This window comes from Streptomyces brasiliensis (genome assembly GCF_014647875.1).
Taxonomy (GTDB): domain Bacteria; phylum Actinomycetota; class Actinomycetes; order Streptomycetales; family Streptomycetaceae; genus Streptomyces; species Streptomyces brasiliensis.
Genome location: NZ_BMQA01000016.1, coordinates 1 through 54,555 on the forward strand (window position 1 = coordinate 1; position 54,555 = coordinate 54,555).

Consider the following 54,555-nt stretch of genomic DNA (forward strand, 5'->3'; position numbering starts at 1 on the left):
GGCGCAGCAACACCAGGGAAGGCCAGAATCCTCGGGCTTCAGCCCGAGGAGCAAGTCAAGTCCGTCTCAGTTGTGACCTTGCCGGCCGCCGCCGCTCACGCGGATGTGCCGCACGGACAGTTCTGCGACAACCACGACTTTGTATTCCACTGGTACTCGTCGCTCTATGAAGGCGACTATAACCGTCTGGGCGACGACACCATCCACGTGCGGCGCTGCGCCGACAGCAGTGGCAATTTGCTGTACAACACCGTCGACGTCAAATCGAACTACGTCCCCAAGGGCTGGATGGGGCACTTCGTGGGCCAGGCCACAGGCCGGGACGACATTGTGCAGCAGTCCTCGAACCCCACCGGAGTCAAGTACGACGGCACGATGGGGATCCAGGAGTGCGCGGCGATACCCCACGGACCGCTGTGTCAGAACTTCGACGCAAAGATCTCAATCATCGTCTCCGGGCCGAACATCAGCGTCACCTACTCCCCGCCGCCGACCGACTTCACCCAGCCCATAACCGTCGAACCGGACCCGTCCGACCGCCTGTACGACTCCTACTATCCGTTCCCGACGACCCCGCCACGCGACAATAGGCCGCCGCTCCCGTCCGACCCGCCCCCGCCCCCGCCGGCGAACACCGACCCGAGCATTCCGCTGCCCATCCCAGCACCGCCGGCCGATCCGGCCCCGCCGACGCAGCCGACGCAGCCGACGCAGCCGACGCAGCCGACGCAGCCGACTCCGCCGACGCAACCGACTCCGCCGCCGGCCAATCCGGCGCCTCCCGCCCCCTCGCCGACTCCCCCCGGTTCTGTGCCACCGGCGCCGCCCGAGCCGGGTGACCCGGGGCCCACCGTGTACCAGAAGCAGACCTGGGGCCACAACGTCAACATCCGGCGCTACGCGACCACTGACGCCCAGGTAGTCGACGTGCTCAAGCAGCCGTCGACGATCCACGTGCAGTGCCAGGTCCACGGGCAGCGTGTCATCTACGGCCAGTACGACAACGACGGCTGGTCATACCTCCCTGCCTATGGCGGGTGGATCAGCAACATCTTCATCACCGGAAACGGGATGGTGAAGCGCGTACCGGACTACGGTAGCACCAAGGCACCACGGGTGCGGGCGGATGTGCCGCGGGCAGCGGTCCCGCAGCCGGTGACACCGGCTCCAGAGGTGCTGAAGCCGGCACAGACGGTCCGTGACACCGTCCGTCGGCTCACAGAGACCCCGGTAAACCCGGCACCCGGCCCGTCTGCGCAGCCCTCGACGGAGCCCGCTCAGAAGCCACAACCGCCGGCCCCGTCACCGCAGCCCTCGACGGAGCCCACGCAGAAGCCGCAGCTGCCGCTCCTGGGCAGCGGGCCGCTCCTCTGACCCCGGCGTGGGACACGTCACAGAGCCAAGGCGATGAGTCGATCATCCGGCGCTGAGCGGCGACTGCCGTCAATCGCTACCGTCAACGCCCTCACGATCTAGGATCGTGAGGGCGTTGTCCCAGATAGTGCCAAGAGCCCCCTGTCGGATTCGAACCGACGACCTTCGCTTTACAAGAGCGGTGCTCTGACCAGCTGAGCTAAGGAGGCGTGCGCAGGCGCGCCTGAGCAGTGTACCCAGGTCCTGGGCGACCCCTGTCGAAAATTCCCGCGAAGCTCACAACCCCGGAGTGCTGACAGGCGGGGAAACGCCAGGTACTGTCCTGATCCAGTTCACTCGTGTGGACTACACCAACCACCTTCCTACAACGGATCGTCCGGCACGTTCCTGCCGGTAGAAGGGGGCCCATCACTATGGCCACTGTCTCGTTCGACAAGGCGACCCGGGTCTACCCGGGCTCCACGAAGCCCGCCGTCGACGCGCTCGACATCCAGATCGAGGACGGCGAGTTCCTCGTCCTGGTCGGCCCGTCGGGTTGCGGAAAGTCCACCTCGCTCCGGATGCTCGCGGGGCTCGAGGACGTCAACTCCGGCACCATCCACATCGGTGACCGTGACGTCACCCACCTGCCGCCCAAGGACCGGGACATCGCCATGGTGTTCCAGAACTACGCGCTCTACCCGCACATGACGGTCGCCGACAACATGGGCTTCGCGCTCAAGATCGCCGGCGTCAACAAGGCGGAGATCCGGCAGAAGGTCGAAGAGGCCGCGAAGATCCTCGACCTCACCGAGTACCTGGACCGCAAGCCGAAGGCCCTGTCCGGTGGTCAGCGCCAGCGTGTCGCCATGGGCCGCGCCATCGTGCGTGAGCCGCAGGTCTTCCTCATGGACGAGCCGCTGTCCAACCTGGACGCCAAGCTCCGTGTCTCCACCCGTACGCAGATCGCGTCGCTGCAGCGCCGTCTCGGCATCACCACCGTGTACGTCACCCACGACCAGGTCGAGGCCATGACGATGGGCGACCGTGTGGCGGTCCTGAAGGACGGCCTCCTCCAGCAGATCGACTCGCCGCGGAACATGTACGACCGCCCGGCCAACCTCTTCGTCGCCGGCTTCATCGGCTCCCCGGCCATGAACCTGGTCGAGGTCCCGATCACCGACGGCGGTGTGAAGTTCGGCAACAGCGTGGTCCCGGTCAACCGCGAGGCGCTCAAGGCCGCCACCGACAAGGGTGACAAGACCGTCACGGTCGGCGTCCGCCCGGAGCACTTCGACGTGGTCGAGCACAACGGCGGTGCCAGCTCCTCCCTGTCGAAGGACACCGAGGACGCCCCGGCCGGTCTGGCCGTCTCCGTCAACGTGGTGGAGGAGCTGGGCGCCGACGGGTACGTCTACGGCGCCGCCGAGGTCAGCGGTCAGACCAAGGACCTGGTCGTCCGTGTCAACGGCCGTCAGGTGCCGGAGAAGGGCGCTCAGCTGCACGTCGTGCCGCGACCGGGCGAGACCCACGTGTTCTCGACCTCCACGGGCGAGCGTCTCTCCGACTGACGCGACTGAAGCGACTGATCCACAGCGCGTGGAACAACCCGGGTAATTCACCCAGGCTGACGAAACGGGCCCCGCAGGCTGCTGCGGGGCCCGTTTCGTTGTCGACAAATACCTCGGCAAGTCGGGTCATTTCGAGCGCCGTACGTCAACGCCGTACCCAATAAATCGCGCTGTCTCATCCCTCGAAACGGTGACTAAATGTCGCCAAAACATTACCGGGCGCTACCCTCACTCGCGTGAAGCACTCCACCACCCAACAGACGCGACGCGGCCGCCGGGGCCCTGCCCGCCGGATCGGCCGCACCCTCGCCCTCGTCCTGCCCGTCGTCCTGGTGCTCTCCGGAACCCTCGCGGTCACCCGGGTCAACTGGTCGGGGAGCCCCGCGAACTCGGTGCTCGCCGCCTCGGACGTCTCCTCGGCGGCCGTCTCCTCACGGCCGGTCACCCGCACCCCGCAGGACGTGCTGCGCGACCAGTTGATGGCGGAGCTCCAGGAGAAGAACCCGGGCGTGGTCCTCACCCACCTCCAGCAGGCGGTCAACGGCCACCCGGTGCTCGCGAAGCACTGCGCCTCCATCGCCCGGTCCCTCGGCCGTGCCGCGGTCCGTCTGTACGGCGCCTCGCGCGCGCAGTCGTACGCCCGCCCCGTCTGCGACACCTCCTTCGCCTCGGGCGTCCTGGCCGGCCACAGCTGACCGTGAGGGGGCGCCACGTACAGTTCGGTCATGACCGATCCGAACGCCGCGTCGCGCCCCACTCAAGCCGTGGTCCTGGCCGGCGGCCAGGGCTCGCGGCTGCGCCCGTACACCGACGACCGTCCCAAGCCGATGGTCGAGATCCCCGGTACGGGCACCCCGATCATCGGCCACCAGCTGACGTGGCTCGCCGAGGAGGGCGTGACGGACGTGGTGGTCTCCTGCGGCCACCTCGCGGAGGTCCTGCAGAAGTGGCTGGAGACGGCCGACCTGCCGGTCCGTGTCACCACCGCGGTGGAGACGGAGCCCCTCGGCCGTGGTGGCGGCCTGAAGTACGCGGCCTCCCGCCTGCCCCGTCCGGACCGGCCCTGGTACGCCACCAACGGCGACATCTGGACACGCTTCTCGCTGCGCGACATGGCGGACTTCCACGCAGAGCGCGACGCGGTCGCCACCCTCGCTCTGGCGCGTCCGCGCCTTCCGTGGGGCGCTGTGCAGACGGACGGTTTCGGCCACGTCACCGACTTCATCGAGGCGCCGCCGTCGACCTTCGAGATCAACGCGGGTGTGTACGTCTTCTCGCCCGGGTTCGCCGACCTGCTTCCCGAGCGGGGCGACCACGAGCGGACCACGTTCCCGCACCTGGCGCGCGAGCGGCGGCTGGCCGGGTTCCCGATCCCGCAGGGGGCGTACTGGCGGGCCATCGACACTGCGAAGGACCTGACGGAGGCGGCCAAGGAGCTTGCGGCGCTGGGTCGTTAGACCGACGGAGGGCCGCCCGGGCCGGCCCGGGCGGCCCTCCGTCGTCCGGGACTTCAGACGGTGTGCAGGAGCGTTCCGACCGTCTTGCGGAGTGTCGTGTCCGGGTCCGGTACGGCCTCCGGGGAGCGCCAGGCGACGAAGCCGTCGGGGCGGATCAGGATCGCGCCGTCCCGGGTCGTGCCGTGGACCTCGGTCCAGTCGGCGGCGGTGTCGTCGGGCGTGAGGTCGGCGCCGATGCGGTGCGCGTCGAGCCGTACTCCCTGCGCTTCGGCGATGCGGAGGGCCGCCTCGTGCCAGTTCGTGGTGGTCCGGGCGTCGCTGAGCAGGACGAGGGAGCGTTCGTACAGGTCGAGGGTGGACAGGCGCTCGCTGCCGCGTCGTAGCCACATGTGGGGGGCCCGGGTGCCGGGGGCGCCGGTCAGCTTCAGGCCGTCGGGGATCACGGGCTGTTCCGCGTCGGTGCCGAGGACGGCGCCCTCGGTGTAGCGGTAGCCGAGGACGACGTTGAGGATGCCGCCGCGGCGGCCGCTGCCCACGCCGGGCGCCGGGGCGAAGCCGGGGTGGCTGTGCTCGACGGAGCGGGCCGAGGCGCGGGCGCTGGTGGCGAGGGCGACGGGGCGGCGCTCGGCGTGGTAGCTGTCGAGGAGCCCGGTGCCGGCCCGGCCGTCGAGGACGGCGGCCAGTTTCCAGGCGAGGTTGTGGGCGTCCTGGATGCCGGTGTTGGAGCCGAACGCGCCGGTGGGGGACATCTCGTGGGCGGAGTCGCCGACGAGGAAGACCCGGCCCCGGGAGTACTGGTCGGCGACGCGTTCGGCCGCGATCCAGGACGCCTTGCCGGTGACCTCCACGTCGAGGTCGGGGACGCCCACCGCGCGGCGGATGTGGCGCTGGAGGCGCTCCTCGGTGAACTCGTCCAGCGTCTCGCCGTTCTCGGGGTGCCAGGGGACGTGGAAGACCCAGTGTTCCTGGTTGTCGACCGGCAGCAGGGCGCCGTCGGCGTTCTCGTCGGTGAGGTAGCAGCAGATGAAGCGGCGGTCGCCGACGACGTCGGCGAGCAGCTTGGAGCGGAAGGTGACGCTGACGTTGGCGAAGAGTGCGCCGGGTCCGCTCTGGGTGATGCCGAGCCGGGTGCGGACCGGGCTGCGCGGGCCGTCGGCGGCGACGAGGTAGTCGGCCCGGACGGTGTAGTGCTTGTCGGCGCCGCGGTCCAGGACGAGCGCCCTCACCCCGTCGGCGTCCTGCTCGAAGGACTCGAGCTGGTGGGAGTAGCGCAGGTCCCCGCCGAGCCTGCGGGCGCCTTCGAGCAGGACGGGTTCGAGGTCGTTCTGGCTGCACAGGCACCAGCCCGTGGGGCTGAGCCGGGCGAGTCCGCCGCCCGGGTCGATGTGTTTGAAGAGCCATTCGCCGGCGTCGCCGACCAGGGTCGGGGCCTGCAGGATGCCGTGGTTGCCGGCGAGGAGTGAGGCGGCCTCCTTGATGTCCGGCTCGATGCCGGCCACCCGGAAGAGTTCCATCGTTCGGACGTTGTTGCCACGCCCGCGCGGGTGACGCGAGGTCCCGGAGTGCCGTTCGACCAGCAGGTGAGGTACGCCCAGCCGGCCGAGGAAGACGGAGGTGGACAGGCCCACCAGAGAGCCTCCCACGATGAGGACGGGAACCCGGTGGACGGCCTTTTGATGCATCGAAGCCTCCAGTGCAGGGGGTGCGTGTATGGGGGGCCTGTGACTTTCCTTGCCCTGTGCGGGCGGTCCCGCGGGCCCAATCACCCACGTGGTTCATACGAGTCGCGCACCGGTGGGGAGCGGCACAGGATCAAGGAACGCTGACGTCGCGTCACTCGCGGCCGGCGTCCGCCTCTGCCCCGCGAAGGAGATGTCCGCAGGATGACCACTACGTCTGAACGTGTTTCAGAAGCGCTGACCCGACAGGTGTCGAAAGTCTCCCAGTCCGTGTTCGACGGCTCGAGCCTCCGGGTCGTGCTGCTGGTCGACGTGTACGAGGGAGCCCAGCAGCAGTTCCTGGAGGCGTACGAGCAACTGGGCAGCCAGGTTGCATCGGTTCCGGGTCATGTCAGCGATCAACTCTGCCAGTCCATCGAGAATCCATCCCAATGGCTCATCACGAGCGAGTGGGAGAGCGCGCCGCCGTTCCTCGCCTGGGTGAACAGCGAGGAGCACGTGCGGATGGTGCAGCCGCTGCACAGCTGCGTCCGGGACACCCGGTCGCTGCGCTTCCACATCGTCCGGGAGACCGGCAGCGGGGTCGCCGACTCGTCGAAGCGCCGGCTGCAGACGTCGCCGCGGATCGGTGACGGTGTCATCCGGCACGCGCTGACGTTCACGGTCAAGCCGGGCAGTGAGCAGCAGGTCGCGAAGATCCTCGAGGACTACTCGTCGCCCCAGGCGCAGGTCGACGACACCACCCGGCTGTGCCGGACGTCGCTGTTCATGCACGGCAACCGGGTCGTACGGGCCATCGAGGTGCGCGGCGACCTGCTCGCGGCGCTGCGCCACGTGGCCCGGCAGCCGGAGATCCGCGCGGTCGAGGAGGCCGTCAACCCGTATCTGGAGGAGGACCGGGACCTCAACGACCCGGAGTCGGCGCGGGTGTTCTTCACCCGGGCGGCACTGCCGGCCGTGCACCACATGACGGTGCACGAGCTGCCGGAGGGCGAGCGGTACGCGCAGTACTACCCGGCCAAGCCGGGGCAGGGGATGCGGCTGGCCGAGCTGCTCGCCCAGCACGACGAGGCGGCGTTGGAGGACCCGGCCGGTCCGGTCCTGCGCAGCACGGTCTTCCAGCGGGACGACGTGGTCGTACGGCTGGTGGACATGCGCGAGGGGCACGCCGCGGAGGTTCTGCCGCAGTCCGGCTCGGCGGCGGAGCTGAAGTCGCTCCTGTACGGGGGCGCCGTGCGCATGGAGCTCATCACCGACCGTCGATCGCCCGACGCCTGAGCGGGCTTCGGCGGCTCTGTCCATCGCCTGGACGCAGCACACCAACGGAGGAACGTCGTGATCAAACCCCGTCCGAGAATCGTCGACCTGAGCGAGGTCGAGCCCAACGTCAGGCGCGGCGGCGATCTGCGCGCCATGCTCACCCCGGCCACGGTGGGCTCCACCAGCGGTTTCATGGGCGTGGCCATCGTGCAGCCCGGTGACCGCATCGGTGAGCACTACCACCCGTACTCCGAGGAGTTCGTGTACGTCGTCTGCGGCCGGCTCGAGGTTGACCTGGACGGCGAGGCGCATCCGCTGCGGCCGGAGCAGGGTCTGATGATCCCGTCTTACGTCCGCCACCGTTTCCGCAACGTGGGTGACGAGGAGGCGCGGATCGTCTTCCACCTGGGTCCGCTGGCCCCGCGGCCGCAGCTGGGGCACGTGGACACGGAGGAGACGGAGGTCATCGGCGCCGCCGCCGTCGTCACGGAGCCGGCCGAGGCCGCCGAGCGAAGCCGGGTCTCTTCATGACCCGGCGGGTGGCGGTCACCGGCATAGGCATCGTCGCGCCGGGCGGCATCGGCGCGCGGGCGTTCTGGGACCTGCTCTCGAGCGGTCGTACGGCGACGAGAGGCATCACGCTCTTCGATCCGGTCGGGCTCAGGTCGCGGATCGCGGCGGAGTGCGACTTCGATCCGGCGGCGTACGGGCTGGACGCGGAGCAGGTCGAACGGGCGGACCGGTACATCCAGTTCGCCCTGGTCGCCGGGGACGAGGCGGTCCGGGACTCGGGGCTGGACCTGGCCGCCGAGAATTCCTGGCGGGTCGGGGTGTCGCTGGGCAGCGCGGTGGGCGGCACCACCCGGCTCGAGCACGACTACGTCCTGGTCAGCCATGGAGGTCAGCGCTGGGACGTGGACCACGAGCGGGCGGACACCCAGCTGCATCGGGCGTTCTCGCCGAGCACGCTCGCCTCCGCGATGGCGGAACGTTTCGGCGCGCAGGGCCCGGTGCAGACCGTCTCCACCGGCTGCACCTCCGGGCTCGACGCGGTCGGCTACGCCTTCCACACCGTCGAGGAGGGCCGGGCCGACATCTGCATAGCCGGGGCCTCGGACTCGCCGATCTCCCCGATCACCATGGCGTGCTTCGACGCGATCAAGGCCACGTCCCCCAACAACGACGATCCCGCGCACGCCTCCCGGCCCTTCGACAACAACCGTGACGGGTTCGTCATGGGCGAGGGTGGCGCGGTGCTCGTCCTGGAGGAGCTCGAGCACGCGCGAGCCCGAGGCGCTCACGTCTACTGCGAACTCAGCGGCTACGCCACCTACGGCAACGCCTACCACATGACCGGCCTGACCAGTGAGGGCCTTGAGATGGCCCGGGCGATCGAGGTCGCGCTGGACCACTCCCGGCTCGACCCGACGGCCATCGACTACGTCAACGCCCACGGTTCCGGCACACGGCAGAACGACCGACACGAGACGGCCGCCGTGAAGCGGGCCCTCGGACAGCACGCCTACGACACGCCCATGAGCTCCATCAAGTCCATGGTGGGGCACTCGCTCGGCGCGATCGGCGCGATCGAGGTCGTGGCCTGCGTGCTGGCTCTGGCCGAGCAGGCCGTACCGCCGACCGCCAACTACGAGATCCCCGACCCCGAGTGCGACCTGGACTACGTCCCGCGCGTCGCCCGCGAGCGCAGGCTGAACAGCGTGCTCTCCGTGGGCAGCGGGTTCGGCGGGTTCCAGTCCGCGGTGATCCTGACCCGTTCCAGGGAGTAGGGAGAGGACACGATGAGCGCAGCCCACGAACGGCGCGCGGCCATCACCGGCATCGGTGTGGTCGCGCCCAACGGAACCAGCACGGACACCTTCTGGAAGGCCACCCAGGAGGGGCTCAGCGCCCTCGACCGGATCACCCGCGAGGGTTGTGAGCACCTGCCGCTGAAGGTGGCGGGCGAGGTCCGCGACTTCGAGCCGGCCGCGGTGATCGAGGAGCGCTTCCTCGTCCAGACCGACCGGTTCACGCACTACGCGATGGCCGCGGCCGACCTCGCGCTGGACGACGCCCGGCTGGGCAAGGCCGACAGCGAGACCGCTCCGTACTCGATCGGCGTGGTCACCGCCGCCGGGTCCGGCGGCGGTGAGTTCGGGCAGCGTGAACTGCAGCGGCTGTGGGGCAAGGGCAGCCGCTTCGTCGGCCCGTACCAGTCCATCGCCTGGTTCTACGCCGCCTCCACCGGCCAGATCTCCATCCGCCGCGGCTTCAAGGGGCCGTGCTCGGTGGTCGCCGCCGACGAGGCCGGCGGTCTGGACGCCCTCGCCCATGCGGCGCGGGCGGTCAAGCGCGGCACCGACGCGATCGTGGCCGGGTCGACGGAGGCGCCGCTGGCTCCGTACTCGATGGTCTGCCAGCTCGGCTACGAGGAGCTGAGCACAGTCGCCGAACCGGACCGCGCCTACCGCCCGTTCACCGACGCGGCCTGCGGGTTCGTGCCGGCGGAGGGCGGCGCCATGGTCGTCGTCGAGGCGGACGACGCGGCCCGGGCGCGCGGCGCGGAGGTGCGCGGCTTCGTCGCCGGGCACGCGGCGACGTTCACCGGCGCCTCGCGCTGGGCCGAGTCCCGCGAGGGCCTCGCCCAGGCGGTCCGCGCCGCCCTGGACGACGCCGGCTGTGCCCCCGAGGAAGTCGACGTGGTCTTCGCCGACGCCCTCGGGGTGCCGGAGGCGGACCGCGCCGAGGCGCTCGCCATCGCCGACGTGCTGGGCGCGCACGGCAGGCGGGTGCCCGTCACCGCGCCGAAGACCGGCACCGGCCGGGGCTACTGCGCCGCGCCCGTCCTGGACACCGCGGCGGCGGTGCTCGCGATGGAGCACGGCCTGATCCCACCCACCCCCAACGTCCACGACACCGTCCACGACCTCGATCTGGTGACCGGCCGGGCCCGCCCCGCCGAGCTGCGCACGGCGCTGGTCCTCAGCAGGGGGCTCATGGGGTCGAACTCGGCGCTGGTGCTGCGGCACGCCGCCACCGACCGAGCCTGACGAACCCGTCGCCCCACCGAAGGCCGTGCGCCCACACACACCGCCCGAGCAACCGTCCTGAGCAAAAGAGAGGAAGCCATATGTCTCCGATCACCGTGGAAGAGCTGGCCGGGCTCATGAAGCAGGCCGCCGGGGTCAGCGTCGCCCCGCAGGATCTGCAGCAGCAGTACGACTCCGGTTTCGACGCCCTCGGCATCGACTCGCTGGGTCTGCTCGGCATCGTCGGCGAACTGGAGAACCGGCACGGCACGTCGATGCCGCCGGACGCGGAGCGCTGCAAGACGCCCCGGCAGTTCCTCGACCTCGTCAACAGCACCCTGATGGCAGGAGCCTGAGATGGCCGGACACACGCAGAACGAGATCACCGTCGGCGCGCCGCTCGACCTCGTCTGGGACATGACCAACGACCTGGAGAACTGGCCGCAGCTGTTCAGCGAGTACGCCTCCGTCGAGGTCCTCTCCCGCGAGGGCCGGAAGACGAGGTTCCGGCTGACCATGCACCCCGACGAGAACGGCACCGTCTGGAGCTGGGTCTCCGAGCGGGAGCCGGACCGTGAGGCGCTCGTCGTCACGGCGCGCCGCGTCGAGACCGGCCCCTTCGCCTACATGAACATCCGGTGGGACTACGAGGAGGTGCCCGCCGGCACCCGGATGGTGTGGACGCAGGACTTCCAGATGAAGCCGGACGCCCCGGTCGACGACGACTGGATGACCGACAACATCAACAAGAACTCCAAGGTCCAGATGTCCCTCATCCGGGACAAGATCGAGAAGGCCGCCGCCGGACGCCGGTCCGCGGCCGCCCTGGCCGACTGAGCGGGACGGAGACCCCACGGATGCACCAGGCCCTGATCGTCGCCCGCATGGCCCCGGGTTCGGCCCCGGACATCGCCAAGATCTTCGAGGAGTCGGACCGCGGTGAGCTGCCGCACCTCGTCGGGGTCGTGCGGCGCAGCCTCTTCCAGTTCGGCGATGTGTACATGCACCTCGTCGAGTCGGAGCGCGAACCCGGACCGGCCATCGCCAAGGTCACCGACCACCCCGAGTTCCGCGGCATCAGCGAGCGTCTGTCGGCGTACGTCAGCGCGTACGACCCCGAGACCTGGCGTTCCCCGAAGGACGCGATGGCGAAACGCTTCTACCTCTGGGAGCGCGGCTGACGCGTCGTAGCCCCCCACCGCCACCGGCCGCCTGCCCGCAACGCTGCGGGCAGGCGGCCGGTGGCCTGTGCGGGTGCGTCCGGGTCAGCCCGGGACGTGGCAGTCGAACGCGTGCAGATACGGGTTGACGGGCGCGATGCCGTCGATGGACAGGCCCGCCGCGGTGAGCCTGCCGGTCATGCTGTCGGTGGTGTGCTTGGCGCCGCCGACGTTGAGGAGCAGCAGCAGGTCCATGGCCGTGCTGAAGCGCATCGAGGGGGTGTCGTCGACGAGGTTCTCGATGACGACGACCCGCGCGCCGGGACCGCCGGCCTCGATGACGTTGCGCAGCAGTTGCGCGGTGGACTCGTCGTCCCACTCGAGGATGTTCTTGATGACGTAGACGTCGGCCTTGACCGGCACGGACACCCGGGCGTCGCCGGGCACGATCCGGGCGCGGCCGGCGAGGTCGCCGCCGGGCCGCAGCCTGGGTACGGCGTTCTCCACGACGCGGGGCAGATCGAGCAGACTGCCGTGCATCGACGGGTACTTGTCGAGCAGGCTCGCCACCACGTGCCCCTGACCGCCGCCGATGTCCGCGACGGACGCGGCGCCGGACAGGTCGAGCAGGGCCGCCACGTCCCGCGCCGACTGCTCGCTGGACGTGGTCATCGCCCGGTTGAAGACGTCGGCCGACTCGGGGGCGTCCTCGTTGAGGTAGGTGAAGAACTCCTTGCCGTACAGGTCCTGTACGACGTTCCTGCCGGTGCGCACGGCCTCGTCCAGCTTGGGCCAGGCGTCCCAGGTCCAGGGCTCGGTGCACCACAGGGAGATGTAGCGCAGGCTGTGGGGGTCGTCCTCGCGCAGCAGCCGGGACATGTCGGTGTGCGCGATCGTGCCGTCGGGCCGCTCGGTGAAGACGCCGTAGCAGGACAGGGCCCGCAGCAGTCGGCGCAGCGGCTTCGGCTCGGTCTTCACCGCGGCCGCGAGGTCCTCCACGGTCGTGGGGGCCTCGCCGAGGGCGTCGGCGACGCCGAGCCGGGCTGCCGCGCGGACGGCGGCGGCACAGGCCGCGCCGAACACGAGCTCTCTCAGCCGCATGGACGGTGGCGGTGCGGAGGGTGCGGTCGTCGTCATGTGCCGCCTTCTTTCCTGATCTTTCCTGGGGAGGAGGGACCGTCAGCACATTCCGGACGGCTTGGAGACCCGGCACGAGTTGTGAGTGAAGACGTTGCCGTTGCCGTTGCTCTTGGTGGTCTCGGTGTTGACCAGGTCGGCCGGGGAGTTGTTCTTCAGCGTGTTGTAGCTGATCCGGTTCCGGGTGTTGGCGGTGCCCACCATGCTCTTGAACAGGACGACGCCGCCCGCGAACGGCGACTTGCCCGCGTTGCCCGTGATCAGGTTCCGGGTCACCAGGGTGTCCTCGGCGCCGGTCAGGACGATGCCGGCGCCCTGCAGGACGGGCAGCCGGTCGGTCTTGGGGCACGACTTGTTGTTCTTCGTGACGCGGTTGCCCCGCACGGTCAGGGCGCCGGCCCGCGGCTTGTTCTCGTCGCCGACCACGAAGACGCCCGCGCAGTTGCCGGTCGCGTAGTTGTCCGCGACGGTGAGGTTGCGCACCCGCCGGGCGGTCACGCCGATCCGGTTGTTCTCCAGCCAGTTGCCTCGGATCACCGCGCCCCTGGTGTCCAGGGCGCCGGCCTCCTCCGTGATGGTGTTGGCGAGGAACAGGCCCGCAGCGCCGTTCTCCCGGGCGTAGTTGCCCTGGAACACGCCGCGGACGGAGCGCTCCTGGGCGATGCCCCACGCCCCGTTCTTCGCGGCGTTCACACCGCGCACGACCATCTTGTCGGTGGCCATGCCGAACACGCCGGCCTGGGCGAAGCCGGTCACGGTCAGGTCGGCGACGGTGACGCCCTCGACGTCCCGCTTCTTCGTGCCGATCACGCAGATGCCGTTGCCGGCCTCGGCACAGCTCTTGGGAACCTTCTTGGCGGCGCCCTCCTTGGTGGCGCCCTTCTTGCCGGCGGCCTTCTTGGCGGCCGGCTGGATCACGGTCCGCGGCCCCATGCCGCGCAGGGTCACCCAGGGCGTGGAGACCGTGACGCTCTGACGGTAGGTGCCCGGGCTCACCACGACGGTGTCTCCGGGCCGGGCGGCATCGACCGCCTTCTGGATCGATTCTCCGGGGTGGACCACCAGGGTCGTGCGGGCGGCGGTCGCCGGGGCGGCGCCGAGCCCCGTACCGATGAGCACGGCAGTGCACGCCAGGTACGCGATATGGTATTTCTTCATATCACGTACCGTAAGTCCGATTAGCTCCAAGGTCAGTTGGATGGGGCCGTCCGGCGGCGTGTCACACCGTCCGCGCGGTCATCACGCCGAAGCCCGCGATGAACTCCCTGATGGGACGGTAGAAGGAGAACTCGACGGCGTAGGGTCCGGCGGCGGCCAGGGCGCTGAAGGCGGCGACCCAGGTGCGTACCTCGTGGGCGGAGTTCCCGGCGTCCTTCGCCATCTGAGGCGCGGTCATGCCGTCGATCGGGGTGAGGTCGCCCGAGGCGAGGACCGCCATCAGGGCCTGGTCCCACTCCGGGTTGAGGTCCCGGATCGTGGCCGTGCCGGCGGCGAAGGACTTGGCGGTGTCGATGACGCGCCGCTGGCGGGCGTCGCGGGCGGCGGCGGTGGGGTGACGGCCGTTCAGGAGCAGCGCCCGCTGCTCCTCGTTGGCGGTTGCCCACTGCGGGACCGGCGGGTCGTGGGAGAGGCCGCCGGAGCCGATGACGAGGACCCGCTCGTCGAGGCCGGCGAGGAAGGAGCCGATCGCCTCGCCGAGCCGGCGTACTCGGCTCATGCGAGTGAAGGGCTTCGCGACGCCGTTGACGAAGACCGGGATCGTCGGGACGGTGGCGATGCCGCCGAAGAGGATCTCGAGCGGCTGGACGGCTCCGTGGTCGACCTCCATACGCCGTGAGATCGCCACGTCGATGTCGCGCTCCGCGACCCACTCGGCCATCCGCTCGGCCACCCGGGTCGGTACGTCCAAAGGGCCCTCCGCGGTCCGGTAGTCGCCCACGCCCAGCGCCTCGTAGCCGATGCAGAACGGCGGCATGAGGTCGTAGAAGAAGCCGTTGTAGTGGTCCGGGGCGAACGAGACGACCAGGGTCGGGTCGTAGTCCCGCACGAACGCACGGGCCTGGTCGAAGGCCGACTGCACGGCCGTGGAGACCTCGGCGGGCGGTTCGGCGTACTCCAGCAGCGGACTGTGCGACATGGTCACAAGTGCGACGCTCATGCGGGGGCTCCTTCCCGGCTGCGGTACGACGCCGACCGCAGCACCGCGCGCAGCGCCCGCGGGGTCTGCTGCGCCAGACAGGCGGCCGCCACGAAGCGGTCGGGCCGCAGGACGACGACCCCGCAGGCCCGGGTGTCGAACCAGTTCTTCAGCCGCCCGGTCACGTCACCCACGACGGTCACCGGGACGGGCGAGTCGGCGTACTGCTTCTCCGCCCAGGGGCGCTGGGTCTCGGGCGTGAAGCAGACCAGCGAGATGCCGAGCCCGCGGACCAGCTCCAGCTCCGCCGGCCCCAGGAGCCGGGCGGGGTTGTTGCCCCACGCGGCCAGCGTCCACCAGTCGCCGGTGACGTCGTCGAGGAGGACGTCCCGGTGCTCGGCGGTGTTGACGCGCGGCTGGACGAACTGCAGGCCGACCGGGGACACCGCGCCGGCGCTGTCGGTGAAGGGGTGCAGCCCACCGTCCTTGAAGCGGACGTCGGAGCGGCCCGGTTCGAGGGTCGCCTGATCGACGACGACGCCGGTGGCGTACCGCGGCATGGGCTTGAACCGCAGCTCGGAGAAGTAACTCTTCACCGACGGCGCGAGGTTGAGGGCGGAGGCGGCACGGTCGCGCAGCCAGCCCTTGACGGGGCCGCACTTCATGATGGCGCCCGCGGCCATGTTCACGTCGATCATGTCGGACGCGTGCTTGTGCCGTTCGGCGGTGTAGGTGTCGAGGAGGGCGTCGTCGCACTCCCCGCGCAGCACGGCCGTGAGCTTCCAGGCGAGGTTGGTGGCGTCGCGGATGCCGGAGTTCCAGCCCTGCCCGAGCCAGACCGGCATCAGGTGGGCGGCGTCGCCGGCGATGAGCACCCGGCCCTTGCGGAAGCCGGCCGCGATCCGGCCGTGGTGGGTGAAGACGCGCTGGTTGATCACGTTCAGGGCGGACGGGTCGGGCACGTGCGGGGCCAGCAGGCGGTGCATGAAGGCGGCGGTCTCCACCAGTTCGGTCGGCTCCTCGTCGAAGAGCATGAACTCCCAGCGCCGGATGCCGTGCGGGAGGCCGATGGAGACGTACGGGCGGCGCGGGTCGGCGCCGAGGTAGACCGACGGCGTACCGATCGGGTCGTTGTCCACGTCGACGACCAGCCAGCGGGTCGAGGGTGACTTGCCCTCGAAGCCGACGCCCATCCACTTGCGGGTGAAGGAGCTGCCGCCCTCGGCGCCGACGACGTACGACGCGGTGAGGGTCGTGGTGCCGGTGACGGCGCCCGCCGCGTCGACCAGCTCGACGGTGGCCACGACGTGGTCGCCCCCGTCGTCCAGGCCGACGACCTTGTGTCCGAAGCGGAGTTCGGAGGTCTCGAAGCGGCCCAGACCGGCGGCGAGTTCACGGTCGACGAGCGGCTGGACGAAGCCGTGCTTGCGCGGGTGGCCGAACTCGTCCGTGCGCGGGTCGTTGGTGGCGAGCACCTGCCCCTTGCCGTTGACGAACCGGACGACGTGGTGCGGCACGGTGTAGGGACGTACGGCGTCCCACAGTCCCGCCGTCTGGAGGGTGCGGACCGATTCGTCGTCCAGACCGACTCCGCGGGGGTAGTCGATCAGCTCGGTGCGCTGCTCGAGCACGATCGAGCGGCGGCCGCGGACGCCGAGGAGGTTGGCCAGCGTCAGCCCGACCGGGCCGGCGCCGATGACGAGTACCTCGGTGTCGACCGCGGGCTCGGACGTGGGGCCGGGCATCACTTCTCCAGCAGGAAGTCGAGGTGGACCTGGTCGAAGGCCGCGGTCTGCTCGTACTGCGGCCAGTGGCCCGCGTTCTCGATCACCGCGAGCCGGCCGTTCGGGATCAGGTCGGCGATGCGGCGGCCCTCGTCGACGGGGCCGGAGGGGTCCTTCGTGGTCCACACGACCAGCGCCGGCGCCTGGATCGCGCGCAGGTCGTCGTCGGAGAGCATGTTGCGCCTGCGGATCTCCAGGTCCTGGAGCGCCATGTTCATCTCGCAGGCCATCGGCCAGTCCGGCTGCTGGAAGATCATCTGGCGGGTGCGGATCAGGTCGTCGGTGACCATGGCCGGGTCCGCCATCAGCCACTCCAGGCGCGCCTTGACCCGCTCCCAGCTCGGGTCCTTCGCCGCCTCCATCGACAGCGTGTAGAGCCGCTCCATGACCTTCGGGTTGGCCATCGTGCCGCCCATGGTGTTGAGCACGATCCGGTCGACCTTCTCGGGGTACAGCTGCGCGAAACGCGCGGTCACCCAGCCGCCGAGCGACTCACCGGTGAAGGACGCCTTCTCGCGGCCGAGCGCCTTCAGCACCTCCAGCACCTGGTCGAGGTAGTGGGGGATCTCCAGCGGATGTTCGGGCTTCGAGGAATAGCCGTGCCCGATGAAGTCGATCGCGTAGACGTCGAAGTGCTCGGCGTGCGCGGCCAGGTTGCGCACATAGGCCTCGGCGTGGCCGGTGACGCCGTGGAGCATCAGCAGGAGCGGCTTGTCGCCGGAGCCGGCGTGCAGGTAACGGGTGCGGTACGGCCCCGCCTGCAGAAAGCCCTGGCTGAACTCGACCTGGTTGAGATCGGCCCAGACGCTGGTGTACGGACGTTGCGACATCGACGGCCTCCTTGTGCGCTATCTACACTATACAGATCGATATCTGCACCAGTGTGGGCATGGGAACACCCCCACGGCAAACCTGTCAAGGATTGCCGGGTCAGGCCGGGGGAAGCGGGTCAGGCCAGATCGGCGTCGATCAGCGCGGCGCACTCCAGCAGCAGCGGGGCCGACCGCTCGGCCAGCTCGGCGCGATAGGTGATGAGGTTGATGCACGCCACGGGCATCCCGGGAGGCGTGCGCAGCGGAACGGCCACGCCGTACGCCTCGGGCTCGACCTCGCCCCGGGTCCGGGCGAATCCCCTCGCGCGCACCTCGGCGACCGCGGCCGGCTCGCCGGGTGCGGCGGCGAAGGCGGCCCGCAGCGCCAGACCGGCGGCACCGCGGTCGAGCGGATGACGGCTGCCGGCCCGGAAACTGATGTGGTAGGTCGCGTTGGGCGGCTCGATCACGCTGATCGCCACCGCCTCGTCGCCCTCCAGCGCGACGAGCGAGATCGTCGACTGGAGTTCGCGGGCGAGTGTGCGCAGATGCGGTTCCGTGGCCTCGCGCAGTCCCCGTTGCACCTGGTGGGCCAGTGCGGAGAGCCCGGCGCCGGCGTGGAAGCGGCCGTCGCCGTTCCGCGCCACGAGCCGGAAGTCGTCCAGGGTCGCGAGCAGGCGGTAGGCGATGGTGCGGTGCACTCCGAGTTCGGCGGCGATCTCCTGCACCGTGAGCCCGGTCTCGGAGCCCGCCACGAGTTCCAGGGCGCGCAGGCCGCGGGCCAGCGTCTGGGAGCCCTGCTTGCGCGAGGCGGCCTCCCGGGTCGCGGTGCCGCCGGCGCCGGCCTCGTCACTCGGAGTGGATGTCATGGGGCCAGCGTAGGCGGCTCGCCGGCGAGCACGCGACGGCCCAGATCGGTCAGCGACTCGGCGAACTGGGCCATGAGCGACTCCCAGGACGTGTTCGGGTCCGCCTGCAGGGCGAGGAAGGTGCCGTCGAAGCCGGACGCCCGGCTCCACGTGCTGCCGCACGCCGGGCACTGGATCCAGGTCGGGCAGGCCGAGAGGTTCGTCGCGGTGGCGCGGCTCTTCCTCGCCGAGGAGTGAGCGGGCCGGCGACCGTCACCGCCGTCACATCAGGTCACGCGCCACCGCGACGGCGGTGAGGGGCCGGCCCTCCGCCGCCTCCCACAGGGAGTTCTGCAGCACCCGTCCCAGCGTCCAGGCCCAGGCCCGCTCGCGGTCCAGGTCCAGCGCGTCCGTCAGGGCGTCGAAACGCCACCGGGTCTCGGCGGGGTCGTAGCGGTTGCGGAGCGCCGGGAGCAGTTCGAAGCCGGGGTCGCCCGCCAGCGGCTTGGGGTCGATGGCCAGCCAGTCGGCACGGCCGGCGGCGAGGACGTTGCCGTAGTGCAGGTCCCAGTGCAGCAACCGGTCGCCGGGCTCGGATGCCACCTCGCGCACGGCGGCCGCGCAGTCCCGCAGCAGCCGCCGGTCCTCGGGGTCGGGCACCCGCTCCAGCACCCGGGGGACGCGGTCCAGCATCGCCCGCGTGAGGGAGTTCAGCGTCCGCAGCCCCGGCGGGGCCGGTACGGCGGTCAGCCGGGCCAGCAGCGCGCCGATGACCCGCACCGCCTCCCGGCTGTCCGGCACGCCGGACAGTGTGCGGCTCGCGTCGAGGCGCTCGAGCAGCAGCGTGCCGGTGGGCTCGTCGTGCTCCAGGAGACGTACGGCGCCCTCGCCGTCCCAGACGCGCAGGGCGAGCGGCTCACCCACGGTCTCCTCATCCACCGGCTGCAGCTTCAGTACGGCCCGGCTGCCTCCCCCAAACTCTTCGAGTCCGGGGGGACCCCCAGCGCGGACCACCGGAAGGACCAGCGCGCACACGCCGTACATCGCGGGCCCGTCGATCCGCAGCCCCCACCGCTCGGCGAACTCCCGCGCCCGCCGCGGCAGCTCCGCCACGAACGCGCGCCCCGCCGCCCCGTTGGACCTCTCCTGTGAAGCGGCCAGCTCACCAGGCACCTCGATCACTTTCTTGACGATACTGACGTGTGTGAACGGGGTCATCCGGTTTCGGCGTGGGCTCGGGGCGGCGGCCGGCTACGTCCGCGGCGCCCCGGGGACGTACGTCTGGCTGCTGATCCTTTTCGTGACGACCGTCGCCCTGCACCACATGTCGCCCGCGTTCGAGCAGCAGTTCCTGCGGCAGCGCTCCACCAACATCCGGGAGCTGTCGGAGAACCCGGTGCGGGTGCTGATCTCCAGTGCCATGTGGATCGACGGCGGCCACTGGCTGCCGTACGCCTTCCTGTACACCGTCTTCCACGCCCAGGTCGAACGCTGGCTGGGCACCTGGCGCTGGCTGCTGGTGTGCGGGTCAGCGCACGTCTTCGCGACGCTCCTGAGCGAGGGCGCGCTGCTGAAGGCGATCCGGGACGGCATGGCACCGCATTCGGCGGTCAACACCCTCGACATCGGCGTGAGTTACGCGCTCGCCGGCGTCATCGCCGTGCTCGCCTACCGCATCGCCGCGCCCTGGCGGTACCTGTACGTACTGGTCGTCCTCGCCCTGTACGGTATCCCGCTCGTCACCGGCCGCACCTTCACCGACTTCGGGCACTTCGTCTCGATACTGATCGGCTTCGCCTGCTACCCGCTGGTCAGAGGCCGCGGAAAAGCATGGAATCCGAAGGAGACACTGGCCGCCCTCAGGGGTTAACGTCCCGCCCATGAGCAGCTCGGTGAGCGGTGCCGTCAACGGCGGCATCTCCTTCTGGTACGCGGATGACGGCCTTCCGGCGATGCGGGAGCCCCTCGACGGCGACGCGTCCGCCGATGTCGTGATCGTCGGCGGCGGGTACACGGGACTGTGGACCGCGTACTACCTCAAAAAGGCCGCGCCCTTCCTGCGCATCACCGTCCTGGAGCAGAAGTTCTGCGGCTACGGCGCCTCCGGGCGCAACGGCGGCTGGCTCTACAACGGCGTCGCGGGCCGCGACCGGTACGCGAAACTGCACGGCCACGAGGCCGCCGTACGCCTCCAGAAGGCGATGAACGACACCGTCGGCGAAGTCGTCGCCGTGACCGAGGCCGAGGGCATCGACGCCGACGTCCACCGCGGCGGCGTCCTCGAAGTGGCCACCACCCCGGCCCAGTTGGCGCGGCTGAAGGCGTTCCACGAGCACGAGCTGTCGTACGGCGAGAAGGACCGCGAGCTGTACGGCGCCCGTGAGACGCGCGAGCGGATCCGGGTGGCCGACGCGGTCGGCTCGAGCTGGACCCCACACGGCGCCCGGCTGCACCCGGTGAAGCTGGTCAAGGGGCTCGCGGCGGCCGTGGAGGCGCTCGGCGTCACCATCCACGAGTCGACGCCGGTGACCGAGATCCGGCCCAAGCACGCCGTCACCCCCTACGGCACCGTCCGCGCCTCCTACGTGCTGCGCTGCACCGAGGGCTTCACGGCCTCGCTCAAGGGCCAGAAGCGCACCTGGCTGCCCATGAACTCCTCGATGATCGCCACCGAGCCGCTCACCGACGAGCAGTGGGCCGCGATCGGCTGGGACGGCCGGGAGACCCTGGGCGACATGGCGCACGCCTACATGTACGCGCAGCGCACCGCCGACGGCCGGATCGCGCTCGGCGGGCGCGGAGTGCCGTACCGCTACGGCTCGCGGACCGACAACGACGGCCGCACCCAGGACGCGACGATCGATGCCCTCCGCGAGATCCTGGTCCGCTTCTTCCCCGCCCTCGCGGGGCTGCGCGTCGAGCACGCCTGGTCCGGTGTCCTCGGCGTGCCGCGCGACTGGTGCGCGACCGTCACCCTGGACCGCTCGACGGGCCTCGGCTGGGCGGGCGGCTATGTCGGCTCGGGCGTCGCCACCACCAACCTCGCCGCCCGCACCCTGCGCGACCTGGTCCAGCAGGACTCCGGGCAGGGCGGCCGCACCGGGCTGACCGACCTGCCGTGGGTCGACCACAAGGTCCGCAAGTGGGAGCCGGAGCCGCTGCGCTGGCTGGGCGTCCAGGGCATGTACGCCACCTACCGCGCCGCCGACGACCGCGAGCGCCGCACACACAGCGCCGAGTCGTCCCGGCTGGCCCGGCTCGCGGACCGGGTGGCGGGACGGCACTGACCAGGCACGACCGCGGCGATTAACCTCGCCTCATGATTCGCACCGCGACCCCCGCCGACGTCCCCGCCGTCCACGCCCTGATCCGCGAACTCGCCGCCTACGAGAAGGCCCCGCAGGAGGCGAGGGCCACCGAGGAGCAGCTGCGGGAGGCGCTCTTCGGTGAGCGTCCGGCCGTCTTCGCGCACGTCGCCGTGGACGACGTGAGCGGGGAGACGGTCGGCTTCGCCCTGTGGTTCCTCAACTTCTCCACCTGGCGCGGTGTCCACGGCATCTACCTGGAAGACCTCTACGTCAGTCCGGGGGCCCGTGGCGGCGGCCATGGCCGCGCCCTGCTCACTGGGCTGGCCTGGATCTGTGTGGAGCGCGGCTACGAACGGCTGGAGTGGTCGGTTCTGGACTGGAACGAGCCCGCGATCGGCTTCTACGAGGCGCTGGGCGCCCGCCCGCAGGACGGCTGGACCGGATACCGGCTGACCGACGGGGCGCTCGCGGCGCTGGGCGGCTCAGGCCACTGACTCGGGCACGGGCGCCTGTTCCGGTACCCCCTGTCGTGGTGCCTTCTGCGTGACCATCAGGCCCGCGACCAGGCCCGCCAGGAGCATCACGCCGGCCGCCCACCAGATCGCGACCGTGTAGCCGTGGACGACGCCCGCCGGGACCACCGTCGCCTTCTGGGCGGGGTTGTGCAGATGGGCGGTGATGTAGGCGGTGCTGCTGGTGGTGGCGATCGTGTTGAGCAGGGCCGTACCGATCGAACCGCCCACCTGCTGCGCGGTGTTGACGGTCGCCGAGGTGACGCCGGAGTCCTGCGGGGCGACGCCCGCGGTGGCTGTCGCGAACACCGGCATGAAGGTGAGGCCCATGCCCAGGCCCATCAGGATCAGGGCGGGCAGGATCTCGGAGGTGTAGGAGGAGTCGACGGTCATCCGGGTCAGCAGCAGCATGCCGCACGCCGCCAGGACCATGCCGGGGACCATGAGCATGCGCGGGGCCGCCCGCTGCAGCAGCCGCGCGGATATCTGCGTGGAGCCGACGACGATCGCGGCGGTGAGCGGGAGGAAGGCCAGGCCGGTCTTCAGGGGCGAGTAGCCGAGGACGACCTGGAGGTAGTAGGTCATGAACAGGAACAGGCCGAACATGCCGATCACGGCCAGCGCCATCGTCAGGAAAGAGCCGGCGCGGTTGCGGTCCCTGACCACGCGCAGCGGCAGCAGAGGCACGGAAGCCCGGTTCTGCCACCACACGAAGGCCGCGAGCAGGACGACGCCACCCACGAAAAGGGCCAGCACCAGCGGGTCGGTCCAGCCGCGCGGCTCGGCCTCGCTGAAGCCGTAGACGATCGCGACCAGTCCGCCGCAGCCCAGCACCACACCGGGTACGTCGAGCCGGGCGCCCGGGGTGCCGGGGCGGTCCCGCAGCAGGGCGAACGCACCGACCACCGCGACGACGGCGATGGGCACGTTGACGTACAGGCACCAGCGCCAGTTCAGGTACTGGGTGAGCAGGCCGCCGACGATGAACCCGATCGCCGAACCGCTGCCCGCGAGCGCGCCGTAGATGCCGAACGCCTTGCCGCGCTCCCGCGGATCGGTGAACGTCGTCGTCAGCAGACTGAGCGCGGACGGCGCGAGGACCGCAGCGAAAGCGCCCTGCAGCGCGCGGGCACCGAACAGCATGCCCGGGCCGGTGGCCGCACCGCCCAGCGCCGAGGCGGCCGCGAAACCTATCAGCCCGACGACGAACGTGCGCTTGCGGCCGGCCAGGTCGGCTATCCGGCCGCCCAGCAGGAGCAGCCCGCCGAACGCCAGTGTGTAGGCGGTGATCACCCACTGCCGGTTGCCGTCGGACATGTGCAGGTCGTGCTGCGCGGAGGGGAGCGCGATGTTCACGATGGTCGCGTCGAGCACCACCATCAGCTGGGCGAGGGCGATGATCACCAGCGCCCACCAGCGGCGGGGGTCGGTGCCGTCCGCTCCCCCGGAGGAGTCACCATTCCGAGCGATGCTCACCTGGTCGGAAGACCATGAAACGGGAGGCGTCGCATCCCGGGATGTGCTGTTCCTGGTCACGGTTCCAGGACCACCTTTCCGATCGTTCCTCGTGTTTCCAGCGCCCGGTGCGCGTCCGCCGCCTGTGCCAGTGGGAAGCGGGTGACGGCGGGCCTCAGACGTCCTTCCGCGGCCTCGGCGAGGGCGCGGAGTTCGAGGGTGCGCAGCGGGTCGGGGCCGCCCGCGCGCGCCAGCATGGCGGGGCCGAGCACCTGCTCGGAGACCCCTTCGACGAGATACGGCCGCCCGTCGGCGAGCCCTGCCGCCGACCAGCCGAAGACCAGGTGCCGGCCGCCCTCGCCGAGCAGCGCGACCGCCTCGCGGGCGGCCTCCCCGCCCACCCCGTCGAACACGACGCCGGCCGGCCGGCCGCCCAGATAGGCGCGGACCTTCTCCGGCCAGCCGGGCTCGGTGTAGTCGACGGCGAGATCGGCGCCGTTCGCCCGCACCCGCGCGACCTTGGCGGAGCCGCCCGCGAGGCCGACGACGGTGGCGCCGGCGTTGCGGGCGTACTGCACGAGCAGCGTGCCCAGGCCGCCCGCGGCCGCCGGGACGACGACCACCGACTCCGGGCCCGGCTCGGCGAACTGCACGATCCCCATCGCCGTACGCCCCGTGCCGATCATGGCGACGGCCTTGGCGAAGTCCACGCGCTGCGGGACCTCGTGGAGTCGTTCGACATCGGTGACCGCCAGTTCGGCGTACCCGCCCGGCGCGAACCCGAGATGAGTGACCACGCGCCGCCCGAGCCACAGCTCGGCGACCCCCTCGCCGAGCGTGTCGACGACGCCGGCCACCTCGCGCCCCGGCACGGTCGGGAGGGCGGGCAGCTCGGGCAGCGGGCCGCGGGTTCCCTGCCGCAGGGCGGTGTCGAGGAGATGGACCCCCGCGGCGGCCACGGCGATCCGGACCTGTCCCGGACCGGGGACGGGGTCCTCGACCTTCTCGTACGTGAGGTTGTCGGCCGGGCCGAAGGCGTGCAGACGGATGGCGTGCATGAGGGTTCCCCCAGTTGTGTGTCCTGAGATGTCCGGTGTGGGCCTCACTCTTCGGCCTCAAGCGCGCTTGAGGTCAAGGGCGTTCCGGCCGAGGGCCAGGGACACGGCGGTCAGCGCGCTGTTGAACGACACCTCCGACAGCACGCCCGGCGCGGCGACCTGGTCACCGGCGAGATACACACCGCCGCCCCGGTCGATCGCGGGCCGGTCGCGCCAGCTGGTGCCGGGCAGGTCGACCGCGCCGGTCCGGCCGTTCGCGACGGACTCGCGGCGCCAGGTCACCCGCTCCCGCCAGCCCTCGAAGGCCAGGTCCAGGAGGTGTTCGGCACGGGCGACGCCGTCGGCGCGGGACTCGTGCGGGGCGATCGGGATCTGCCCCTGGATCAGCTGCTCACCGGCCGGTGCGAGCGTGCGGTCCTGCGCGGTGAACCTTTCCAGCCGGCCCGGCGCGTCCAGGTCGGACACGGCGAAGGCGTCACCGCGCCGCGACCGCACGGCCAGGTCGATGAGCGCCGTACGGCCGCCGGTCCAGGTCAGCGAGCCGTCGCCGAGGAGCCCGCGGGCCGCTTCCAGGGAGGTGGCGACGACGACCGGCGTGTCCGTCGGCAGGATGTCGACCCGGGACAGGGTCTCCAGCCGCACGCCCAGGTTCCAGGCCCGCGCGGCCATCCGGTCGACGACGGTCGCCCAGCCACCGCGCGGATAGTGCGCCTCGGGCGGCAACTTGGCCGCCCGGCGCAGCCGCTCCTGCACGAACGCGGCCGACAGGGCGCCCGGGTCGTGGTGGAAGAGGGCCACGGCCGAGTAGTGCGCGGCGGCCCGGGCGCCCTCCTCGCCCGCCTCCTCGGTCGCCCAGCTCAGGAAGTCGCTGTCGACGGGCGCCTGCCGGGCGCTGCGCCGCAGCAGCTTGAGCATCGCGAACGGCGGGGTGCGGCGCAGGACTCCGTGGTGCCGGAGTCTGAGCCGGGCCGCCTCCAGGGGCGGGACCGGCGCCAGCGGCCCGATGAGGTTGCGTTGCTTGAGCCAGGCCCAGTGCGGGCCGCCGCTGTACAGGGTGTGCGGGCCTTCGTTGGTCCGGTACGGCCCCTCGGCGGTCCGCGCGCGTCCGCCCAGGGTGTGGTGGGCCTCGTACACGGTGACCTTGGCGCCCGCCTCGGCGGCGGTGATGGCCGCGGTGAGACCGGCGAAGCCGCCGCCGACGACGGTGATGCGGTGCATGACTGGGGGTCTCCCTCTGCTCGGGTCGCCTTTCCGTGGATATGACGGGCGGAGCGCCCGGGAATGTGACATCGGCCGACGGGGAGAAGGGTTCGCGCAGGTCGGGGGGATTGTCAGTCGCGGGGTGCAGCATGGGGGCATGGCGAGGAGAGCGAGTGCAGGAACGGGCGGGACGGGCGGGAGCGGCGTGCGTGCGGCCCGGCGCCCGGAGCTGCGGCTGCCGCCGCTGGAGCCGTACGGCGGAGCGGAGTTGGAGCCGGACGGTGACTACGACGGACTGGCGTTCCAGGAGCTGGACTTCGCCGGCCAGGACGGGGCCGGCGCCCGCTTCATGGACTGCGCCCTGACGGGCTGCGCGCTCGACGAGACGAGACTGCGCCACGCCCGCATTTTCGATACGGCCCTCACGGCGGTCCGGGGTGTGGGCACCGACCTCGCCGAGACCACCCTCCGCGACGTCGAACTGACCGAGCCGCGACTGGGCGGCACACAGCTCCACGGTGCCGTCCTGGAGCGGGTCGTCGTCCGAGGCGGCAAGATCGACTACCTCAACCTGCGCAAGGCCAGGCTCAAGGACGTCGTCTTCGAGGGCTGCGTCCTGGTCGAGCCCGACTTCGGCGGCGCCCACCTGGAGCGCGTCGAGTTCGTGGACTGTGCCCTCAAGGGCGTCGACCTCGGCGGGGCGACACTGAAGGACGTGGACCTGCGCGGGGCCGCTTCGCTGGAGATCGCGAGAGGGGTGGAGCGGCTGGCGGGGGCGGTGATCAGCACGGGGCAACTGCTGGATCTGGCACCGGTGCTGGCGGCGGAGCTGGGGATCCGGGTGGAGTGAGGGAGCTGCCTACGGCACCCGCGGGAACCGGGCCTGCAAAGTCCAGATCGCCGGGTTCTCCGCCAGGTCCTCGTGCAGATCGGTCAGGTCCGCGATCAGGTCGTGCAGGAAGTCCCGTGCCTCCCGCCGCAGTTCGGTGTGCGAGAAGGTGAGCGGGGCCTCCTCCGCGGGCATCCAGTCGGCCTCCACGTCCACCCAGCCGAAGCGGCGCTCGAAGAGCATGCGATCGGTCGACTCGGTGAAGTCCAGTTCCGCCCGCTGCGGACGGGAGGCACGCGAACCCGCCGGGTCCCGGTCCAGCCGCTCCACGATGTCGCACAGCGCCCATGCGAAGTCGAGCACCGGTACCCATCCCCAGGCTGTGGACAGCTCCCGGTCCGACTTGGTGTCCGCGAGATAGACGTCCCCGCAGAACAGGTCGTGCCGCAGCGCGTGGACGTCCGCACGCCGGTAGTCGGTCTGCGGAGGGTCCGGGAAGCGGTTGGAGAGGGCATAGCCGATGTCGAGCACGGGTGCGATGGTGTCACGGCGGCGGGACCGCCGCGGCGACGGGCCCTCACGGCAGCACTTCTGCGACATCGTCCAGGGCTGGGCCGCGGCACAGGCCGGCCGCCGCTGGGTCAGACCTCCGGAGTCCTCGCCTCCCACTCGTCCAGCAGCCGGGCGAGTCGGGGTGGCCACACCGGCTCCGGCTCCTCCGCGAGTTCCTTCCGGGTCCACCAGCGCCAGGCGAGTATGCCGTCCTCGGCGTGCGCGGCGGCCAGACGGGGGCCGGTGGGCTCGCGGTGCGGGCCGTGGGTGACGTAGATGTGCTCGTGCTGGTGGACCGGGATGCCCATGGGGATCCCCCCGCCCGAGCGAAGCCGAGATTGGGGGAGTGTGAAGTCGTGCTCCCAGGTGCACAGCAGCGAACCCGGCTCCAGATCCGTCCAGCCGGTCTCCTCACGCAGCTCCCGCAGGGCGCCCTCGCGCGGTCCCTCGCCCGCCTCGAGGCCGCCGCCGGGCAGCGCCCAGTGCACGCCGACCTCGACGTTGTCGTACCGGAGCAGGAACACCGAGCCCTCGGCGTCCACCACGGCGACCCGGGCCGCCTGCCGTGGAGTGCGCAGCACCTTGCGCAGGACGGCGCAGGGGCGGCCGAGCGCGCGGTCCGGGCGGCGGTCGACCACCTCGTAGCCCAGGGCCGTCCAGAAGGCCAGTCCCTTGGGGTTGTTGTCGAGCACGGCGAGGCGCACGGCCGTACGGCCACTGGCGCGGAAGCGGTCCTCGACCAGTTGCGCGATCCGCCGCCCGTGACCCCGGCCCTGCACAGCCGCGTCCACCATCAACAGGCCGATCCACGGATCCGGTTCTGCCGGGTCCGGGTGGTGGGCGAGGGTCGCTGCGACCCCGACCAGCCGCCCCTCGCTGCGTGCCAGCAGCACCTCCGCGTCCGGATGCGCCAGCTCGTCGGCCAGCGCGGTCGCCACCTGTTCGGTCGTGATGCCGTCCGGGTCCGGGAAGTCGCCGCTGAGGGCGTGGAATTCACGGTTGGAGGCGTACAGCGCGGTGAGTTCGGTGAGGACGGGGGCCGGGATGTCGTTGTCGGGGGTGAGGTGCAGGGGGTCGAGGATCATCGGGGCAACGTATCGCGGCGTCCCCGCGGCAGGCGCGGGACGTCCTGCAGACGCCGGAGCCCCGGACGCGACGTGGCGCGGCCGGGGCTCTCGAGGCCCTGTCGGGCAGAGACAGGTGTCCGTCAGACGTTGACGCCGAAGTCCTGGGCGATGCCCACCAGGCCCGAGGCGTAACCCTGGCCGACCGCACGGAACTTCCACTCCGCGCCGTTGCGGTACAGCTCGCCGAAGACCATCGCCGTCTCGGTGGCCGCGTCCTCCGACAGGTCGTAGCGCGCGATCTCGGCGCCGCCGGCCTGGTTGACGATGCGGATGTACGCGTTGCGGACCTGGCCGAAGTTCTGGTTGCGGTTCTCGGCGTCGTAGATGGAGACCGGGAAGACGACCTTGTCGACGTCGGCCGGGAGGGCGGCCAGGTTGACGTTGATGGCCTCGTCGTCGCCCGCGCCCTCGCCGGTGCGGTTGTCGCCCGTGTGGACGATCGTGTTGTCCGGGGTCTGCTTGTTGTTGAAGAAGACGAAGTGGGCGTCGGAGTAGACCTTGCCCTGCGGGTTGACCGCGATGGCGGAGGCGTCGAGGTCGAAGTCCGTGCCGGTGGTGGTGCGGACGTCCCAGCCGAGGCCCACGGTGACGGCGGTCAGGCCCGGAGCCTCCTTGGTGAGCGAGACGTTGCCACCCTTGGACAGGCTTACAGCCATGGTTTGGGAGTCCCTTCCCTCGTTTTTTCGTACGGCTTCGTACTGAGGACGAAGCTACCGTCACCCGGGAGAACGTCGAGGGGGGTCCCGACGGTTCCGGTTGCCTTTACCTTTTTTACCAACGGGAAAACCGGGTGACGTGGACCGGACCCAGCCGGGACCATGGAAGACATGTCCGGTCCTTACGTCGTCCGTGGCTCGGTCTCGCTCCCCGAGGCCGAGCTGATGTGGCGTTTCTCGAGGTCGTCCGGGCCGGGTGGCCAGCACGTCAACACCAGTGACTCGCAGGTGGAGCTGCGCTTCGACCTGGCGCGGACCGAGGCGCTTCCCCAGGTGTGGAAGGAGCGGGCGCTGGCGCGGCTGGCCGGGCGGCTCGTCGACGGCGTCGTCACCGTGCGCGCGTCCGAGCACCGGTCGCAGTGGCGCAACCGCGAGACCGCCGCCGTACGGCTGGCCGCGCTGCTGGCCGAGGCGAGCGCGCCCCCGCCCAAGCCGCGCAGGCCCACCCGCATCCCGCGCGGGATCAACGAACGGCGGCTGCGGCAGAAGAAGCAGCGCTCCGAGACCAAGCGGGGCCGCTCGGGACGGGACTGGACGTAGCCTTCACATCCTCTCCGGAGTCCCTGTCACATCCGCGCCTCCAGATCCGTCAGTCCACCGACGACGGATCGCGACCAGGGATGTGAGCACGGATGAGCGAGAACGAGTTCCTTGCGCAGAGCTTCGAGGCGCACCGCCCCCGGCTGAGTGCCGTCGCCCACCGCATGCTCGGCTCGACCGCCGAGGCCGAGGACGCGGTGCAGGAGGCCTGGTTCCGGCTGAGCCGCTCCGACACCGCCCGGGTGGAGAACCTGGGCGGCTGGCTGACGACCGTCGTCGGCCGGGTCTGCCTGGACATGCTCCGCTCCCGCAAGTCCCGCGCCGAGGAGCCCTTGGAGTCCGGTCCCGCGGTCGCCTCGACGGACCCCGACCCCGAACAGGACGCCCTGCTGGCCGACTCGGTCGGCTCCGCCCTGCTGGTCGTCCTGGACACCTTCACGCCCGCCGAGCGCCTCGCGTTCGTGCTGCACGACCTGTTCGCGGTGCCGTTCGAGGAGGTCGCGGGGATCCTCGGCCGCAGCCCGGCCGCCGCACGGCAACTCGCCAGCCGGGCCCGCCGCCGGGTCCAGGGTGCGCCGGCTCCGGACGGCGATCTCGCCCGCCAGCGGGAGATCGTGGACGTCTTCCTGGCCGCCTCGCGGGACGGCGACTTCGAGGGACTGCTGGCCGTACTCGACCCGGACGTGGTGGCCCGCAGCGACGAGGGCGTGGCGGCGGGCGCGGCAACGGTCGCCTCCGGCGCGCTGCGCTACTCGGCCTTCCACGCGGTCGCGGTCCCCGCCCTGGTGAACGGCACGACGGGCCTGGTGGTCCTGGAGAACGGCCGCCCGGAGCGGGCCCTGGTCTTCACCTTCGTCCGGGACCGCATCGCCGTGATCGACATCGTGCTGGACCCGGAGCGGGTGTCGCGGCTGGACATCGTGCTGGTCTAGGGGCGGGCCGTGGGCCGCCGGCCCACCTCCAGCACCCCCACCGTCTGCCCCCCCACTCGTCTCCGCGGTCACGCGGAAGCCCAGAGCACGGTAGAACCGCTCGGGACCCGTCGGGCCGGGGTGCCAGGTGACGTAGACCTCCTTGCCGCCCCTGCCGAGGATCTCCTCCGCCACCGCCGCGACCGCGAAGGCGCCGTACCCCCGGCCCTGTTCCTCCGCCGCGATGTTCAGGCGCCACAGGCCCGAGCGGCGCACGGTGCCGTCGCCGTGCCAGTCGATGTCGAGAAAGGCCATCAGGAAGCCGACCGGGCGGCCGTCGTCGACGATCAGACGGGGCCAGGCGACCCCCGGCGGACGGATGTACGCCTCGGCCAGTGAATGCGCCACCGGTTCCACCGCGTGTTCCTGGTCGGGCCGGACCCGAATACCGATCGCGGACTCGAAATTCCGCGGGGTGACTTCTTCCAGGCGAGGGGTAATCCGCGCAACCTAGATGGGCAGTTCACGAAATCGCCACGGATTTTTTCCGGTGTTCCCACTCGAGTGCCATTACCTCAACTGCCGGTACCTGCCGCGGAAATACAACAGCGGACCCCCGTCCGCACTCGGCACCCGTGCCGTCAGCACCCGGCCGATCACCAGCGTGTGGTCCCCGGCCGTCACCCGCTGTTCCGTCCGGCACTCCAGGGTCGCCAGGGCGCCGCCCACCAGAGGAGCGCCGGTGACCTCACCGCGGACGTACGCGATGTCCTCGAACAGGAGCCGGTCGCTGATGCGGCCCTTCATGGCGAAGCGGCCCGCGATGTGCCGCTGGCTCTCCGAGAGGACCGAGACCGCCCACAGGGGCTGCTCCTCGAGCAGATCGTCCATGCGGGCGCCCGCACGCAGGCTGACCAGCACCAGCGGCGGGTCCAGCGACACGGACAGGAACGCTGTCGCCGTCATGCCGACGTCCTCGCCCAACGGTGCCGCCGGGTCGTCCGGATCGAGCGGCGGCTCCTGCGCGGTCACCAGGACCACACCCGCGGCCAGCCGGGACATCGCGGCCCGGAACTCGTCGTTGCTCACCCCCACAGGATGCCCGGGGGCGGCGGTGACAGTGGGGGAGGGCGAGGGAGCGGGGTTGTTCAGCACTCCGGAAACGCTAGTGTCCGCCCCGCGCGGGCCGCATCGGGCCTCCGCCCGAGCCGGGACCTAGGACCAGGGAACGACCAGGGAGGGACGGTCGTGCATGATGTCCCCACGCCTGCACAGCTTGTGTTCGGCAAGCGGGCGGAATCGGGCGACGGAACGCGGAATCTCCACTCAATTGCTCACGTTTTTCTGTGACTTGAGTCACAAGAGCCGGGAATTGTTGACCCTGTGTACCGAGTGGGCAGCGCGCTGTGATTCAGTGGCGGGGAAACCTGCAAGAGCACCGCAAGAGCACCGCAAGGGCACCACCAAGGGCACCACCAAGGGCACCATCGATAAGAAGCGCCGAAGACAACCCTTGATTCGCTGCCAGGTCTCGGGGGGAGGGCGAGCATGGAGACCGAGTCGGAGCCGTACGTCCGTCTTGCGTCCCTGCGACAGCTGTACCAGGTCATGGCCGACATGAACACGGCACGGAGCCTGGCGGACACACTGCAGACCGTCGCGGACGGCGTGGTCAACGCCCTCGGGTACGAGATGGCGTGCGTCAACCTCGTGCGCCCCGACGGCGACCTCGTCGTTGCGGCCTTCGCCGGGAACTCCGCCGCCGAGGCCCTCATCACCGGCCGTGTCGGCTCCCGTACCTCCTGGGAGCGCCGCCTGACCATGGGCGAGGCCTGGGGCGACCTCAGGTTCATACCGCACACCGAGGGCTGGGTCCTCGACGAGGACGACGTACCGCAGTGGTACACCGACGGCCCGGCGCCCCGCTTCGAGGACGAGTGGCACCCCTCCGACCGGCTCTTCGCGCCGATGTACACGCCCGGCGTGCAGGGCTCCTCCGGCGAGCTGCTCGGCGTGATCTCCGTGGACCGCCCGCGCAACGGCCGCCATCCGGGTGCCTGGGGCCGCGAGGCCCTGCAGATGTACGCCTTCCAGGCCGCCATCGCGATCAGCAACGCGCGTCTACGTGCAAATATGCAACGTGCCCTGGTCCGCCTCGAGCGGGAGCAGCAGGCGCTGCGCGCCAGCGAGGAGAGCTTCCGGCAGGCGTTCGAATACGCCCCCTCCGGCATGGCCATCGCCGAGATGGGCGGCGACCAGCACGGCCGCATCCTGCGTACCAACGACGCCCTGTGCCGACTGCTGGGCCGCCCCGCCTCCGCGATGCGCCGCTATTCCTTCTCCGACCTCGTCCACCCCGAGGACATAGGCACCCTGCTGCGCACCTCGGCCGAAGGTGGGCGCGCCGAGCTGCGTCTCGGCCGCCGCGACGGCACCTATGTATGGGTGTCCCTGCGCAACTCCGTCGTCGCCGACGCCGCCGACGGCCCCCGCTTCCTGCTCACCCACGTCGAGGACATAGAGGAGCGCAAGCGCCGCGAGCTGCAGCTCGCCCACCGCGCCTCCCACGACTCCCTCACCGGCCTGCCGAACTCCGCCGAGCTGCGCTCCCGCCTGTCCTCCCGGCTCTGCCAGCGCCCGACGCACGCCGGCGTCATCGAGTCCCTGGACGCGGCCTACGGCCACCCGGCCTTCGACGTCAACGGCCACGGCTTCGACCTCGCGTCCGGGGGCGCGCAGACGTACGACGGCTTCGACCACCATGTGCACACCGTCGCCCCCGAGGCCGGCCAGGACGACGGCACCAAGGGGCTCGCGGTCCTCTTCTGCGACCTCGACGGCTTCAAGTCGATCAACGACCGGTTCGGGCACAACGCGGGGGACGCGGTCCTCATCGAGGTGGCCAGGCGGCTGTCGCGCGGGGTCCGGGACGGCGACACGGTGGCCCGGCTCGGCGGCGACGAGTTCGTGATCCTCGCCGACGGACTCGGCCGGGCCGACGCCCAGGACCTCGCCGTACGGCTGCGCAACGAGATCATCCAGCCGATCCGGGCCGAGGGACGGGCCGTGCGGGTGGGCGCGAGTTTCGGCATCGGCTGGGCCCACTGCGGCATGACGGCGGACGAAGTGCTGAAATCAGCCGACGAACGGATGTACGTCGAGAAACGATCTCGTCCCAAACAGCACCGGCGTGCCGGCTGATCCCCAGGTCAGCCGGACAATGCGTGCTGAGTCGCCCGTTTGGGCCAGCTGGAGCGGGTAGGCTCGCCTTTCCGAAGCTGTACCGCATCCGTCGCACCTGTTGAGGAGTACCAAGGGATGACGCCCGGCGACAACGGCGCGAGCACGCCCGAGGACGAGGACCCGTTCGGCTACCTGTACGCCGACGGGCAGGCCAGAGGAGCCCAGCCGCCGTCCGGTGGTTACGGCTACCCGAACTCGGTCAGCAGGGTGCGCACCGTCGGCGAGCGCCAGTACGGCGGCCAGCAGCCGACCGTCCCGCAGCAGGGCGCCTACGGCCAGCCGACGGGCGCGTACGGCCAGCAGCAGACCGGCTACGGCCAGCCGAACGCCCACTACCAGGCGCCGGAGACCTTCCCCGGCGGGGCGCCGACCACGCAGCAGTCGCTGCCGCAGAGCGGTGGCCATGGGCGCGGGAGCAACGGGCCCAACACCAAGGGGCTGCTGATCGGCGCGATCGCGGTGGTCGCCGCCGTCGTCATCGGCATCAGCGTCGCCATGATCAACGGCAACTCGGACGACGACAAGTCCGGCGGCGACCAGGCGGGCGGTGCCTCCCCGGCCCAGTCGCAGAGCGCCTCGCCCAGCACGTCGAGCGGCGAGTCGGAGGCGCCGGCCGAGCTGCCGACCCCCATAGACGCCAAGGCGCTCCGGCTGGCCGGCACCGCGGCGCTGGCCAAGGACGTCCAGGGCGCGCAGTCCTCGGGCGGCACCTACGTGGGCGGTCTGGGCCAGGTCGGTTCCTCGGTGACCTGGACCGTCGACAACATCCCCGCGAACGGCGCGTACACGCTCTTCGTGCGCTACAGCGCGGTCGGCGAGGACCAGTCGATGACGCTGAGCATCAACGGCAAGCCGTTCGGGAGCAAGCTGAACCTCGCCAACTTCACGCACCAGGACGACCCCGCGAAGGCCTGGACGCAGACCTTCGCCTACCCGACCCTCAACAAGGGCACGAACGTCGTCTCGCTCTCCTGTGAGGCCGGCGACAAGTGCGACGTCCTGCTCGACCAGCTGTGGCTGAAGCAGGGCCAGGTCAAGAAGTAGCGCTCACGCGGCGCTGACCTCTCCGGTCACCGCGACCCGGCCCAGCAGCTCCTCGTAGGCCGCGCGGTCGAACTCGCCCGCCGTGGGCGCCAGTACGGTCGCCGCCGACAGGGCGACCGCGCGTGCCAGCCGCTCGGGCCAGGGCAGCCGCTCCGCCAGCCCCGACAGCAGGCCCGCGACCGCCGAGTCGCCCGCGCCGGTCGGATTGCCGTGCAGGGGTGCGGGCGGGGCGGCCCGCCAGCGGCCCTCGGGGGTGTGGGCGAGCAGGCCTTCCGCGCCCAGGGAGGCGACCACCGCGTGGGCACCGCGCCGCCGGGCGTCCCGGGCCGCGCGCAACGGCTCGTGGGAGCCGGTGAGTTCGGCGAGTTCCTCGGCGTTCGGCTTCACGATGTCCGGGCGGGCCGCCATCCCGCGCCGCAGCGGCTCCCCGCTGGTGTCCAGGAGCACCGGGACACCGGCCGCCCGCGCGGTCCGTATGAGCCCCGCGTAGGCGCCGACGGGCACTCCCGGCGGCAGACTTCCGCACAGGGCCACCGCCGAGGCCGCGCCCAGGAGATCCTCGTACGACCCCTGGAAGGTGGCCCACTCGCCCGAAGTCACCTGCGGACCGGGCTCGTTGAGCTGGGTCGTGTCACCCGTGCGCTCGTCCACCACGGCGATGGTGCGCCGCGTCGGGGCGCCCACCGGAACCAGCGCGTCCACCAGCCCCGGCGTCCCCGCGAGCCGCTCCCGCACCTCACGTCCGGTACCGCCGCCCGCGAACCCGGTGACCGTCACCTCGTGGCCGAGCGCCGCGAGCACCCGGGCCACGTTCACGCCCTTGCCACCGGGCCGTTCGACGACCTCGGAGACGCGGTGCGAGGCGTGCGGCCGCAGGGACCGTACGCGATAGGTGAGGTCGAGAGCGGTGTTCAGTGTGACCGTGAGGATCACCCGGGCCGACCTCCCTCGAAAGTCCGTGTGCTGTCCATGCGTTCGCGCCCCGATCATGCCAAAGAGACGGCGACCGGCCCAGACCACGGGTCGGTCGCCGTCTCTTCGCGGCGTCTCTACTGAGGGGACGGATCAGGACAGTTGGGGAGCGACCACCCAATCGCCGTGCCGCATCACGCCCTTGAGGTCGAAGTTCTCGTCGAGGAGGACGAGGTCGGCGAACCGGCCGGGCTCCAGGGAGCCGACCTGGTCGGCCATGCCCAGCAGCCGGGCCGGGTTGGCGCACAGGGCCGCCACCACGTCCTCCACCGGCAGCCGGTCGACGGTCACCGCCCGCTTGAACGCGCGGTCCAGCGTCAGCGTCGAGCCCGCGATCGAGCCGCCGTGCACCAGCCGGGCCACGCCCTCGCTGACCTCGACCTCCAGCGGGCCGAGCATGTAGCGGCCGTCGCCGATGCCGGCCGCGTCCATCGCGTCGGTGATGAGCGCGACCCGCCCCGCGCCCGCGTGCCGGAACGCCAGCTCCAGGGCGGCCGGGTGCAGATGCGTGCCGTCGTTGATCAGCTCGACCGTGACCCGCTCGTCCTCGAGGAGCGCGGCGACCGGGCCCGGGGAGCGGTGGCCGAGGGTGGGCATGGCGTTGAAGAGGTGCGTCGCGACGGTCGCGCCCGCGTCGATCGCCTCCACCGTCTGCTCGTACGTCGCGTCCGTGTGCCCGACGGCGGCGATGACCCCGTGTTCGGCCAGCAGCCGTACGGACTCGATGCCGCCCGGCAGTTCGGTGGCGAGGGTGACCATCTTCGCCCGGCCGCGCGCCGCGTCGATCAACTTGCGCACCTCCGCCGGGTCCGGGTCGCGCAGCAGTTCCTCGGAGTGGGCGCCCTTGCGGCACGGCGAGATGAACGGGCCCTCGAAGTGGATGCCGGCGATGTCGCCCTGCTCGGCCAGCTCGCTCAGCAGCCCGGCCTGCTGGACCAGGAAGTCCATGTCGTCGGTGACGGTGGAGGCGACGAGGGTGGTGGTGCCGTGCAGCCGGTGCGCGCGGATGGCCTTCTGGACCTCGTCGGCGGTGCCGGAGAAGGACGCGCCGCCGCCGCCGTGGTTGTGCAGGTCGACGAAGCCGGGCACCAGCCAGTGCCCGCGCACGTCGACGACCTCGGCATGCTCGGGCGCGGAGCCCGCGATCCGCGTCCCCTCGACGATCACGCGCCCGTCGTCCACGATCCCGGTGGGCAGTACCACCCGGGCACCGGCGAAAACCTTGGTGTGGGCCATCAGGCGGTTACCTCCGAAGGGTCAGTGGGTTCGAGAACGTCAGTGGGTTCGAGGAGATCCCGGGCGAGCAGTCCGGCGCCCAGGCAGCCGGCGGTGTCCCCGAGGGCGGCGGGGACGATCGTCGGGAGTTTCTGGAAGGTCACGCGGCGCCGGACGGCGTCCCGCAGCGGCGCGAACAGGGTGTCGCCCGCCTCGGCCAGCCCGCCGCCGATGATGAGCGTGCGCGGATCCAGCAGGGTGAGCGCGGTGACCAGGCCGTCGGCGAGTGCGTCCACCGCCTCCTGCCACACCCGGACGGCGTTCGGGTCCCCGGACATGACGGCCTTCGCGCAGTCGGCCGCGTCGGCCTCCGGGTCACCCGAGGCCGCGGCCCACGCCTCGCTGACGGCTGCCGCGGAGGCGTACCGCTCCAGGCAGCCGATCTGCCCGCACGGACACGGGGCGCCGCCGGGCCGTACGACGATGTGGCCGATCTCGCCCGCGAAGCCGTGCGCGCCCGCCTCCACCCGGCCGTCGATGCCGATCGCGCCGGCGATCCCGGTGCCCAGCGGCACGAACAGGAAGCGGTCCGCGCCCCGGCCCGCGCCGATCCGGCCCTCCGCCAGCCCGCCGGTGCGCACGTCGTGGCCGAGCGCGACCGGGACGCCGAGCCGCTCGGCGAGCAGGTCGCGCAGGGGTACGTCGCGCCAGCCCAGGTTGGCCGAGTAGGCGGCGATGCCGTCCGTCTCGTCGACGATGCCGGGGACGGCGACGCCGAGGGCGGCGGCGGGCTCGCCGAAGTGCTCCGCGCCGTACGCGCGCAGTTCGACGGCGTACTCCACGATGCTCCGGATCACGGCGTCGGGCCCACGTTCCCGCCCGGTCGCCCGGCGGCCCTGATGCAGCAGGACGCCGCCGCCGTCGATGAGGGCGGCCTTCATCCCGGTGCCGCCCACGTCGAGGGCGATGACATGTCTCACGGGGAACAGTGTGGACCTCAGACCCGCAAGAGGTCTAGTCCACTAGGGTGGTGTAGACCTTGCGAGTCCACGGATTGAACGAAAGACAACAGGGCGGGGCGGTACACGGTGGGTCGGCGTAGGGCAGGAATGATCGCGGTGGTGTCCGCACTGGGCATGACGGCGGTCCTCGGCGGCTGTGGGAGCACGGGGTCCTCGGACGTGACCCTCAGACTCGTCGCCGCCGACTACGGCGACTCGGCCGCAGGCAGCTCCCAGAAGTACTGGGACAAGCTGGTCGAGCAGTACGAGGACACGCACCCCGACGTGAAGGTCGACGTCAGCGTCTACTCATGGAACGACGTCGACAGCAAGGTCAAGGAGATGGTCGACGCCGGCAAGGCGCCCGACCTGGCCCAGATCGGCGCCTACGCCGACTACGCGGCCGAGGGCAAGCTCTACGAGGCCTCCGACCTGCTCTCCATACCCGTGCAGGCCGACTTCCTGTCCCGGCTCGCCGAGGCGGGTCAGGTCAACCACGTCCAGTACGGCATCCCCTTCGCCGCCTCCACGCGCGTCCTCTTCTACAACAAGACCCTCTTCGCCGAGGCCGGCATCACCCCGCCCACCACCTGGGACCAGCTCGCCGCCGACGCGAGGGCGCTCAAGGACCAGGGCGTCGAGTACCCGTACGCGCTGCCCCTCGGCTCCGAGGAGGCGCAGGCCGAGACCATGCAGTGGCTGCTCAGCGGCGGCGACGGCTACACCGACACCATCGGCACCTACACCATCGACTCCGCGCAGAACGTCCAGACCTTCGACTGGCTCAAGGACGACCTCGTCACCAAGGGCCTCACCGGCCCGGTCGCGCCCGGGAAGCTCAACCGCGCCGACGCCTTCGCCGCGTTCGCGAACGGCCGGGTCGGCATGGTCAACGGGCACCCCGCGCTGATGCGGCAGGCCGCCAAGAATGGCGTGAAGTTCGGCATGGTGCCGATGCCCGGCCGCACCGGCGAGGCCAAGGCCGCGATGGGCGTCGCCGACTGGATGATGGCCTTCAAGGAGAACGGCCACGCCAAGCAGATCGGCGACTTCCTGAACTTCGTCTACGACGAGAAGAACGTCCTCGCCTTCTCGCACGAGTACGGCCTCCTGCCGGTCACCGGCTCGGCCTCCGACGCCATGTCCCAGGACTCCCAGGACAAGGACCTGCACGCCTTCCTCGACCAGCTCACCACCGCCGAGCTGTACCCGGTCGGCAAGACCTCCTGGGCCGTGGTCAGCGCCGACATCAAGAAGACCATCGGCCAGGCCGTCGCGCCGGGCGGCAGCCCCGCCGACGTCCTCGGCCGTATCCAGGCCACAGCCACCACGGCCGACAGCAGCGCCTCGAGCTGATCCGCTGTCGGCGCTCGGCGCTACCGTTCGGAGCATGGAACCGGACGAGCTGGGCCGACGCGAACAGGCCATCCTCGCGCTGGAGCGCCGCGGCTTCGCGGGCCCCGGCGCGAAGGAGCGGGCGATACGCGAGGAGTTGGGCCTGGCCCCCGTGCGCTACTACCAGCTCCTGAACGCCCTGCTCGACGACGAGCGCGCCCTCGCCCACGACCCGGTGACGGTGAACCGCCTGCGCCGGGTCCGCGAGACGCGCCGCACGCAGCGCTGAGCCGGATCCGGCGGGCCCGCGCCGCCGCCCGTCCGGCCCGCTCGGTGCGGCGGGTGCCGAGGGCAGGGCCGGCCTGGGCAGTGGTGTGTGCTGCGGGTTCACGCGCTGCCGTGGGCGGGTGCTTGAGTTCTGGGCGGCTGGTGGCGGGGCTTGAGTGCGCGGGTGCGTGGGACGGGTTGTGGGCGAGCGCCGAGATCCGGCCGGCCTGCGTCACCGCGCGTGCTCCCGGGCCCGCCTGGATAGGGTCGCCGTATGGGCAACCGTACGACGGACTCGACCGACCCCATGGACCCCTTGCCGACCCCGGCCACCCCGGCGGGACGTGAGGGCCTCGCGGCCCTGCTCGCCCGGCCCCGCACCGCCGTGATCGGCCTCGACTTCGACGGAACGCTGGCGCCGATCGTCCCGGACCCCGACCAGGCCCGCGCTCACCCGGACGCCGTCCCCGCCCTCGCCGCCCTCGCCCCGAAAGTGGCCTCGGTCGCGGTGGTCACCGGCCGCCCGGCCGTGGTGGCCGTCCGCTACGGCGGCTTCGCCGACGTCCCCGGCCTGGAACACCTCGTCGTCCTCGGCCACTACGGCGCCGAACGCTGGGACGCGGCCACCGGCACCGTCACCGCCCCCGCCCCGCACCCCGGCGTCGCCGCCGTACGCGCCGAACTGCCCGGCTTCCTCGACGGCGTCGGCGCCTGGCACGGCACCTGGATCGAGGAGAAGGGCCGCGCCGTCGCCGTCCACACCCGCCGTGCCGACGACCCCCAGGCCGCCTTCGAGGCCCTCCGCGCTCCCCTCACCGACCTCGCCACCCGTCACGGCCTGATCGTCGAACCTGGCCGCCTGGTCCTGGAACTCCGTCCCCCGGGCATGGACAAGGGCGTGGCGCTCCTGGACCACGTCCGCGCCACTGACGCCGAATCGGTGCTCTACGCCGGCGACGACCTGGGCGACCTCTCCGCCTACGCGGCGGTCGGCAAACTCCGCTCGGACGGCATCCCGGGCCTGCTGGTGTGCAGCGGCAGCACGGAGGTCACGGAACTGGCGGAACGAGCGGACATCGTGGTGGACGGCCCGGCCGGGGTCGTGGCCCTGCTGAGGGGACTGGCCGCTCAGCTGGAGTAGTGAGGGTCCAGCGCGTGCAGCTGGTCCAGGAACCACTGCGCCGGAGGCAACGCCGTGGCCGCGGCGACGAGCCGCTTGGTGCGTTCGGCGCGCTCGTCCTGCGGCATGGTCAGCGCCTGGTGCAGGGCGTTCGCCGTGCCGACGACGTCGTACGGGTTGACCGTGATCGCGTCCTCGCCCAGCTCCTCGTGGGCACCGGCCTCCCGGGAGAGGACCAGGACGCAGCCCTCGTCGGAGACGACCGGGATCTCCTTGGCGACGAGGTTCATGCCGTCCCGGATGGGGTTGACGAGGGCCACGTCCGCGAGGCGGTACGCGGCCAGCGACCGCGCGAAGTCGTCCTTGACGTGCAGCACCACCGGCGTCCAACCCACCGTTCCGTAACGGGAGTTGATCTCGTCGGCCACCTGCTGCACCTCGGTCGTGTACTCCCGGTAGACGGCCAGATCCTGCCGCGAGGGATAGGCGAACGCCACGTGCACGACCCGCTCGCGCCACTCCGGACGGTCCTCGAGCAGCTGCCGGTACGCCAGCAGCCCGCGCACGATGTTCTTCGACAGCTCGGTCCGGTCGACCCGCACGACGGTCTTCCGGCCGGCACCGATCTCCGCCCGCAGCGCCGCCATCCGCTCGTCGACGTCCGGCTCGTGCGAGCGCCCCCGCAGAAAGTCCGCGTCCGCGCCCAGCCCGTGCACCCCGATGCGCGTGCCGGACGGGATGCCCGGCCCGAGCACGGCGTGACAGCAGTCGGTGAACGCGTCCGCCCAGCGCCGGGTGAGGAACGCCGCCCGGTCCGCCCCGAGGATCCCGCCGAGCAGCTCGGCCGCGATGTCGTCAGGCAGCAGCCGGAAGTAGTCCGGCGGCGCCCAGGGCGTGTGCGAGAAGTGGCCGATGCGCAGGTCGGGCCGCAACTGCCGGAGCATCCGCGGGGCCAGCGCCAGGTGGTAGTCCTGGATCATCACCGCCGCGTCCTCGGCCGCCTCCTCGGCCAGCGCCTCGGCGAAGGCCCGGTTGTAGGCCTGGTACGACGCCCACTGGCGGCGGAACTCCGCGTCGAAGACCGGCTCCAGCGGGGTCTGGTACAGCATGTGGTGGACGAACCACAGCACGGAGTTGGCGATCCCGTTGTAGGCGTCGGAATGGACCGTCGCGTCGATGTCCAGCATCCGAACCTGCTGACCGCCGGTCGCGTCCAGGGACAGGCACCGGCCGCCGGGCGAGCGGCGCACGGCCTCCCGGTCGGCGTCGCTCAGCGCGGCGCACACCCACACGGCGTCCGTGTGCGGCCCGATGGCCGACAGCCCGGAGACCAGCCCGCCGCCACCCCGCTTGGCATGCAGCGAGCCGTCCTCGCGCACCTCGTACGAAACCGGGCCGCGGTTGGACGCGACCAGCACCTCAGCACCGTGGGTGGAAGCCATAAGCCTCAACCTAGCCCGGCCCGGAAACGCTCAAACGTACGCTCCACCCCACGAGGGGGCCGTGTACAGCCGTTCTCCGGCGGGTCATGCGACCCGGCGCGCGACGTACTCCGCAATCTCCGTCATGGGTGGCCGCTCCTCGGTGTCCACCGAGTACGTACGCGGCTCGAACCCGTCCTCGCCCCGCTCGAACTGGGTGAGGGAGGGCCGGATGAGATGCCCGCGGGCCAGCCTCAGCTGCGCCGTGCGGTAGATCGCGGCGGCCATCCGGCCCAGCGCCTGCCCGTCCTGGTGCCGGTGCTTGCGCACACCGACGTCGACCTGGGCCAGCGCGTCGAGCCCCACCAGGTGCAGCGCGTCGACCAGCATGCCCAGCTCGACGCCGTACCCGACCGGGAACGGCAGCTGTTCCAGCAGCGAGCGGCGGGCCGCGTACTCGCCGCCGAGCGGCTGCACGAAGCCGGCCAGCTGCGGCCAGTGCATGTTCAGCAGCGGGCGCGCCATCAGCTCGGTGACCCGGCCGCCCTGTCCCGCCGCCCCGTCGAGCGGGCGGTCGTACATCGCCTTGACCAGGTGCACGTCCGGGTCGGTGAGCAGCGGGCCCACGATCCCGGAGACGAAGTCGGAGGAGAACTCCTTCAGGTCGGCGTCGACGAAACAGACGATGTCGCCGGTGGTGACCAGCAGCGAGCGCCACAGGACCTCGCCCTTGCCGGGGACGGCGGGCAGGCGCGGCAGGATCTCGTCGCGGTGGACGACCCGGGCGCCCGCGGCGGCGGCCACCTCGGAGGTGCGGTCGGTGGAGCCCGAGTCGACGACGACGATCTCGTCCACCAGCGGGACCTTTTGCATGAGGTCGTGACGGATGACCGCGACGATGTCGCCGACCGTCTCCTCCTCGTTGAGCGCGGGCAGCACCACGGACACCGACTGGCCCGTGCGCTGTTTCGCGGCCAGGATTCTGTGGAGCGGTCGGTCGGTCACGGACCAGGAGCGGGTGGCCAGCCAGCGCTCGACTTCTTCCAGCACAGTCAGCGGCTCCTCACTGTCGTGATCACTCGCGATCACCCCTGGTGACCCTGTGATCAATCTCGCGGTTCGGACGTCTATCTCAACTGTCCTGGCCTTCGGTTACAGTCTTGAACAACGCCGATGACCATCGCATGTCGGGGGTCGCCGGCGTCCACAACCGCATACAGCTCATCCAGAGGGGCAGAGGGACACGGCCCGATGAAGCCCCGGCAACCCTCCAGCCGGTTCTCGTAGATCACTGATCGCTCGCGAGGCTCCCGGCTAGGGAAGGTGCCAAATCCGTCTCACGGCGAGATGCGTCGTGAGGAAGATGAGGAGAAAGGGCCTCGCCTCACATGGCTGTGCAGACTGTTGAAAGCACCACGAACCCCACGGTGGACCTCGGCCCCGCAGCCGCCCTGAGCTGCCGGGAGTGCGGCCACCGGGTGCCGCTCGGACCGGTGTTCGCCTGCGAGGAGTGTTTCGGCCCGCTCGAGATCGCGTACGACTTCTCGGCGTACGAAACCGAGGAACTGCGCAAGAAGATCGAGTCGGGTCCCGCGAACATCTGGCGTTACGCGCCGCTGCTGCCCGTCCCCGCCGACGTGGCCGACAAGCCGAACATCAACCCCGGCTGGACCAAGCTCGTCAAGGCCGACAACCTCGCCCGCGAACTCGGCGTGACCGGCGGGCTGTACGTGAAGGACGACTCCGGCAACCCGACGCACTCCTTCAAGGACCGCGTCGTCGCCCAGGCCATCGAGGCCGCCCGCGCCTTCGGCTTCACCACCCTCTCCTGCTCCTCGACGGGCAACCTGGCCGGTGCCGTCGGCGCCGCCGCCGCCCGCGCCGGCTTCCGCTCCTGCGTGTTCATCCCGCACGACCTGGAGCAGGGCAAGGTCGTCATGGCCGCGATCTACGGCGGTGACCTCGTCGGCATCGAGGGCAACTACGACGACGTGAACCGCTTCTGCTCCGAGCTGATCGGCGACCCGGCCGGCGAGGGCTGGGGCTTCGTCAACGTCAACCTGCGGCCGTACTACGCGGAGGGCTCCAAGACCCTGGCGTACGAGATCTGCGAGCAACTCGGCTGGCGGCTGCCCGACCAGATCGTGGTGCCGATCGCCTCCGGCTCCCAGCTCACGAAGATCGACAAGGGCCTGAAGGAGCTGATCCAGCTCGGGCTGGTCGAGGACAAGCCGTACAAGATCTTCGGCGCACAGGCCGAGGGCTGCTCGCCGGTGTCGGTGGCCTTCAAGGAGGGCCACGACGTGGTCCGGCCGCAGAAGCCGGACACCATCGCCAAGTCCCTCGCCATCGGCAACCCGGCCGACGGCCCGTACGTCCTCGACATCGCGCGCCGCACCGCCGGGGCCGTGGAGGACGTGACGGACGACCAGATCGTCGACGCGATCAAGCTTTTGGCCCGCACCGAGGGAATCTTCGCGGAGACGGCGGGTGGCGTGACGGTGGGCGTGACGCGCAAGCTCATCGAGAACGGCGTACTGGACCCGACGAAGACGACCGTCGTGCTCAACACGGGCGACGGCCTCAAGACCCTGGACGCGGTGGCCGGCACCGGCCTGACCGCGACCATCCGCCCCAACCTGGACTCCTTCCGAGAGGCTGGCCTCGCATGAGCGTGACCGTTCGCATCCCCACCATCCTGCGTACCTACACGGGCGGTCAGGCCGAAGTCGCCGCCGAGGGTGCGACTCTCGGCGACGTCATCGCCGACCTGGAGAAGAACCACACCGGCATCGCCGCCCGGGTGCTGGACGACCAGGGCAAGCTGCGCCGGTTCGTCAACGTGTACGTCAACGACGACGACGTGCGCTTCGAGCAGGGTCTGGAGACCGTCACCCCGGACGGCGCGGGCGTCTCGATCATCCCGGCTGTCGCCGGCGGCTGACAATTACCTTCGGTAATCCCGGTTACCGACTGTTCATCCGATTGCCCCCTCCGTGAGAGAAGCGGAGGGGGCAATTCAGTGGGGTTGAGCGAGGTACAGTTGGGGAAAGCGCCGCCGATCTGCGGGTCGGAAGCCCTGGAAACATTCCGCGAGCCCGACAAGAAGTAGCCAAAGTGTGTGGGCTATTCGCGGCTTTTGCGCCTTTCGCGGGGTCCGACTTGACCGGAATTCAGGCGAATTCTTGGCAGATTTCCGACCCTTGCCGTCCAGATTTCTCGTCCGATTGACCTGTTGCAGACGGCAGTTGGACAGATACATTCAGCCGCGGTCGACGCGTTCCGGCGCACGCCCCCACCTTGGGGGGTGAGGTCTGACCCGGATCCGCGAAGTGCGGATCTGTGCAAGGGCCAGTAATAGGGGAGTTAGGCATGGCTCAGGGCACCGTCAAGTGGTTCAACGCGGAGAAGGGGTACGGCTTCATCGCGGTCGACGGTGGTGCGGATGTTTTCGTCCACTACAGCGCGATCCAGATGGACGGATACCGCACCCTGGAGGAGGGGCAGCGGGTCGATTTCGAGATCTCGCAGGGCCAGAAGGGTCCGCAGGCGGACATGGTCCGGCTGGCGACCAGCTGAAGCACGCGTCGACTGACAGCGACGTACTACCGTTCGTCTTCGAAGGGCCCGTACCTCCAGGGGTGCGGGCCCTTCGTCCTGCCCGGGTCCGGCGACGTCGCTGCTCACCTGCGGATCCCCTCGAGCCGCTTGCACTCGGCATGCCCGAGTGCTAATCATTGGCGTTAGCACTCTGAAGGTGAGAGTGACAATGAAGGACCGGGTCGGTGAGGCCCGCCGGCCGGTGGGGCAAGGAACCACGAGGCTGGTGAGCCGTCCGTCGCGGGCGCGGGCGCGGTCCGAAGGAATCACCCCCAGTCCTGGAGGGACCACTTCACATGGCCAAGATCATCGCGTTCGACGAGGAGGCGCGGCGCGGCCTCGAGCGCGGCATGAACCAGCTCGCGGACGCCGTGAAGGTGACGCTCGGCCCCAAGGGCCGCAACGTCGTCCTCGAGAAGAAGTGGGGCGCTCCCACGATCACCAACGATGGTGTCTCCATCGCCAAGGAGATCGAGCTCGAGGACCCGTACGAGAAGATCGGCGCCGAGCTGGTCAAGGAAGTCGCCAAGAAGACGGACGACGTCGCCGGTGACGGTACGACCACCGCGACCGTGCTCGCCCAGGCCCTGGTCAAGGAGGGCCTGCGCAACGTCGCCGCCGGCGCCAACCCGATGGCCCTCAAGCGCGGTATCGAGAAGGCCGTAGAGGCCGTCTCCGCCGCCCTGCTCGAGCAGGCCAAGGACGTCGAGACCAAGGAGCAGATCGCCTCCACGGCCTCCATCTCCGCCGCCGACACCCAGATCGGCGAGCTCATCGCCGAGGCCATGGACAAGGTCGGCAAGGAAGGCGTCATCACCGTCGAGGAGTCGCAGACCTTCGGTCTCGAGCTCGAGCTCACCGAGGGCATGCGCTTCGACAAGGGCTACATCTCGGCCTACTTCGCCACCGACATGGAGCGGATGGAGGCGTCGCTCGACGACCCGTACATCCTCATCGCCAACTCCAAGATCGGCTCCGTCAAGGACCTGCTCCCGCTCCTCGAGAAGGTCATGCAGTCGGGCAAGCCGCTGCTGATCATCGCCGAGGACGTCGAGGGCGAGGCCCTGTCGACCCTGGTCGTCAACAAGATCCGCGGCACCTTCAAGTCCGTCGCGGTCAAGGCCCCGGGCTTCGGCGACCGCCGCAAGGCGATGCTGAACGACATCGCCATCCTCACCGGCGGCGAGGTCATCTCCGAGGAGGTCGGTCTCAAGCTCGAGAACACCTCCCTGGACCTCCTGGGCAAGGCCCGCAAGGTCGTCATCACCAAGGACGAGACCACCATCGTCGACGGTGCCGGCTCCTCCGAGCAGGTCGCGGGCCGTGTGAACCAGATCCGCGCCGAGATCGAGCAGTCGGACTCCGACTACGACCGCGAGAAGCTCCAGGAGCGTCTGGCGAAGCTGGCCGGTGGCGTGGCCGTCATCAAGGCCGGTGCCGCCACCGAGGTCGAGCTCAAGGAGCGCAAGCACCGCATCGAGGACGCCGTCCGCAACGCCAAGGCGGCCGTCGAGGAGGGCATCGTCGCCGGTGGTGGCGTGGCCCTGCTGCAGGCCTCCCAGGTCTTCGAGAAGCTGGAGCTCGAGGGTGACGAGGCGACCGGCGCCCAGGCCGTGAAGCTCGCGCTCGAGGCCCCGCTGAAGCAGATCGCCGTCAACGCCGGCCTCGAGGGCGGTGTCGTGGTGGAGAAGGTGCGCAACCTGACCCCGGGCCACGGCCTGAACGCCGCGACCGGTGAGTACGTCGACCTGGTCAAGGAAGGCATCATCGACCCGGCGAAGGTGACCCGCTCTGCCCTGCAGAACGCCGCCTCCATCGCCGCGCTGTTCCTCACCACCGAGGCCGTCATCGCCGACAAGCCGGAGAAGGCCGCCGCGGCCGCTCCGGGCGGCATGCCGGGCGGTGACATGGACTTCTGATCCCACCCGGATCAGCCTGTCCTTTCCGAGGGCGGCACTCCCTGTTCCGGCAGGGGGTGCCGCCCTCGGGCGTGTCCGGGAGCACGGAGGCCGGGTGGGGCGTGGAATGCGGGAGAGGGACACGGGGCTGCCGTTGGAAGGGCGGTCGATGCGCATGCACATACCGTCCGCCCGTCAACAGCCCGAGTTGTCTCGAGGAGCGCCCACGTGACCGCCACCACGCCTCCCGCGCGGCCCAGATCCTCTCCCGTCCGATCGCGCTGAACGGGCTCACGGTCCCCGACCGGATCGTGATGGCCGCGATGCACCGTCAGTTCTCGCCGGGCGGCATCCCCGGCGAGGACGTGGTGTCGTACTACGCCCGCCGTGCCGCCGCGGGTGTGGGTCTGATCGTCACCGAGGGCACGTACGTCGGCCACGAGTCGGCCGGGCAGAGCGACCGAGTCCCGCGGTTCCACGGCGAGGAGCAGCCGGCAGGCGGGCGAAGGTCGCCGAGGGCGTGCACGCGGCCTGCGGCACGATCGTGCCGCAGCTGTGGCACATCGGTATGGTCCGCAAGCAGGGCCGGCCGCCGTTCGCCGACGCCCCCCGCAGTCGGACCCTCCGGGCTGCGCGTCGACGGCACCGAGGGCACCGGCAAGGCGATGACCCGGGCCGATCTGGACGCCGTCATCGGCGCGTTCGCCGAGGCCGCGGCCGCCGCGGAACGCATCGGCTTCGACGGCGTGGAGCTGCACGGCGCGCACGGCTGTCTCACGCCGCTACTGGCTCCCCGAGTTCGAGGGCTCCGACCTCAACCTCGCGGGCTGGACGAAGAAGCTGACCGGCAAGCCCGTCGTCACTGTCGGCTCGGTCGGCCTCGACGGCGAATTCATCAAGGGCTTCCAGGGCGAGGGCGCACAGGTCAAGGGCATCGACAACCTCCTCGACCGGCTGGAGACGGAGGAGTTCGACCTGGTGGCCGTCGGCCGCGCGCTGCTCCAGGACCCCGAGTGGGCGGCGAAGGTCCTTGCCGACCGGTTCGACGAGCTGGCGCCGTTCGACGCGGCGGCGCTGAAGACGCTGAGCTGAGCCGTCTGCGGAGCGCCAGTGCTGTGGCCGGGAGGGTTTGCCGGGCGTCGCGAGCCGGTGAACCTTTCCGGTCACAGCGCTAGAGGTTGCCGAGCGGCTCGATGTCGATGTGCACGGGGGTGCCCCAGACCCGCAGCACCTCGTAGTCGGTGAACTCGTGCACGAGCCGGTAGGCCGTCGCGGGCCGCGGCCCGCGACGCTGGGCGGCGAGATAGAGCTCGGCCTCCTGCCGGTCCCGCCTCGGCGTACCGCACAACTGCCACTCCCGCCCGTTCCACAGCTCCGGCAGCCAGCGCTGCTGGGGCTGCGGCCGGTCGGAGCGGCCGCCGTAACGGGACGGGGCGGGCTCGGTGGCCGCGGGACGCCGGGCCCCGTTGAACTCGGCGCGGCGAGCGGCCCGCCGCCGGGTCTCGCACAGCAGACAGAGATCCTGGGCGCTCTCGTCGACGGGACCGCTCGGATGCTCCGGGCAGCGCGTGGTGACGGCGCCCGAGGTGACGCTCTCGTCCAGCAGGTCCAGGGCACGCTGCAGATCGGCCCGCACCTCGCGCAGCTTGGTGTCCGGTGAGTCGGCGGTGAGGGCTTCCCCGTGCTCACCGATGAGCCGCAGCGCACGGCCGAGGGCGGTCAGTTGGGCGTGGTTCACGGCGCGGGGCTCCGTTCGCGAACAGGTTCCGTCAACGATGTCCTCGCCCATGGTGTCAGCCGCGCGGTGCATTCGTACCGGGGCCGTGGTGGATCAGGCTCCCCTCGCCACAGGACCGCACGGCACCGGGTGCGGGCCGCAGAGACGCGGGCGGGACACTCCGGACCACCGGAGCGACGGCCAGATCCCCGACACACGCGGCGGTGTCGGCGGCGGTCCACTCGTCGGAGGCGTGAGCGGGAACGGCCAGGGCGGCGACGGGGGTTGCGAGGGCGACGACGGCGAGCAGCTTGTTCATCATGCCCGGGCAACGAAGAGACCGGTCACGGTGTCACGGTGGGCGGCGCCGCTGAGCAGCGGAACCGCGCCCCCGCCGCCGGACCGTCCCCCGCCACCTCCCGACACCGTCCCCCGCCACCACCGGCGCCGCTCGCAGGTGTTCCGCCGTCACCCCACCGCCGTCACCAGCGCCGCCCGCAAGTGTCCTCCCGACTCCGCCAGCAGCCGTGCCGCCGTCGGACCGTCGACCCGCGCCAGGATGACCAGGATCGCGTTCTTCACCTCGCCGCCCGTTTCCGTCAGCGCCCGCTCGATCTCCTCGTCCGTCGCTCCCGTGGCCAGGGCGACGATGCGGCGGGAGCGGGCGCGGAGCTTGTCGTTCGAGGCGCGTACGTCGACCATCAGGTTGCCGTACGTCTTGCCGAGCCGGATCATCGTGATCGTCGACAGCATGTTGAGGACCAGCTTCTGCGCCGTGCCGGCCTTCAGGCGGGTGGAGCCGGTGAGCAGTTCCGGACCCACCACGATCTCCACGCCGTGCTCGGCGGCAGCCGCGAGCGCGCTGCCGTCGTTGCACGCCAGTCCGACGGTCAGGGCGCCCAGGGCACGCGCATGCTCGACGGCACCGATCGCGTACGGCGTGCGCCCCGACGCGGAGATGCCGACCACCGTGTCGAGGGGTGCCAGCCCCAGCGCGTCGAGGTCGTCCCGGGCCAGCTCCTTGGAGTCCTCGGCGCCTTCGACGGACGTCACCATCGCCTCCGGCCCGCCCGCGATGAGGCCGACGACCTGCGAGGGGTCGGTGTTGAAGGTGGGCGGGCACTCGGACGCGTCCAGCACACCGAGGCGGCCCGCGGTGCCGGCGCCCGCGTAGATCAGCCGCCCGCCGCGCGCCATACGGTCGGCGATCGCGTCGATCGCGGCGGCGATCTCAGGCAGCCGCCGGGCGACGGCGTCGGCCACGCCCGCGTCCTCGCCGTTCATGAGCTGCGCGATGTCGAGCGTGGGAAGCCGGTCGATCTCGGCGAGTTCGGGACGGAAGGCTTCGGTGGTCAGCTGCTCCAACTCGGCGCGGAGACCACGGGGTTCGGACATGGGGCTCATAGAAGGCGACTCTTTCCAACGCGGTTCCGTGCGGTTCCCTGCGGATTCACTGGCTGCGCGGCGAACTCCGGTGGCGATGGGCCAGCGCCTCGTACGACGCGGCCAGCGCGGGCGCGGCCGACTCGTACGTACGCTGCGCCACACCCACGAACAGGCAGTCCACCACGAGCAGTTGACTCGTCCGCGAGGACATCGCGGCGGGCCGCAGCTCGCTCTCCCGGGCGGTGGACGTGGTGAGCACGTGATCGGCGTACTGCGTCACCGGCGAGTCCGGCCGGCCGGTGACGGCGATGGTCGTCGCCCCGTGCTCGAACGCGACCCGCAGCGGTTCGATGACGTCCCCCGTCGAACCGGAGTGCGTGATCGCGATCGCCACGTCCCCGGCGCGCAGCTGCACGGCGTTGGTGACGGCGAGGTGCGGATCGCTGTGCGCGTGCGCTATCAGCCCTATGCGCAGCAGCTTCTGGGTGAGGTCCTGGGCGACCAGCGCCGACGCGGCCATCCCGTACACGTCGGTCCGCCGCGCCGCGGCCAGCGCGTCGACGGCCGCGCCCAGCTGCGCGGTGTCGAGCCCGGCAGCCGTGTCGGCGAGTGTCTGCTGTTCGTCGTAGGCCAGCTTGGCGACCACGTCGGCGATCGGGTCGTCGACCGCGATGTCCGTGGTGATGGCGGGGGCGCGGCCCGACTGCTGCTGCGCGGCCAGGCCCGCGAGGGCGAGGCGCAGATCGCGGTAGCCCGGATAGCCGAGCAGGCGCGCGGTCCGCACGACCGTGGCCTCGCTGGTGCCGGTGAGTTCGGCGAGGCCGGTGACCGTCAGGGCGGCACAGCCGGCCGGGTCGCCCGCGACGGCCTCGGCGACGCGCTGCATGGAGCGCGTCATGGAGGGCGCGAGCGTGCGCACCTTGGCGGCGAGGGCGGCCGGTGCGGGCGGCGCGCTGCCGGCGCCGGCCGAGCCTCCGAAAATTTCCTTCACGTCCTGGGTCACCTATGAAAGATATTTTCGGCTCGGTGTCGGGGTCAAGACCACGCACAATGGGGCCATGGATCCCATTACCCCACTGGAACAGGCGTTGCACGCCGCGCGTGCCCTCGTGCTCGCCGATCTGGTCGCGGGCGAGGTCGCCGAGGCGGATGTCGTCTCGCTGGTCGAGGACTCGGTCGCCCAGCGCAGGTGGTGGGTGGAGCAGTGGCCGGACGGAGTCGAGTTCGTGGCCGGTCTGGTCGCGCAGGACGTCCAGGACGCGCTGCTGGAGCGGTACGGCCGCTGGCCGCTGTGCCCGGTCTGCGGTTCCGGGGACCCGCACGCGCTGGACGTCGAGCCGGAGCTCGGGCCCGATCCGCACTGGGTGTGCCACAAGGCGGGTGTGAAGGTCGCGGCGGTGGGGGCGCTGGGGCGGGCCGTGGGCGGGGTCTCCTCGTGAGGCGCCGCCCGTGACCGTGTACATCGACCCGCCCGACTGGCCCGGCCACGGGCGGATGTGGTCGCACCTGGTGAGCGACGTGTCGTACGACGAACTGCACTGCTTCGCCGCCGCGTTGGGCCTGCCCCGCCGGGCCTTCGAGCGCGACCATTACGACATTCCGTCACACCGGTACGCGGACGCCGTCGCGGCGGGCGCGGTCGAGGTCAGGAGCCGCGAGGTGGTACGGCTCCTGCACGAGGCGGGCCTGCGCAGACCGAAAGGACGTCAGGTGCGGCGGACGTGAGGCGGGTGGGGCTGGTGAAAGCCGGCGGCGTTCGTCAGGCGCGGCGGACGTAGAGGAGCAATGAGCCGTCCGCCGCGTTGTGGTCCTTGTGAGCGGTCCGTTCCTCCGCCACGCTCGCCGGGGTGAAGCCCGCCCGGGACACCACGCGCTGTGAGGCCAGGTTGTCCGGTTCGATCGCCGCGCACAGCACCGACACGTCCTCGCGGGCCAGCGCCCATTCCGACAGCGCGCGCAACGCCTCCGTGGCATACCCCTGGCCACGCGCGCCCTCGGCGAGGTCGTACCCGATCTCGACACGGCCCTCCTCGTCCGGGGCGCCGTGGAAGCCGATGCCGCCGATCGCGCGGCCGTCGTCGTGCCTGACCAGCGCGAACAGCCCGAACTCGGGTCGCAGGACGCCCGCCTCGTACGCCTTGACCGTCATCCCGGCGGCCTCCCGCGTGCCCTGGTAGGGCCCGCCGTCGATCCACTCGAGTCCACCGTCGCCGCCCAGGCGCAGATCACGGGCCGCGCCGGGGCGCACGCCGGTGAGGGTGAGGCGTTCGGCGGGGACGACGAGGTTGTTGTGCCAGCGCCACTCGGTGACGGGGGCGCGGCCGGGAAGCTCGCCGCGGCCGGTGGCCCACAGCAGGGTCGGCCAGGCGGCGGGTCCGGGCTGGACATGCGGAAAGATGCAGGCCAGGACGGCTTCCGTGAGTTCCTCGGAGGGCGCGTAGGTGATCCCGAGGCCCTCGGCGATGTCATGCGTGTGCAGCAGCACTTCGGCGATGCCCATCGCGGCGAAGCCCTCGCGGTCCGCGCTGCGGAACGGGTACGGGTGAAAGGCGCGGACGTCACGCGGGGTGGTGCGGACGGTGGCGGCGAGCAGGGCGCCGGTCGTCTCGATGACGTGCAGCAGGTCCGTGTTGTCGGTGCCGTCGTCGAGGGTGAAGTCGAAGGGGACGTACGCGTCCTGGGCGCGGCCGGCCAGATTGGCGGCGTACGCGATCAGGTCCTCCGCGATGTGGAACGCCGCCGCGTGGCAACTCCACTCCACCCGCCCGGCCTTCACCTCTTCCCAGTCCCGGTCCACCGCCGTGCGCAGCGTCGCCAGACAGCTCGCCACGGCCTCGTCCACCTGATCCCCACCCAGAGTTCGCATGGGCGGCACCCTAGGTGGCCGGGCCGGCCGGAGGCGACAGCATTTCCAGCTCGGACTCCATGTTGTAGCGGGCCGTAGCCTCCCACTCGGCCGCGCCGTAAGGAGTGTGGAACAGCCGTGGCAGGGCGAGGAGTTGACGCAGGACCTCGGCGCGGCCGGAGCGGAAGGCGTCGCTCGGCACGAAGTGGTACTCCTCGCGGACGGCCGCGGTGTAGACGGCGTACGCGGACGGCGACGCGGCGAGGATCGCGAGATCGGCGTCGCACAGAACCTGACCGTCGCGGTCGTCGCCGGCGGGATCATGCCCGACGGTCAGCCGTACGAGCCGAGCGACGTCGGCGATCTTCGCCTCGCCGACCCCGGCCTCGGCGAGCGCCCGCTCGGCAAGCCGCGCGGACCGCTCCTCGTTCTCGGACCGGTCGGGCAGATAGACGGCGTCGTGGAACCAGGCGGCGAGCCGAACGACGTCCGGATCATCCGCGTAGGCCTCCAGCACGTCGACGTGATCGAGTACGGCGGTGAGATGCGTGAGCGTGTGGTAGTGCCGCTGCGGCTCCTGCCACCGGCCGAGCAGATTCTCGGCGTACGGCAACGGATCGGCCCCACCGCGATCCCCACGCACACCTTCCAGGGCACGGGTCCAACGGCTGCGCAGGGCGTCGAGATCGACCATGCCCTCATTCTCGCGCGTGCGCGCCCGCGCCCCTAGCGTGGGCCGCATGACTGACGTGCATGAAGTGCGTGATCCAGAGCTGCCAGGGCGGTTGTTGTCTGTCGAGCGGGATGCGTTGGTGCCCCTGTTGCGGGGGCGGGACGACGCTGATTTCGCGCGGGAGACCGCCGCGTGTCCCGGGTGGACCGTGCGGGACGTGCTCGCTCACTGCTCCGCCGCGTTGATGCGGGTGGTGGAGAGCCGGTACGAGAAGGACGTGTTCTCGCCCGCGGCGAACGACCGGGACATCGCCGAGCGGGCCGGGTGGTCCAACGGGCAGGTCGTCGACGAGCTGGAGCGCGGGATGACCGAGGCCGGGCCGG

General features: G+C 71.1%; 55 protein-coding genes, 1 tRNA gene, 3 pseudogenes and 1 riboswitch (1 of these 60 only partly in view). Of the genes and pseudogenes, 31 read left to right on the plus strand and 28 right to left on the minus strand.

Annotated elements, in window-relative coordinates; genetic code table 11:
• Positions 1–1,374: pseudogene (locus IEZ19_RS23555) on the plus strand (hypothetical protein); the annotation flags it as partial.
• Between the two features lie 135 nt (positions 1,375–1,509).
• Here IEZ19_RS23555 and IEZ19_RS23560 read toward each other — a convergent pair.
• Positions 1,510–1,583 (minus strand) — tRNA-Thr (locus IEZ19_RS23560).
• Positions 1,584–1,787: 204 nt separating this feature from the next.
• On the opposite strand from IEZ19_RS23560, the gene IEZ19_RS23565 reads away from it, so the two are divergent.
• From IEZ19_RS23565 to IEZ19_RS23575, 3 genes are all read left to right on the plus strand, one after another.
• Positions 1,788–2,924, plus strand: coding sequence for an ABC transporter ATP-binding protein (locus IEZ19_RS23565; RefSeq protein WP_189313265.1), 1,137 nt, complete (start codon positions 1,788–1,790; stop codon positions 2,922–2,924).
• Between the two features lie 236 nt (positions 2,925–3,160).
• Positions 3,161–3,619, plus strand: coding sequence for a hypothetical protein (locus IEZ19_RS23570; protein WP_189313266.1), 459 nt, complete (start codon positions 3,161–3,163; stop codon positions 3,617–3,619).
• Between the two features lie 30 nt (positions 3,620–3,649).
• Positions 3,650–4,381: a nucleotidyltransferase family protein gene (locus IEZ19_RS23575; protein WP_189313267.1), complete on the plus strand. Its 732-nt coding sequence runs from the start codon at positions 3,650–3,652 to the stop codon at positions 4,379–4,381.
• A gap of 53 nt (positions 4,382–4,434) precedes the next feature.
• Here IEZ19_RS23575 and IEZ19_RS23580 read toward each other — a convergent pair whose 3' ends face one another.
• Entirely contained in the window at positions 4,435–6,063 is a 1,629-nt protein-coding gene (locus IEZ19_RS23580; RefSeq protein WP_189313268.1) for an FAD-dependent oxidoreductase, read from the minus strand.
• Positions 6,064–6,264: 201 nt separating this feature from the next.
• Between IEZ19_RS23580 and IEZ19_RS23585 the strand changes: the two genes are divergently transcribed.
• The 7 genes from IEZ19_RS23585 (at position 6,265) to IEZ19_RS23615 (ending at position 11,530) form a co-directional block, all read left to right on the plus strand.
• On the plus strand, positions 6,265–7,338 hold the full coding sequence (locus IEZ19_RS23585) for a SchA/CurD-like domain-containing protein (RefSeq protein ID WP_189313269.1): 1,074 nt from the start codon (positions 6,265–6,267) through the stop codon (positions 7,336–7,338).
• Between the two features lie 57 nt (positions 7,339–7,395).
• A complete protein-coding gene (locus IEZ19_RS23590) occupies positions 7,396–7,851 on the plus strand; it encodes a cupin domain-containing protein (protein ID WP_189313270.1) in 456 nt (151 codons plus the stop codon).
• Positions 7,848–9,107, plus strand: a complete 1,260-nt coding sequence (locus IEZ19_RS23595) for a beta-ketoacyl-[acyl-carrier-protein] synthase family protein (RefSeq protein ID WP_189313271.1) — start codon at positions 7,848–7,850, stop codon at positions 9,105–9,107. The genes IEZ19_RS23590 and IEZ19_RS23595 overlap by 4 nt, the downstream gene beginning before the upstream one ends.
• A gap of 12 nt (positions 9,108–9,119) precedes the next feature.
• The gene (locus IEZ19_RS23600) at positions 9,120–10,370 is read left to right on the plus strand and encodes a ketosynthase chain-length factor (protein ID WP_189313272.1); all 1,251 of its coding nucleotides are present in this window, start codon (positions 9,120–9,122) and stop codon (positions 10,368–10,370) included.
• An 80-nt stretch (positions 10,371–10,450) separates the two neighbouring features.
• Positions 10,451–10,705, plus strand: coding sequence for an acyl carrier protein (locus tag IEZ19_RS23605; RefSeq protein ID WP_189313273.1), 255 nt, complete (start codon positions 10,451–10,453; stop codon positions 10,703–10,705).
• Between the two features lies 1 nt (position 10,706).
• Positions 10,707–11,186 carry an SRPBCC family protein gene (locus IEZ19_RS23610; protein WP_189313274.1) on the plus strand — a complete coding sequence of 160 codons (480 nt, stop codon included), beginning with the start codon at positions 10,707–10,709 and terminating at the stop codon, positions 11,184–11,186.
• Between the two features lie 20 nt (positions 11,187–11,206).
• Positions 11,207–11,530 (plus strand): TcmI family type II polyketide cyclase, encoded by a 324-nt coding sequence (locus IEZ19_RS23615; RefSeq protein ID WP_189313275.1) that lies wholly within the window; start codon positions 11,207–11,209, stop codon positions 11,528–11,530.
• 84 nt (positions 11,531–11,614) lie between these two features.
• Here the strand turns inward: IEZ19_RS23615 and IEZ19_RS23620 are convergent, their stop codons facing one another.
• The 6 genes from IEZ19_RS23620 to IEZ19_RS23645 form a co-directional block, all read right to left on the minus strand.
• Positions 11,615–12,610: a methyltransferase gene (locus tag IEZ19_RS23620; RefSeq protein WP_189313412.1), complete on the minus strand. Its 996-nt coding sequence runs from the start codon at positions 12,608–12,610 to the stop codon at positions 11,615–11,617.
• A gap of 78 nt (positions 12,611–12,688) precedes the next feature.
• Positions 12,689–13,804, minus strand: coding sequence for a right-handed parallel beta-helix repeat-containing protein (locus tag IEZ19_RS23625; RefSeq protein WP_189313276.1), 1,116 nt, complete (start codon positions 13,802–13,804; stop codon positions 12,689–12,691).
• Positions 13,805–13,865: 61 nt separating this feature from the next.
• Complete coding sequence (locus tag IEZ19_RS23630; protein ID WP_189313277.1) at positions 13,866–14,804, minus strand: 3-carboxyethylcatechol 2,3-dioxygenase; 939 nt, start codon at positions 14,802–14,804, stop codon at positions 13,866–13,868.
• Positions 14,801–16,528, minus strand: a complete 1,728-nt coding sequence (gene mhpA / locus IEZ19_RS23635; RefSeq protein WP_189313278.1) for a bifunctional 3-(3-hydroxy-phenyl)propionate/3-hydroxycinnamic acid hydroxylase MhpA — start codon at positions 16,526–16,528, stop codon at positions 14,801–14,803. Before mhpA ends, IEZ19_RS23630 begins: the two co-directional genes overlap by 4 nt.
• A complete protein-coding gene (locus IEZ19_RS23640; RefSeq protein ID WP_189313279.1) occupies positions 16,528–17,397 on the minus strand; it encodes an alpha/beta fold hydrolase in 870 nt (289 codons plus the stop codon). Before IEZ19_RS23640 ends, mhpA begins: the two co-directional genes overlap by 1 nt.
• 119 nt (positions 17,398–17,516) lie before the next feature.
• A complete protein-coding gene (locus IEZ19_RS23645; protein WP_189313280.1) occupies positions 17,517–18,248 on the minus strand; it encodes an IclR family transcriptional regulator in 732 nt (243 codons plus the stop codon).
• 72 nt (positions 18,249–18,320) lie between these two features.
• On the opposite strand from IEZ19_RS23645, the gene IEZ19_RS23650 reads away from it, so the two are divergent.
• Positions 18,321–18,485 carry an alpha/beta fold hydrolase gene (locus tag IEZ19_RS23650; protein WP_189313281.1) on the plus strand — a complete coding sequence of 55 codons (165 nt, stop codon included), beginning with the start codon at positions 18,321–18,323 and terminating at the stop codon, positions 18,483–18,485.
• Between the two features lie 24 nt (positions 18,486–18,509).
• Here the strand turns inward: IEZ19_RS23650 and IEZ19_RS23655 are convergent, their stop codons facing one another.
• Positions 18,510–19,445, minus strand: a complete 936-nt coding sequence (locus IEZ19_RS23655) for an aminoglycoside phosphotransferase family protein (protein ID WP_189313282.1) — start codon at positions 19,443–19,445, stop codon at positions 18,510–18,512.
• On the opposite strand from IEZ19_RS23655, the gene IEZ19_RS23660 reads away from it, so the two are divergent.
• The 3 genes from IEZ19_RS23660 to IEZ19_RS23670 are packed head-to-tail and all read left to right on the plus strand — an operon-like array spanning position 19,432 to position 22,029.
• Positions 19,432–20,097, plus strand: a complete 666-nt coding sequence (locus IEZ19_RS23660) for a rhomboid-like protein (RefSeq protein ID WP_189313283.1) — start codon at positions 19,432–19,434, stop codon at positions 20,095–20,097. The two genes, IEZ19_RS23655 and IEZ19_RS23660, sit on opposite strands and share 14 nt — an antisense overlap.
• 10 nt (positions 20,098–20,107) lie before the next feature.
• Entirely contained in the window at positions 20,108–21,514 is a 1,407-nt protein-coding gene (locus IEZ19_RS23665) for an NAD(P)/FAD-dependent oxidoreductase (protein ID WP_189313284.1), read from the plus strand.
• A gap of 32 nt (positions 21,515–21,546) precedes the next feature.
• Complete coding sequence (locus IEZ19_RS23670; RefSeq protein WP_189313285.1) at positions 21,547–22,029, plus strand: GNAT family N-acetyltransferase; 483 nt, start codon at positions 21,547–21,549, stop codon at positions 22,027–22,029.
• Here the strand turns inward: IEZ19_RS23670 and IEZ19_RS23675 are convergent.
• The 3 genes from IEZ19_RS23675 to IEZ19_RS23685 are packed head-to-tail and all read right to left on the minus strand — an operon-like array spanning position 22,018 to position 25,778.
• Complete coding sequence (locus tag IEZ19_RS23675) at positions 22,018–23,523, minus strand: MFS transporter (RefSeq protein ID WP_229840663.1); 1,506 nt, start codon at positions 23,521–23,523, stop codon at positions 22,018–22,020. The genes IEZ19_RS23670 and IEZ19_RS23675 overlap by 12 nt on opposite strands.
• 56 nt (positions 23,524–23,579) lie before the next feature.
• Positions 23,580–24,560, minus strand: coding sequence for a zinc-binding dehydrogenase (locus IEZ19_RS23680; RefSeq protein ID WP_189313286.1), 981 nt, complete (start codon positions 24,558–24,560; stop codon positions 23,580–23,582).
• Between the two features lie 57 nt (positions 24,561–24,617).
• Entirely contained in the window at positions 24,618–25,778 is a 1,161-nt protein-coding gene (locus IEZ19_RS23685) for an FAD-dependent oxidoreductase (protein ID WP_189313287.1), read from the minus strand.
• A gap of 139 nt (positions 25,779–25,917) precedes the next feature.
• Between IEZ19_RS23685 and IEZ19_RS23690 the strand changes: the two genes are divergently transcribed.
• Positions 25,918–26,610 carry a pentapeptide repeat-containing protein gene (locus IEZ19_RS23690; protein WP_189313288.1) on the plus strand — a complete coding sequence of 231 codons (693 nt, stop codon included), beginning with the start codon at positions 25,918–25,920 and terminating at the stop codon, positions 26,608–26,610.
• A gap of 9 nt (positions 26,611–26,619) precedes the next feature.
• On the opposite strand, the gene IEZ19_RS23695 is transcribed toward IEZ19_RS23690, so the two are convergent.
• From IEZ19_RS23695 to IEZ19_RS23705, 3 genes are all read right to left on the minus strand, one after another.
• Positions 26,620–27,120, minus strand: a complete 501-nt coding sequence (locus tag IEZ19_RS23695; protein ID WP_189313289.1) for a hypothetical protein — start codon at positions 27,118–27,120, stop codon at positions 26,620–26,622.
• 110 nt (positions 27,121–27,230) lie between these two features.
• Positions 27,231–28,226, minus strand: coding sequence for a bifunctional GNAT family N-acetyltransferase/NUDIX hydrolase (locus IEZ19_RS23700; RefSeq protein ID WP_189313290.1), 996 nt, complete (start codon positions 28,224–28,226; stop codon positions 27,231–27,233).
• Positions 28,227–28,348: 122 nt separating this feature from the next.
• Positions 28,349–28,924 (minus strand): TerD family protein, encoded by a 576-nt coding sequence (locus tag IEZ19_RS23705; RefSeq protein ID WP_189313291.1) that lies wholly within the window; start codon positions 28,922–28,924, stop codon positions 28,349–28,351.
• 162 nt (positions 28,925–29,086) lie between these two features.
• On the opposite strand from IEZ19_RS23705, the gene arfB reads away from it, so the two are divergent.
• Together arfB and IEZ19_RS23715 are read left to right on the plus strand one after the other, a co-directional pair.
• Entirely contained in the window at positions 29,087–29,524 is a 438-nt protein-coding gene (arfB, locus tag IEZ19_RS23710) for an alternative ribosome rescue aminoacyl-tRNA hydrolase ArfB (RefSeq protein ID WP_189313292.1), read from the plus strand.
• Between the two features lie 92 nt (positions 29,525–29,616).
• Entirely contained in the window at positions 29,617–30,456 is an 840-nt protein-coding gene (locus IEZ19_RS23715) for a sigma-70 family RNA polymerase sigma factor (protein ID WP_189313293.1), read from the plus strand.
• On the opposite strand, the pseudogene IEZ19_RS23720 reads toward IEZ19_RS23715, so the two are convergent.
• A pseudogene (locus IEZ19_RS23720) lies at positions 30,453–30,936 on the minus strand (GNAT family N-acetyltransferase). The gene IEZ19_RS23715 and the pseudogene IEZ19_RS23720 overlap by 4 nt on opposite strands.
• Before the next feature lie 69 nt (positions 30,937–31,005).
• Positions 31,006–31,524: a flavin reductase family protein gene (locus tag IEZ19_RS23725; protein WP_189313294.1), complete on the minus strand. Its 519-nt coding sequence runs from the start codon at positions 31,522–31,524 to the stop codon at positions 31,006–31,008.
• 459 nt (positions 31,525–31,983) lie between these two features.
• Between IEZ19_RS23725 and cdgB the strand changes: the two genes are divergently transcribed.
• The gene (cdgB, locus tag IEZ19_RS23730; protein ID WP_189313295.1) at positions 31,984–33,636 is read left to right on the plus strand and encodes a diguanylate cyclase CdgB; all 1,653 of its coding nucleotides are present in this window, start codon (positions 31,984–31,986) and stop codon (positions 33,634–33,636) included.
• Between the two features lie 117 nt (positions 33,637–33,753).
• Positions 33,754–34,722 (plus strand): carbohydrate-binding protein, encoded by a 969-nt coding sequence (locus IEZ19_RS23735; RefSeq protein WP_189313296.1) that lies wholly within the window; start codon positions 33,754–33,756, stop codon positions 34,720–34,722.
• Between the two features lie 3 nt (positions 34,723–34,725).
• Here IEZ19_RS23735 and IEZ19_RS23740 read toward each other — a convergent pair whose 3' ends face one another.
• From IEZ19_RS23740 to IEZ19_RS23750, 3 genes are all read right to left on the minus strand, one after another.
• Positions 34,726–35,655: a 1-phosphofructokinase family hexose kinase gene (locus IEZ19_RS23740; protein ID WP_189313297.1), complete on the minus strand. Its 930-nt coding sequence runs from the start codon at positions 35,653–35,655 to the stop codon at positions 34,726–34,728.
• Between the two features lie 132 nt (positions 35,656–35,787).
• Positions 35,788–36,930, minus strand: coding sequence for an N-acetylglucosamine-6-phosphate deacetylase (gene nagA / locus IEZ19_RS23745; protein ID WP_189313298.1), 1,143 nt, complete (start codon positions 36,928–36,930; stop codon positions 35,788–35,790).
• Positions 36,930–37,889, minus strand: a complete 960-nt coding sequence (locus IEZ19_RS23750; RefSeq protein ID WP_189313299.1) for an ROK family protein — start codon at positions 37,887–37,889, stop codon at positions 36,930–36,932. Before IEZ19_RS23750 ends, nagA begins: the two co-directional genes overlap by 1 nt.
• Positions 37,890–38,018: 129 nt before the next feature.
• On the opposite strand from IEZ19_RS23750, the gene IEZ19_RS23755 reads away from it, so the two are divergent.
• The 3 genes from IEZ19_RS23755 to otsB all read left to right on the plus strand — a co-directional run bounded on the left by IEZ19_RS23755 (position 38,019) and on the right by otsB (position 40,653).
• Positions 38,019–39,266 (plus strand): extracellular solute-binding protein, encoded by a 1,248-nt coding sequence (locus IEZ19_RS23755; RefSeq protein WP_189313300.1) that lies wholly within the window; start codon positions 38,019–38,021, stop codon positions 39,264–39,266.
• A gap of 34 nt (positions 39,267–39,300) precedes the next feature.
• Complete coding sequence (locus tag IEZ19_RS23760; RefSeq protein ID WP_189313301.1) at positions 39,301–39,534, plus strand: DUF3263 domain-containing protein; 234 nt, start codon at positions 39,301–39,303, stop codon at positions 39,532–39,534.
• A 252-nt stretch (positions 39,535–39,786) separates the two neighbouring features.
• Positions 39,787–40,653, plus strand: a complete 867-nt coding sequence (gene otsB / locus IEZ19_RS23765; RefSeq protein WP_189313302.1) for a trehalose-phosphatase — start codon at positions 39,787–39,789, stop codon at positions 40,651–40,653.
• Here the strand turns inward: otsB and IEZ19_RS23770 are convergent.
• The gene (locus IEZ19_RS23770; protein WP_189313303.1) at positions 40,641–42,074 is read right to left on the minus strand and encodes an alpha,alpha-trehalose-phosphate synthase (UDP-forming); all 1,434 of its coding nucleotides are present in this window, start codon (positions 42,072–42,074) and stop codon (positions 40,641–40,643) included. The two genes, otsB and IEZ19_RS23770, sit on opposite strands and share 13 nt — an antisense overlap.
• A gap of 84 nt (positions 42,075–42,158) precedes the next feature.
• Entirely contained in the window at positions 42,159–43,103 is a 945-nt protein-coding gene (locus IEZ19_RS23775; protein WP_189313304.1) for a glucosyl-3-phosphoglycerate synthase, read from the minus strand.
• 168 nt (positions 43,104–43,271) lie between these two features.
• Positions 43,272–43,423, plus strand: a riboswitch (SAM riboswitch).
• Positions 43,424–43,441: 18 nt separating this feature from the next.
• On the opposite strand from IEZ19_RS23775, the gene thrC reads away from it, so the two are divergent.
• The 5 genes and pseudogenes from thrC to IEZ19_RS53545 form a co-directional block, all read left to right on the plus strand.
• Positions 43,442–44,725 carry a threonine synthase gene (gene thrC, locus IEZ19_RS23780; protein ID WP_189313305.1) on the plus strand — a complete coding sequence of 428 codons (1,284 nt, stop codon included), beginning with the start codon at positions 43,442–43,444 and terminating at the stop codon, positions 44,723–44,725.
• Complete coding sequence (locus tag IEZ19_RS23785) at positions 44,722–44,997, plus strand: ubiquitin-like small modifier protein 1 (RefSeq protein WP_189313306.1); 276 nt, start codon at positions 44,722–44,724, stop codon at positions 44,995–44,997. The genes thrC and IEZ19_RS23785 overlap by 4 nt, the downstream gene beginning before the upstream one ends.
• A 428-nt stretch (positions 44,998–45,425) precedes the next feature.
• On the plus strand, positions 45,426–45,632 hold the full coding sequence (locus IEZ19_RS23790) for a cold-shock protein (RefSeq protein ID WP_019057200.1): 207 nt from the start codon (positions 45,426–45,428) through the stop codon (positions 45,630–45,632).
• A gap of 317 nt (positions 45,633–45,949) precedes the next feature.
• Entirely contained in the window at positions 45,950–47,572 is a 1,623-nt protein-coding gene (groL, locus tag IEZ19_RS23795) for a chaperonin GroEL (protein ID WP_189313307.1), read from the plus strand.
• Positions 47,573–47,874: 302 nt separating this feature from the next.
• Positions 47,875–48,267, plus strand: a pseudogene (locus tag IEZ19_RS53545) (12-oxophytodienoate reductase); the annotation flags it as partial.
• Between the two features lie 455 nt (positions 48,268–48,722).
• Here IEZ19_RS53545 and IEZ19_RS23805 read toward each other — a convergent pair.
• The 4 genes from IEZ19_RS23805 to IEZ19_RS23820 all read right to left on the minus strand — a co-directional run bounded on the left by IEZ19_RS23805 (position 48,723) and on the right by IEZ19_RS23820 (position 51,657).
• Complete coding sequence (locus IEZ19_RS23805) at positions 48,723–49,289, minus strand: hypothetical protein (protein WP_189313309.1); 567 nt, start codon at positions 49,287–49,289, stop codon at positions 48,723–48,725.
• Between the two features lie 55 nt (positions 49,290–49,344).
• Positions 49,345–49,590, minus strand: a complete 246-nt coding sequence (locus IEZ19_RS23810; RefSeq protein WP_189313310.1) for a hypothetical protein — start codon at positions 49,588–49,590, stop codon at positions 49,345–49,347.
• 146 nt (positions 49,591–49,736) lie between these two features.
• Positions 49,737–50,672, minus strand: coding sequence for an N-acetylmuramic acid 6-phosphate etherase (gene murQ, locus IEZ19_RS23815; RefSeq protein WP_189313311.1), 936 nt, complete (start codon positions 50,670–50,672; stop codon positions 49,737–49,739).
• A 46-nt stretch (positions 50,673–50,718) separates the two neighbouring features.
• On the minus strand, positions 50,719–51,657 hold the full coding sequence (locus IEZ19_RS23820; RefSeq protein ID WP_189313312.1) for a MurR/RpiR family transcriptional regulator: 939 nt from the start codon (positions 51,655–51,657) through the stop codon (positions 50,719–50,721).
• Between the two features lie 55 nt (positions 51,658–51,712).
• Between IEZ19_RS23820 and IEZ19_RS23825 the strand changes: the two genes are divergently transcribed.
• Both IEZ19_RS23825 and IEZ19_RS23830 read left to right on the plus strand, forming a co-directional pair.
• Positions 51,713–52,093 carry a DUF8819 family protein gene (locus IEZ19_RS23825; RefSeq protein WP_189313313.1) on the plus strand — a complete coding sequence of 127 codons (381 nt, stop codon included), beginning with the start codon at positions 51,713–51,715 and terminating at the stop codon, positions 52,091–52,093.
• Positions 52,094–52,103: 10 nt separating this feature from the next.
• Complete coding sequence (locus IEZ19_RS23830; RefSeq protein WP_189313314.1) at positions 52,104–52,379, plus strand: DUF4031 domain-containing protein; 276 nt, start codon at positions 52,104–52,106, stop codon at positions 52,377–52,379.
• A gap of 34 nt (positions 52,380–52,413) precedes the next feature.
• Here the strand turns inward: IEZ19_RS23830 and IEZ19_RS23835 are convergent, their stop codons facing one another.
• The gene (locus IEZ19_RS23835; RefSeq protein WP_189313315.1) at positions 52,414–53,520 is read right to left on the minus strand and encodes a GNAT family N-acetyltransferase; all 1,107 of its coding nucleotides are present in this window, start codon (positions 53,518–53,520) and stop codon (positions 52,414–52,416) included.
• Positions 53,521–53,530: 10 nt separating this feature from the next.
• The gene (locus IEZ19_RS23840; protein ID WP_189313316.1) at positions 53,531–54,193 is read right to left on the minus strand and encodes an HD domain-containing protein; all 663 of its coding nucleotides are present in this window, start codon (positions 54,191–54,193) and stop codon (positions 53,531–53,533) included.
• A gap of 46 nt (positions 54,194–54,239) precedes the next feature.
• Between IEZ19_RS23840 and IEZ19_RS23845 the strand changes: the two genes are divergently transcribed.
• Positions 54,240–54,555 carry the 5' portion of a maleylpyruvate isomerase family mycothiol-dependent enzyme gene (locus IEZ19_RS23845; protein WP_189313317.1) on the plus strand. Its footprint extends 353 nt past the window's final position, so the window shows 316 of its 669 coding nt (coding positions 1–316); its start codon is at positions 54,240–54,242; its stop codon lies off the right edge, out of view.

What these genes read in the sequence shown, in the direction of transcription:
- IEZ19_RS23770 (WP_189313303.1), bottom strand. Translation starts at nt 42,074, where the DNA reads ATGGCTTCCACCCACGGTGCTGAGGTGCTGGTCGCGTCCAACCGCGGC.
- IEZ19_RS23655 (WP_189313282.1), bottom strand. Translation starts at nt 19,445, where the DNA reads ATGACCCCGTTCACACACGTCAGTATCGTCAAGAAAGTGATCGAGGTG.
- thrC (WP_189313305.1), top strand. Translation starts at nt 43,442, where the DNA reads ATGGCTGTGCAGACTGTTGAAAGCACCACGAACCCCACGGTGGACCTC.
- IEZ19_RS23685 (WP_189313287.1), bottom strand. Translation starts at nt 25,778, where the DNA reads ATGCACCGCATCACCGTCGTCGGCGGCGGCTTCGCCGGTCTCACCGCG.
- IEZ19_RS23610 (WP_189313274.1), top strand. Translation starts at nt 10,707, where the DNA reads ATGGCCGGACACACGCAGAACGAGATCACCGTCGGCGCGCCGCTCGAC.
- IEZ19_RS23825 (WP_189313313.1), top strand. Translation starts at nt 51,713, where the DNA reads ATGGATCCCATTACCCCACTGGAACAGGCGTTGCACGCCGCGCGTGCC.
- IEZ19_RS23620 (WP_189313412.1), bottom strand. Translation starts at nt 12,610, where the DNA reads ATGCGGCTGAGAGAGCTCGTGTTCGGCGCGGCCTGTGCCGCCGCCGTC.
- arfB (WP_189313292.1), top strand. Translation starts at nt 29,087, where the DNA reads ATGGAAGACATGTCCGGTCCTTACGTCGTCCGTGGCTCGGTCTCGCTC.
- IEZ19_RS23785 (WP_189313306.1), top strand. Translation starts at nt 44,722, where the DNA reads ATGAGCGTGACCGTTCGCATCCCCACCATCCTGCGTACCTACACGGGC.
- IEZ19_RS23580 (WP_189313268.1), bottom strand. Translation starts at nt 6,063, where the DNA reads ATGCATCAAAAGGCCGTCCACCGGGTTCCCGTCCTCATCGTGGGAGGC.
- IEZ19_RS23680 (WP_189313286.1), bottom strand. Translation starts at nt 24,560, where the DNA reads ATGCACGCCATCCGTCTGCACGCCTTCGGCCCGGCCGACAACCTCACG.
- IEZ19_RS23665 (WP_189313284.1), top strand. Translation starts at nt 20,108, where the DNA reads ATGAGCAGCTCGGTGAGCGGTGCCGTCAACGGCGGCATCTCCTTCTGG.
- IEZ19_RS23755 (WP_189313300.1), top strand. Translation starts at nt 38,019, where the DNA reads ATGATCGCGGTGGTGTCCGCACTGGGCATGACGGCGGTCCTCGGCGGC.
- groL (WP_189313307.1), top strand. Translation starts at nt 45,950, where the DNA reads ATGGCCAAGATCATCGCGTTCGACGAGGAGGCGCGGCGCGGCCTCGAG.
- IEZ19_RS23625 (WP_189313276.1), bottom strand. Translation starts at nt 13,804, where the DNA reads ATGAAGAAATACCATATCGCGTACCTGGCGTGCACTGCCGTGCTCATC.
- IEZ19_RS23605 (WP_189313273.1), top strand. Translation starts at nt 10,451, where the DNA reads ATGTCTCCGATCACCGTGGAAGAGCTGGCCGGGCTCATGAAGCAGGCC.
- IEZ19_RS23790 (WP_019057200.1), top strand. Translation starts at nt 45,426, where the DNA reads ATGGCTCAGGGCACCGTCAAGTGGTTCAACGCGGAGAAGGGGTACGGC.
- mhpA (WP_189313278.1), bottom strand. Translation starts at nt 16,528, where the DNA reads ATGCCCGGCCCCACGTCCGAGCCCGCGGTCGACACCGAGGTACTCGTC.
- IEZ19_RS23650 (WP_189313281.1), top strand. Translation starts at nt 18,321, where the DNA reads ATGAGCGACTCCCAGGACGTGTTCGGGTCCGCCTGCAGGGCGAGGAAG.
- IEZ19_RS23705 (WP_189313291.1), bottom strand. Translation starts at nt 28,924, where the DNA reads ATGGCTGTAAGCCTGTCCAAGGGTGGCAACGTCTCGCTCACCAAGGAG.
- IEZ19_RS23810 (WP_189313310.1), bottom strand. Translation starts at nt 49,590, where the DNA reads ATGATGAACAAGCTGCTCGCCGTCGTCGCCCTCGCAACCCCCGTCGCC.
- otsB (WP_189313302.1), top strand. Translation starts at nt 39,787, where the DNA reads ATGGGCAACCGTACGACGGACTCGACCGACCCCATGGACCCCTTGCCG.
- IEZ19_RS23760 (WP_189313301.1), top strand. Translation starts at nt 39,301, where the DNA reads ATGGAACCGGACGAGCTGGGCCGACGCGAACAGGCCATCCTCGCGCTG.
- IEZ19_RS23700 (WP_189313290.1), bottom strand. Translation starts at nt 28,226, where the DNA reads ATGATCCTCGACCCCCTGCACCTCACCCCCGACAACGACATCCCGGCC.
- IEZ19_RS23715 (WP_189313293.1), top strand. Translation starts at nt 29,617, where the DNA reads ATGAGCGAGAACGAGTTCCTTGCGCAGAGCTTCGAGGCGCACCGCCCC.
- IEZ19_RS23670 (WP_189313285.1), top strand. Translation starts at nt 21,547, where the DNA reads ATGATTCGCACCGCGACCCCCGCCGACGTCCCCGCCGTCCACGCCCTG.
- murQ (WP_189313311.1), bottom strand. Translation starts at nt 50,672, where the DNA reads ATGAGCCCCATGTCCGAACCCCGTGGTCTCCGCGCCGAGTTGGAGCAG.
- IEZ19_RS23615 (WP_189313275.1), top strand. Translation starts at nt 11,207, where the DNA reads ATGCACCAGGCCCTGATCGTCGCCCGCATGGCCCCGGGTTCGGCCCCG.
- IEZ19_RS23585 (WP_189313269.1), top strand. Translation starts at nt 6,265, where the DNA reads ATGACCACTACGTCTGAACGTGTTTCAGAAGCGCTGACCCGACAGGTG.
- IEZ19_RS23690 (WP_189313288.1), top strand. Translation starts at nt 25,918, where the DNA reads ATGGCGAGGAGAGCGAGTGCAGGAACGGGCGGGACGGGCGGGAGCGGC.
- IEZ19_RS23840 (WP_189313316.1), bottom strand. Translation starts at nt 54,193, where the DNA reads ATGGTCGATCTCGACGCCCTGCGCAGCCGTTGGACCCGTGCCCTGGAA.
- IEZ19_RS23565 (WP_189313265.1), top strand. Translation starts at nt 1,788, where the DNA reads ATGGCCACTGTCTCGTTCGACAAGGCGACCCGGGTCTACCCGGGCTCC.
- IEZ19_RS23575 (WP_189313267.1), top strand. Translation starts at nt 3,650, where the DNA reads ATGACCGATCCGAACGCCGCGTCGCGCCCCACTCAAGCCGTGGTCCTG.
- IEZ19_RS23735 (WP_189313296.1), top strand. Translation starts at nt 33,754, where the DNA reads ATGACGCCCGGCGACAACGGCGCGAGCACGCCCGAGGACGAGGACCCG.
- IEZ19_RS23630 (WP_189313277.1), bottom strand. Translation starts at nt 14,804, where the DNA reads ATGAGCGTCGCACTTGTGACCATGTCGCACAGTCCGCTGCTGGAGTAC.
- IEZ19_RS23835 (WP_189313315.1), bottom strand. Translation starts at nt 53,520, where the DNA reads ATGCGAACTCTGGGTGGGGATCAGGTGGACGAGGCCGTGGCGAGCTGT.
- IEZ19_RS23600 (WP_189313272.1), top strand. Translation starts at nt 9,120, where the DNA reads ATGAGCGCAGCCCACGAACGGCGCGCGGCCATCACCGGCATCGGTGTG.
- nagA (WP_189313298.1), bottom strand. Translation starts at nt 36,930, where the DNA reads ATGGCCCACACCAAGGTTTTCGCCGGTGCCCGGGTGGTACTGCCCACC.
- IEZ19_RS23640 (WP_189313279.1), bottom strand. Translation starts at nt 17,397, where the DNA reads ATGTCGCAACGTCCGTACACCAGCGTCTGGGCCGATCTCAACCAGGTC.
- cdgB (WP_189313295.1), top strand. Translation starts at nt 31,984, where the DNA reads ATGGAGACCGAGTCGGAGCCGTACGTCCGTCTTGCGTCCCTGCGACAG.
- IEZ19_RS23645 (WP_189313280.1), bottom strand. Translation starts at nt 18,248, where the DNA reads ATGACATCCACTCCGAGTGACGAGGCCGGCGCCGGCGGCACCGCGACC.
- IEZ19_RS23595 (WP_189313271.1), top strand. Translation starts at nt 7,848, where the DNA reads ATGACCCGGCGGGTGGCGGTCACCGGCATAGGCATCGTCGCGCCGGGC.